Source organism: Pseudomonas sp. P4_C8, assembly GCF_056401975.1.
In genome coordinates, this window is sequence record NZ_JBFUIH010000041.1 from 1 (window position 1) to 56,667 (window position 56,667).

Genomic DNA, 56,667 nt, shown 5'->3' on the forward strand with positions numbered 1-56,667 from the left:
GTTTGCGGCAACCGCAGGCACAGGTCAGTTCGTGTTCGGGTAGTTCGTGGATGACTTCGATACGCGGCAGATCAGCCGATAGTGGCTTGCGTTTGCCACGGCGCGGAGCTGGAGCAAACACTTCTTCATTGGCATCCAGTAGAGGATTTTCACTCGATTACGGTGGCGATTCAGAAAGACGAAAAGCACCGGGTCGAACACAGCGACTTTGATATCTAGCTCGACCAGGGCAGCGAGACCGTCAATGGATTTTCGATAATCCACTGGCTTGGGGTACAGATACACTTTTTCCACTTTTGCATCGGGTCGCATCATGACGTGCAGGCTCTAGAAAGAGATCGGGAGCACAGCATCGGGGGGTCAACTTGGGACTTTGAATGTGGGGTTCATGGATCCCTTACAATTGAAAAACGTCGCGACTGTCGTGAAAACGACCTGTTTGAGCTGAACGCGAAGCATCGCGACTTTTCTGTTGAACGACTGTTCAGCTTCGACTATGTTGGTGGCCACCTCCCCCGGCTGGTTGCGCCGGCTTGCGTTTCTTCAATTCGAACGAGGCACTGGCATGCGGTTTTCACCCTTTGTTGAGCGGATTTCAGGCGACGGTGTGGCCGCCTGGGATATTCACAATGCAGCCTTTGAAGCCCAGCGCCGTGGCGAGGATGTAATCATCCTAAGTGTCGGTGACCCGGATTTCCCCACGCCAGATTTCATCACCGATGCCGCTATTGAAGCGTTGCGCGAGGGCGACACCCACTACACCGAGATCGCTGGTCGTCAGGCCCTTCGCGAAGCCATCGCCACCCGCTACAGCCCCCTGTTCGACCGTGAGGTGCAAGCGTCCAACGTAATCGTCGCGGCCGGGGCGCAGAACGCGCTGTTCATCACCTCGATGTGCCTGCTCAACACCGGCGATGAAGTGATCGCCCTGGACCCGATGTACGTGACCTACGAGGCGACGCTCAAAGCCTCCGGTGCAACGCTGGTGCGAGTGCCATGCTCGGCGGATTCAGGTTTCAGGCTCGATGCCGCCGTGCTGGCCAAGGCCGTCACCCCGCGTACCCGAGCGATTTTCTTCTCCAACCCGAACAACCCCACCGGCGTGGTGCTCAACCGCGAGGAGCTGCAAGCCATCGCCGACCTCGCCATCGAACATGACCTGTGGGTGGTGGTCGACGAAGTCTACGAAAGCCTTTCATTTGAACGTGAACACCTTAGCCTCGCCGCCTTGCCGGGCATGGCCGAGCGCTGCGTGGTAATCGGCAGCCTGTCGAAATCCCATGCCATGACCGGTTGGCGGATCGGCTGGATTGTCGCCAACGAAGCCTTGATCGCTCACGCTGAAACCCTGGTGCTGAGCATGCTGTATGGCTTGCCGGGGTTTGTCATGGAAGCAGCGCTGAAAGCTGTGCAGGCCCACGACGACGTGACTCATGGCATGCGCGACATCTATCGCCGTCGCCGCGATCTGGTGGTCGCGAGCCTGTCGGATTGCCCGGGTATTTCAGTGCTCAATCCCGATGCCGGCATGTTCGTGCTGGTGGACGTGCGTGACACCGGGCTGACCTCGCTGGAGTTCGCCTGGCGCCTGCTGCGCGAGGCGCGCGTGTCAGTCCTCGATGCGGCGGCGTTTGGCGAGCCGGCGCAAGGTTTTGTGCGGCTCTCCTTCACCCTGGGTGAAGAACGACTGGCCCAGGCTTGCCAGCGTATTCGCGATTTTGTCCTGGTGCTCAAAGGTGAAGCGCCACGCGCTGTGATCAGTCGCGTCACCAGCCAAGCCACCGTGGCACCGGTCACGTCCAAGACCATGATCGAAGTCGATGGCCTGCACAAACGCTTCGGCAATATCGAAGTGCTCAAAGGTGTGTCCCTGACGGCTCGCGAAGGCGATGTGATTTCGCTGATCGGCGCCAGTGGCTCGGGCAAAAGTACCTTGCTGCGCTGCATCAACATGCTCGAAGTGCCGGACCGGGGACGCATTCTGGTGGACGGCGAAAGCATCAAGCTCAACCATGATCGTCCCGGCGCGCCGCTGGTGTCCGACGCCAAACAGTTGGTGCGGATCCGTTCGAGCTTGGGCATGGTGTTTCAGAATTTCAACCTCTGGCCCCATCGCACGGTGCTGGAAAACCTCATCGAAGCGCCGACCCAGGTCTTGCGTGAAAGCCGTGCCGAGGCGACTGAACGGGCCGAAGCCTTGCTTGAACGCGTGGGGCTTGCGGCCAAGCGCAACGAGTACCCGGCGTTTCTCTCCGGGGGACAGCAACAACGGGTGGCCATCGCCCGGGCCCTGGCCATGCGGCCCAAGGTCATGCTGTTCGATGAACCCACCTCGGCACTCGACCCGGAACTGGTCGGCGAAGTGCTGCGGGTGATCCGCTCTCTTGCGGAAGAAGGCCGGACCATGATCCTGGTGACCCATGAGATGGCCTTCGCCCGCGATGTCTCGTCCAAAGTCGCCTACTTGCACCAAGGGCTGATCGAGGAAACCGGTTCGCCGGATGAAGTGTTCGTACACCCACGCAGCGAACGTTGCCGACAATTCGTCAACGCTCATCAGACTCGCTAATAAATCTAAAAAAAGACGGGGAAAAATCATGGGAAATCGACGTTTGGCAAACTGGTTTACCGGCGCAGCCTGCTTACTGCTGGCCGGGATGAGCGCGGCCCAAGCTCAATCTCAGCCGCAGCCAATCAGGTTCGCGGTCGCAGCCGAACCCTATCCACCGTACACCGAGAAACAGGCCAACGGTGAATGGAAAGGCTTTGAAATCGACCTGATCCACAAGCTGTGCAGCGAAATGAAAGCCGAATGCGAGATCAAGGAAGTGGCGTGGGACGGCATCATTCCATCGTTGCTGGCGAAGAAGATCGACGTGATTTTTTCCTCGATGTCGGTGACTGAAGAACGCGAAAAACAGATCGCATTCAGCAAGGCCTACTACGACTCGGTGATCGCGATTGTCGGGCCCAAGGGCACTTCCGTTAAGAAGTACCCGGACGATCTCAAGGGCAAGATCATCGGCGTGCAGAACTCCACCGTGAGCGCCAGCTACCTCAAGCAGTACTACGAAAAAATCGCTGACGTGAAGTATTACGACACCCAGGATTCGGCCAACGCCGACCTGATTGCCGGTCGTATCGACCTGATGATGGCCGACGGCACGGCCATGGCGGCCTTCGTGCAGACACCGGATGCGAGCAACCTGGAATACCTCGGCGCGGTGCCTTATGACCCGATTTTCGGCAAAGGTGTGGGCGCCGGCCTGCGCAAGGATGACACCGAGCTCAAGGCCAAACTCGACAAGGCGATTCAGGGCCTGCTGGCGAGCAAGGACTATGAAGACCTGTCCCAACACTACTTCGGTACCAGCGTGAAACCCGCGTTCTGACCTCAACAAAAATCCCTGTAGGAGCAAGGCTTGCCCGCGATGGGGCCTTTGAATACGCCACAAAGCATCGCGGGCAAGCCCGGCTCCTACAAGGGCCAGGTGATGCCGTGAAGTGCGCTAACTGGAGAGTGAAATGCCGGCAATGTTCGAGTTGATCAATTTCAGTGAGCAGGGATGGGGCAGTGCGCTGTTGAAGGGGCTCTGGATGACCCTGCAGATTTCCGCCGGGGCGTTTGTGCTCGGGCTGATGATCGGGCTGGTGGTGGCCTGCCTCAAGCTGAGTGCGCCCAAACCGATCGCAGCGCTGATGCGCAGCTACACCACCTTGTTCCGGGCGGTTCCGGAGTTGTTGCTGATCCTGCTGCTGTACTACGTAGGCTCCATGCTCCTCAATTCGCTGATGGTGCAGATGGGATACGGCACCGTGAATGTCAGCGGTCCGCTGGCGGCGATTGTGGTGCTGGGCCTGGTGCAGGGCGCTTACGCCTCGGAGATCTTTCGGGCAGCGATCCAGGCGATTCCTTTTGGCCAGATCGAGGCGGGCAAGGCGTTTGGCTTGAGCGGGTTCGGCCTGTTCCGGCGGGTCACGCTGCCGATCATGGCGCCTTACGCCATGGCCGGGATGGCCAACCTGTGGATCAACCTGATCAAGGACAGTGCATTGATCAGCGTGGTCGGCACCAACGAGCTGCTGTACACCGCCAAGCAAGGCGCGGGTTCCACGCGTCACTACCTGTTGTTCTACCTCACTGCCGCGGCGATGTATTACGCGGTGACGTTGGCGTCCAACTACCTGTCTGGACGGCTTGAGCGACGCATCCGTCGCTGGATGCCTTTGGCTGAGTGAATGAAATGATTCCAGCGTGGATAGTTGAATACGCGGCGCTGTTGGGCCGGGGCCTGCAAACGACCATCACCATTTTGTTGATTTCCAGCGTGTTCGGTTATGCGCTCGCGGTGCTGGTGGCGTTGGCGCGGATCTCGAAAAACAAAGTGATCGCCAAGGTCAGCCTGTTCTATACCAGCGTAACGCGCGGAACGCCGTTGCTGATCCAGATCTACATTTTCTACTACGGCCTCGGCAGCCTGTTTGCGCAGTTCCCGTTGATTCGCAGCAGCTTCCTCTGGCCGTACCTGCGCGACGGTTACTGGTACATCGTGTTTGCCTTGGTAGTGTCGGTGGGGGCCTATGTCGGCGAAGTGATACGCGGTGGGCTGCTGGCGGTGCCCAAGGGTGAAATGGAAGCGGCTTCGGCGTTTGGCATGACCCCGCGCCAGTCGTTGCTACGAGTGCGTTTGCCCAGGGCGTTGCGTTTGCTGTTGCCGACACTGGCCGGAGAGACCGTGATGCTGCTGAAGTCCACCGCACTGGCCTCGACCATTGCGATTATCGACCTGTTGGGTGCCGCCAACGTGGTGCGAGCCCAGACCCTGCAAGTGTATGAACCGTTGTTGTTGGTGGCCGGCGTGTATGTCTGCCTGACGTTTATGATCGAAGCGCTGTTTGCCTTTGCCGAACGGCGCGGGACGCCCGTGCGCAGGTCGATGTAATGAACGCACCACGGATCGTCGATCGGTCGTTGCAAGGCATCGGCCTGTGCACCTTGGGTTATACGTTCCTGGCGTTGCAGGACGCCGCCATCAAGTGGTTGGTGGCGGATTATTCGGTGGTCAGCATTCTGTTCTGGCGCGCCCTCGTGGTGGTGCTGGCCTGTCTATTGGTGGGGCGGTTGCGCTTGGTCCAGCGCGCGTGGCGCTCGCCGAGTCGCCGTTTGTTGGTGGTGCGCGGGCTGCTGTCGATTGTCGCCTGGGTGCTGTATTACACGGCGGCCCGGGACCTGACCCTGGCAGAGATGACCACGCTGTATTTCTCCGCACCGATCATGGTCACGGTGCTGGCGGCGGTGATTCTCAAGGAGCGCGCCAGCGCCTGGCAGTGGTTCAGCCTGATCATTGGTTTTGTCGGCGTGATCATCGCCTGTCGCCCCAGCAATATGACCGATCCCGTGCCGGTGGTGCTGACGCTGTTGGCGGCGATGTGCTGGGCGTTCACCTACATCCAGTTGCGTCAGGTGGATGAGCAGACGTCCGTGCTGGAGCAGATGTTGATCACCAACGTGGTGTTTGTGATTTGCATGACGATTGCGTTGCCCTGGACCTACACCCCAGCGCCGACCCCGGCCTGGCTGGGGATGCTCGGTGCCGGGCTGGTCGGCGGTATCGGCCAGTTTCTGCTGTTCGCCAGTTTTCAGCGGGCCACTGCAACCTTGCTGGCACCGTTCGAATACACCGGGCTGATCTGGGCATTCCTGCTGTCGAGCCTGATCTGGGGCACGCTGATGGACGTGTCGCTGATGGTCGGTGCCGGGCTGATCGCGGTCAGTGGCACCCTGGCGATGATCTTCGGGCGACACCCCTCACAAGACGTCGTCGGTGCTGAATGCTCCGTGTCGCAGCCCCTTTATCCAGCACCGACAGATATGGAGGCCATTGGCGGGGCTGAAGGTTTCGGGGTTCAGGCACCACTCGATCCAGAGTCCGTCGAGCATCGCCGATAGTCCGATGGCAGCCAGGCGCGTGTCGTGGATCACGAACCCTTCGCTGGCCGCCATGTCATCCAGCAACTGGCGGAGCAGGTCGAGGTAGGCACGATAGCTTTTTTCGTGGGACTGGCTGACGTGTTCGGAGTGCCGGATCAGGCTCCAGAACACCACCCAGACCCCGAGCAATTGCGGGTCCATGACCCGAGGCGAGAAGGAGCCGGTGAGGAATGCATCCATCTTTTGCGCAGGCGTGCCGGCTTGCTGGATTTCCTGGAGCAGGGCGGTGGTCAGTTCGCTGGCGATCTTTTGGTAGGTGTCGGCGATCAACGCATCGATGCTGCCGAAATGGTGATTGAGCAGCCCCACGGACACCCCGGCCTCGGTGGCAATGCGGCGCACGGAAATGCCGGCGTGACCGTCGCGCACCAGGCAGCGCAGGGTGGCGGCCACGAGCATTTCGCGACGCTCGTCGGGCTCAGCGCGGCGGTTTTTTGCAGGAGCAGTTGTCACACGGGAATCCTTGGGTGTGTTGCCTGGTTGGCGAGCTTAGTTGAACGTGCGTTCAATCTCCAGTCTCGGCCATGGCAATGTTTCGGTTTTAAACGTTCGTGACGCGGGAGGACAAGCAGATGGCGCAGGATGTTTCGTTCAGTGTTCGCAACAACAACGGCGACCCGGTGCAGGTCAGTGCGTGGCGCTTCGAGGGCAATGACAGCGGGCCGAAAGTGCATTTGCAGGCCGGGGTACATGCCGATGAAATCGCCGGGATGCTGGTGCTGCATCTGCTGATGCAAAAGCTTGCGATCGCCGAGGCCCACGGTCGGCTCAACGGCCGTGTGACGGTGGTGCCGCAAGCCAATCCGCTGGGCATCGGGCAGTTTCGCCAGGGGCGAATTCTCGGTCGTTTTCACGACGCCACCGGGCATAACTTCAACCGCTCGTTCGACCAGTCGGCCGCCATGGCCCAACCGTCGACCAACGTTCAGGAATGGCAAAAAAAACTGGTGCAACTGGCGGCCCCGGCGGATGTGATGCTCGACCTGCACACCGATGACGAAGCGTTGCCCTACCTCTACGTTCACCGCTGTTTCTGGCCTCGTGGCCGCGAACTGGCCGCCGCAATGAAGATGGACGTGGCGATCATCTGGGATGACGGCGGCGATGGCTCCTTTGAAGAAACCATCATTGCGCCGTGGCTGCGCGACGGCGCCACCGACCAGCGCATGGCCGCAACGCTGGAGCTACGCGGGCAGGGCGATGTCAGTGACCGGTTTGCCGAGCAGGATGCCGAGGGATTGTACGTGTGGCTGTGCGGTTGCGGAGTAATTGATGGGGCGCAGGCCCCCGCTGACTGGCCCGTCGAGGCGATGGAAATGGGCCACATGGAAACCATTCTGGCGCCGCATCCCGGCGTGCTGATCTTTGAAAAAGAGCTCGGCGATTTCGTCGAAGAAGGGCAGCGGTTTGCGCGGATTCTTCGGCGACCGGGCGATCCGTCTTCCGAAGTGGTGCTGGTGGCCGAGCAAGCGGGGCGCATGGTGACCCGCTATCGGGATCGGCTGGTGCCTCTGGGCATGGTGGTAGCGAAATTCACCGGCAGCCGGGTTTCGCGCAACTGGAGCGGCGGGTTGCTGGATCCGAACTAGGTGATCGCGCCGAACTTCTCGACTCGATCATGAACAGCATTGCGCCGTGGGGTTGTAAACTGCGCGCCTGATACGCGACAGCCCTAATCACTCAAGTACGAGATCCCCATGGCCAACCAAGACATCACATTCACCCCTGACCCGGACCAGGATTCCATCTCCTCCGACGTCGCCGGTTTCGGCGGCCTGCTGGTCTCCACGCAGATCCCCACCCGCGCTGACGGCAGTCTGGAATTGGGTGGGATCGTCGAGCAGAGCGAATGCACGCTGCAGGCGCTCAAAGTTGCACTGGAGCGCGCCGGTAGTTCCATGGATCGAGTGTTGCACCTGACCATCTACCTCACCGACATGGCCGACCGCGCTGCATTCAACGAAGTCTATAAGCGCTTCTTCGCCAAGCCGTGGCCGGTTCGCGCTGCTGTGGGTGTGGCCGCTCTGGCGGTCGAAGGCATGCGTGTGGAAGTCACCGCAATGGCAGCCAAGGGCTAATTCGTTGACCGGGATTGGAGCGAGCAACGCCCCAATCCCGATCCACGTTTACGGCTGACCCGGCAGTGGCGGGGTACGCGGCGGGATCAAGCGTTTTGACCCGGTCGCTTCAAACGCCGATGCCAGGCGCAGCAGCGACGAATCGTCATAGGCGCGACCGGCGAAGGTCAGCCCGACGGGCATGCCGATGTCCGGCATCACGCCCATCGGCACGGTGACCGTGGGCACTCCCAGGTGGCGGATGGCAAGGTTGCCATTGGCGACCCAGATGCCGTTACTCCACGCGATGTCCGCAGACGCCGGATCGACATCGGCGTTCGCCGGACCCACATCGGCGACCGTCGGGAACAGCACTGCATCGAGCCCCAAGCGATCCATCCACTCTTCAAGGTCGATACGCCGCGTGTGTTCGAGCCCACGCAAGCCATCAGGCACCGTGGTGATCTGGTTCCACGCCGTGACGCCGCGCTCCGCCATCCGCACATACTCATCCATGCCGGCCGCAAGGTCTCCTTCGCGGTTGGGCAGCGTGCCGGGGTCGTGGGGGAAAATCAGCGGTCCGTCGACGTCGACCAGGCGGTTCAACTTCGGATCGCCATTGGCCTGAAGGAAGTCATCGAACGCCCAGGCCGTCAGGTCCCACAACTCATGGTGAAGGAACTCTTTGGACACGATGCCGCGATTGAACACGGTCGGCGCTCCCGGACGGTCGCCTTCGCAATTGGAAACCAGCGGAAAGTCGACTTCGATCACTTCTGCGCCGGCCGCTTCGAGCGCCTGGCGAGCCGCTTCCCACAGACCGATCACCGAGGCACGGGTGTTGATTCGCTGCCCCGTTGGCCCGCCGATACCCGGCGCCTCGCTGGTGCCTGCCTCGAGGTCTTTATTGATGTACATGCGCGGTACGCCGAAACGCTTGCCGGCGATTGCCTCGGGTTGCGCGGCCAGTTCATGATAAGAGGCAGGACGGACCGAGGTGACACTCGGAATCGGCACCCAGGGTTGCATCCGCCACAGATCGCCGCGTGTGTCCGGGTCTTCGGCCACCACCACGTCGAGCACCTCCAGCAGGTCCGCCATGGTTCTGGCAAACGGCACGACCACGTCCATGGTCGGTGTCAACGGCCAGTTGCCGCGCACCGAAATCACCCCGCGCGATGGCGTATAGGCACACAAACCATTGTTCGAGGCGGGACCGCGTCCACTCGACCAGGTTTCTTCCGCGAGGCCGAACGCGGCGAAACTGGCGGCGGTTGCCGTACCGGCACCGTTGGAGGAACCCGAGGCGAACGGTGCGGTGAGGTAGTCAGCGTTGTACGGGCTCTCGGCGCGGCCATAGACCCCGCGCTGCATACCGCCGTTGGCCATGGGCGGCATGTTGGTCTTGCCCAGGCAGATGGCGCCGGCACCGCGCAGGCGTTCGATGGTGAACGCATCGCGATAAGCGATGAGGTTGGCGAAGGCGGGGCTTCCAGACGCAGCGGTCAGCCCCTTCACCAGATAACTGTCCTTCGCTGTGTAGGGGATGCCATCGAGCGGCCCCATCGTCTCACCTTTGGCCCTGCGGGCATCGGATGCCTGCGCTTCGTTGAGCGCGTCGGGGTTTTGAACCACGACCGCGTTGAGCGCGGTAGGGGTGTCGGCACCGTCGTAGGCATCGATCCTGGCGAGATAAGCCTGCACCAACTCGACCGCCGTTGTCTGGCCGGATTCGAGCGCAGCACGCAGTTGCGCAATGGAAACCTCAGTGACCTCAATCATGCTGTTACCGCCGGCTGCTGATGGGAGACGTGGGATTCAGGGGCATCACTTATCTGAAAATGGGCGTTCATATCGATTCTCGTTGCACTGCATTACGCGACAGGGGCTGGACGGGTGACCTGAGCGTTGCATTTTGGCATTAAGCCGGGAGCAGAGGAAACGTTGTCCGCGGTGCGAGCCTGATGTGGGCGCCGTCAGTCAGTGACACTCGAGTGATGAGCAAGCGACAACTATCATGAGGCGGGTCAAAACCCTCATGAAGAAGGTGATCACTCTGATGAATAAGGACACGACGTCTGCAGAGGCGCAAGACGCGGCCTCGCAACTGATAGACGCGAGAATCAAGGCGCTGGATGATTGGCGGGGCGAGATGCTCGGTCACATCCGAACGCTGATCCACCAGGCCGACCCCGACGTGGTCGAGGAATGGAAGTGGCGAGGCGTACCAGTGTGGTCTCACGCCGGCATCCTCTGCACCGGAGAGACGTACAAGAGCGTCGTCAAAATGACCTTCGCCCAGGGCGCCTCGCTGGCGGACCCTTCAGGTTTGTTCAATGCCAGTCTCGAAGGCAATACCCGACGTGCCATTGATGTGCATGAGGGTGAAACGCTGGATGACAAAGCGTTGAAGGCGCTGATTGGTGCCGCCGTGGCGCTAAACCTGTCGCGGGCGGCGGCTCGACGTAAACCAGCCAAGTGATCCAGCAGAAAGCGCAGAAAGAACGACACAATCCGTAGCTGGCTTAACTGATCGGCATCACGGTTTAACCGGGCTTTTCCATCGGTGGCGTTTGCCCGGTCAGCAGCCGCTCAATCTGCGCCAGCTCCCACGCGCTGAGAAAACTGACCGGGTCGGTGCCGTAACGTTGCCAGCTGTCGAGATCACCCTCGCGGCCGTCGGGGCTGTGGCAGCGTTGGCAGTGGCGCACATGGACGCCATCGACGTCGAGAGTTAGCTGCCAGCCCTCGATGTCGACCTGCACCTGGCCGGCGCCGGAGGGTTTATCGAGGCGTCGCAAAGGGTGAATGCCCAGGGCGGCGTCACGCAATGTCTGGTAAACCTCGCGGGCAGTCAGGGGTGGCACGGCTGTCTCCAGTGAAGTGTTTGTCAGGCGCTGATGCGTCGGGCTACGAAGACCGCCATTCTTTACGTAGACTTTTGCGTCTGCAAGTAGGCGCCCATTGATTCACTCGCGCCAGGCTCTACAAGTTCGGGAACAGAACATGAAGCAATCCGCCGTATTCATCACCTTCACCTGTTTTCTCAATGCAGGTTTGTTCAGCCTCCCGGCACACGCGGCCGGCGATGCTGAAGCGGGTGCGACACTGTTCAAACGGATCTGCGGGGGTTGCCACCAGGTCGGAGAATCGGCACGTGGTTCATTTGGTCCGCAGCTCAACGGCATCTTTGGCCGACATTCGGGCAGCACTACGGATTATCAGTATTCCGACGCCATGAAATCCGCCGATATCGTCTGGACCCGCGAAACACTGACCGCGTACCTCGAAGCACCGAAAGAAGTGGTCCCCGGTACCCGCATGATTTTCTGGGGGCTCAGCGATCCGGAAAAGATCGACAATCTGCTGGCTTACTTGCAAACCTTTCAGGCGCAGTAACGTAATGAGAGCGAATGTGATAGGTCGCAGAAAGTTATGGGTTTCGAATCTGCGAGTAGAATGCAGCCGCCGCTCTGCACTAAAAGGGGTTGTGAGGGTCAATAAACCCCGCACGGCCTTCAGCGGTCGTACTTTCGGCGCCAACCGGATCCGCCCCGGTATTTTGATCAAGGACAGTGAAAGCATGTACCCCGCAATATAACCAGCAACCGCCTGCACCTGGTTCCGTGAATCGGGACCGCCGTACGTTTACCTCTCAATCCCATTCGAAGATCTAACGCATGTACCTACGCAAAATTGCAGTTGGGCTGTCGGCCCTTGTTTTGCTCTCGACCGGGGCAGAAGCCCGCAGCTTGCTGGATCTCATCAAGCCGCCCACCCAGCAACAGGAACAATCGTCCCGCTCGGGCTCGATCAGCCAGAACGCGGCGCTGGACCTTTATTCAAACAAGCAGAAGCAGGCATCGTTCGACGGCTGTGCAGATCTGTTCCCGGCAGCCAAACCGATCAACATGGCCACTGTGCCAGCAACCATGAACCCCTTGGCCCTGTGTTCCGACCACTTCGCGGTGCTGTACTCGCAGACCAGCAAGACGCCACTGGTAGTCGTCGAGCGTCTTAATGCCGCCCAGCTTCAGGATGCCAAAGGGGAGGAGCGCACCAACCAGTTCTATCCGGACCCACGCATTCCCAAGAGTGGACGGGCAGAGTTGAGCGACTACCGTAGCCAACATCCGGCGGTGGACCGCGGTCATCAATCCCCTGCAGCCGATGCACCGAACCCCAATGCAATGGCCCAATCCTTTGCGCTGTCGAACATGGTGCCGCAAGACCCTACCAACAACCGGAAGATCTGGAGCAAGGTCGAGTCTGACGTCAGGAAGTTCGCCAAGCGCGCCGAGGGCAATGTTTATGTGTTTACCGGTCCGCTGTTTGACCCGGGTCACACCACCATTGGCAACAACAAGGTCTGGGTGCCGACGCGCCTGTTCAAGCTGGTCTACGACGCATCGTCCCAGCGTGCCTGGGCGTACGTGCTACCCAATGCAGAAACCCGTATTGAGAGACCGATGGACTATGACGCTTTCGTGAAAACCACGGGGCTCAAGTTGCTGGGCAACCTACCGGTCACAGGTTCCGTGGGCCGCACTTGATGGCTTCCACTTAATGGGCTGCACCCCAACGGTTGGAGGCAACCGATGGGGTGCTTCATTTGCCTAACCAAACGGCCGCTTTTAGCGTTTGATCAGGGAAATTTTCGAGCCTTCGATGCTGACCCCGGCCATTAACCCTTGCTGGTCGAAGATGAACGCATACGCATCGTCTTTCAGCGTAGAGCTGGACAGGTTCTTCGCAATCCCTTCATTCACCACAACCACGGTTGGCCCCACGCCAACTTCCCAACCCTTGGTTTCAGCTATGTATTTCAGCGCTTTATCATTCATCAGAAATACTGCATAGCCATAGGACTGGGCGCCCGCCTGTAGTCCCCATGACCCGCTGACGGAGTTGTAATAGTCCACGACGGTCTTACCCTTCATTAATACGCCTTCGCCATAGCTGCCGCCGAATACCAGGCCCGCCTTGATGATTTTGGGGAAGACCAGCACGGCCTTGGCTTGTTGCGAGATGGATTTGGCTGTTGGATTGGCCTTGTAGAGCATATCCAATGCTTGCAGAGAGTCTTTATTCAGATCCTCTGCGGTTTCTGCACTTGCACTGTTCAACAGGCTCGTCGAGGCCAATGTAGCTAACGCGAGGAAGATCGATAGAAAGAAGCGCATTGATTGAGTCATTTCCGTACTCCGAGAGGGGAGCATTGGATCAGAGCAGCAGTCAGCGCCTGTGTCAGACAGGAACCGAACCGACTGAAGTTATCCGGCGCACCCTGAAATGTGTGGATCGCAAGCGTCGCGCTGGAATACAGGAAACCCAAGGCGCGATGCCATCACTTGTTGTGACCACTGTGGAACGGCCGGGTTCGTTGTCAGCGCCTGCTTTCGCTCAAGGGGTTTCACTACCCCCTATTGATTTTTGCACTCCGCCATCACCACTTTGCAGGTGTCCGGTGTGCCTCCGGAGCGGCCGGCATAGCGTATGCAGTTATCCAGGGATTTTTTGCGAGCAATGCTCAGGGTGGAGCCCCACGCCAAGCCGCCCTCGCCAACAGTGGGTAGCGCTTTTGCATAGCAATTGGAGCCTGTGCTTGCGGTCGAATTGCGATGACTGGACGCTTTGCCTGCACATCCTGCGGTCAGCACGAGGCTGATGGCGAGCAGGGAGGGGAGGACCCATGACCAGCATTGGTGCGCTGTTTTTTCAGTCATCCCGTTTCCCCTGTATCAAGAGATTAGGTGTGTTTGTGGTCCTGAACGATGACGTTCGCCGGTGTCACCGTTTACTGCACAGAATGAACATGTCATTGCCATCATCGAACAGGTAACGCGTCTCGGACAACGATCGCATCCAGTAACTCAGGCTGCTGTCCGGCCGGAAAATAAACAGGCCCAGTGTGTTCGTCAGTTCAGGAGTCGTACTGTCCGTTTCGCCTTTGGCGTTGCGTTCAACTTTGACCTGCAAACGGTGCCCCTGTATTTGCACTCGAAAGGCGCTGTTGCGGCGCAGGGTGCCCATATCCGCCCCGGAGTTGGCATCGATCAGTTGGGCCACCATGCGCATATGGCTGAGCCCGGAGGGTCTCAAGTCCAGTCTGTAACGCGTCGTCAGCCATGAAGGGCGCGATGGGGATGGCACTTGATGTGCGCTCTCTCCGGCGCACCAAAGGTCCAGGTTCGCCAGGTTCTCACCCGACAGGCGCCCCAGTGCCACACCCAACAGACCAACGAGTGCGAAGGCCAGGCACCAACCTGCGTTTGCGGCACGTCTAGTCATGTTGTTGTACGCCAATGCAGCGACTACTCGCTGTTTCCAGCTCGCCATCGCAAAGAATCTGATCTGCCCCACGACGCGACGGTAACAAGTATAGGTGGATGTTTTGCGCCGAAATGCCCAAATGCTCCGCCAGTTTCCGGCTGTGCTGAACCATCAGCTTCAGGTGTAACGCCTCCGGGGGTTGTGGCTCTAGAGTGGACAGATGCACATGCACATCCTCCATCATTACGGGCGCGTCGAACGCTGGCGGTACCACCTCAAGAGTCGGTGCCAGCCAGATTTTTCCCAACAGAAATGCCAATACGCCCCAAAGGGGTAGTGCGAGCCACAGCCCCCAACGCCTTGGTAATGTTATCGAGTGCACGGGCAGCGCCCCCGAATCTGGATCAGCTGACGCCGGCATTGCCATGAATGGTGGCGGTTCGACGGGTTCGTCCTCTGCATCGGCCAGGGTCGATACAGGAGACGTAGCGGGGGCGGGCGCCTCGCTGTCAGGCTCAGCCGCACGCGGGGCAGACGCCGCATTCGCAGTGGCTGGTAACTCCTCGACTCTCACGCCATCGGCGAGTTTGTAACCTATGCGTGGCAAGGTCTGGATGAATTCGCGATCGGGCTGCAGTTTCTCCAGCGCCAGGCGCAATTGCCGGACAACCTGGGCCAGGCTGTTGTCGGTCACTTCCAGGCCGTATTGCCCCCATGCCCCGGCCATCAGTTCGCGCTTGCGCACCACCTCCCCACCCGACCTGAGCAGCATGGCCAGGCATCGGCTGGCGATTGCACCTATGCGCAAAGGCTCCTCATTGGCAGATTCAACGCGAAATAACAGAAAGTTGTTCTCGTCGAATACCAGATGTTCATCAATTAGCAGTTGACCCATGTCGACCATCTGTATGAGGCAAAAAGGTAAGTCGAAGACGTGTCGTCGACCTCTAGAGTTAAGCGGTCATTCTTTGCTTTGGCCAACATCTTCGTGGAACAGGTGCCGAAAATAACTGCCACTGTGTTTTCACGGCTTAAATGCTGATCGCAAAACTGCACACGTGGCGTTACTGGAACAGCCGAGCCTTCTTGCAGGCTCATTTGAGACCAGTTCATTACCGAGCACCAGAAGTCCACGCAGGTTAACGACCCAGCTCATGATCTTTACTCCGATGTAACAGCCGGCACCTTTTGTCTTGCATCTACCATTGCTCGCCAGCGGTTAACCGGCCATGGCGTCAAGGGGCTCCTCGGTTGGGGTGTCGGCGTAGCGCTCGGCGATTTTTTCGAACCCTTTTTCGAGGGCAATGAAGGCTGCCGCCACATCTGGATCAAAATGCTGACCGGCGCCGTCGCGGATGATCGCGACTGCCGTCTCATGGCTCATCTCTGACTTGTACACCCGCCGGCTAATGACCGCGTCATAGACATCGGCGACCGCCATCAGGCGGGCGCTGACAGGAATGGCGTCACCGACCAGGCCATTGGGGTAACCGCTGCCATCCCATTTTTCGTGATGGCACAGGGCAATTTCCTTGGCGATGCGCAGGAAAGGCACTTGCGCGCCCAACATTTCCTCGGCATGCACCAACGCCTGATAACCCAGCCGGGCGTGGGTCTTCATGATTTCGAACTCGGCAGGCTCAAAGCGCCCCGGCTTGAGCAGGATATGGTCAGCAATACCGACCTTGCCGATATCGTGCAGCGGTGCCGACTTGAACATCAGCTCAATGTTTTTATCATTCAGATACAGACTGAATCGTGGGTGATCGCGCAGTTTCTCGGCCAGCAACCGGACGTAGTGCTGCGTGCGTCGCAGGTGATTGCCGGTTTCGTTGTCGCGAGTCTCGGCCAATGAAGCGAGGGCGAGGATGGTCACGTCATGGGTGGCTTGCAGCTCCCGGGTTCGTGCCAGTACTTCCTGATCGAGATACGTATTCTGCGAGCGCAACAGGTCCGTTGTCGCCTTCAGGCGCAACTGTGTCTGCACCCGCGCCAGCAGGATGGGCGGGTTGATCGGCTTGAACAGGTAGTCAGTCGCTCCAAGCTCGAACCCCAGGCATTCATCTTCGTCGTGATTGCGGGCGCTCAGAAACAAGATCGGCACATCACATGTCTTGGGATCAGCCTTGAGACGACGACAGACCTCATGACCATCCATATCGGGCATCATCACATCCAGCAGGATCAGATCCGGTTTCGCCCGATCGACGATCTGCAACGCCTGGGCACCGCTGGTCGCAATTCTGACGTGATAAAGCTCGCGTAGCAGTTCACTTATCAGCTGCAGATTGGTCGGCATATCGTCGACCACCAGCACGGTGGGTCTAGGGGTTGAGCTGTTCAACTGGACGTTCTCTCGACGGGGTCACAGAGGGGGCGGTAAAGCGGCCGGGGGCGCTTCTACCGCGGGAGCACGGCGGGGAAAGGTACAGCCCGTCGAATCTGCCAAGTGACTGGCAGTAACGCATGCCACCCACGCATCTGCTCTGAAATGGATTGAACCGTCCCTGTCGGGCGCTGAAAAACGCTGAAAACTTCTGAGCAACGCGCTTTTAAAGGCATGAACTGCGTGTTGCCCTTATGTTTCTATTCACTCATTGCGCCAGCTCCACAAGCCTGCCGGGCCTCGCTCAGACAGGCCCGCGCCCGCTCGAAATCAAACCGTGTCACAGCGCCTTCCAGGAACTGGAAGCTGCTCGCAAATGCGCCGCGCAGTACGCCCGCATGTAAGGAAAAGTAGGGCACTGCTTGCGCATCAAAGTCACCCAGCAGGTTATCGAGATGTCGGCAGATCTGTTGCAACTCACCAAAATCGACTGCTACGTGCGCAACTTCGACCTTACCGGGCAACTTTTCTCGCAGTTGCCTCAGCAGGGCCTCCAAGGGTTCAGACAACGCCTCCAGACAGATTTGCAACTCATCAGGTGGTCGCTTTGCGCGCAGTGCCTGCTCCAAAACATCTGCTGCCTGCGCGATGGTGTCGGCACCGATAGTCGCTGATACGCCCTTGCAGCTGTGCGCCAACAACTCGGCTTTATCCAGCTCGCCTGCCGCCAGCGCCGCGCTCAACTGTCTCTGCAAGGGGCCCTGACTGGTCAGGTAGTTTTGCAACACATCCGCATACAGGCTGTGCCTGCCCAATACCCTTCGGAGTCCGGCAACCGTATCCACGCCGTCGAGTTTCAAGCCCGCCTCAGCGCCACTCACCTTCGCATCCGACTCCGGCGCCACGATGCGCTTTGGGCGCGCCGGTGTATCAGCCAGCCAGCGTCGCAAAACCGCGTAGAGCGTCTTCGGTTCGAAGGGCTTGCTGACATAATCATTCATGCCAGCCGCCAGACAATTGTCATGATCATGTCTGCTGACGTTGGCGGTCATCGCGATAACGGGCAGGCTGCTCAATCCGGGCTGCCGACGGAGCAGGCGAGTGGCCGCCAGACCATCGAGCACCGGCATCTGCATATCCATGAACACCAGGTCAAAACGCTGCGCAGATAACCGATTGAGCGCCTGACGGCCATCAGCCGCGATATCGACCGAACAACCGACCGCCCGCAATAGTTCGGCAGCGACCTGCTGGTTCAACTCGTTGTCTTCTACCAGTAAAACACGAGTCCCTTCGGCCACTCGCCAGTCGCAGGGTTGCTCCCCTGCGCACAGGTCATCAATGTCCGTGCTCTGGGCCAAAAGCAAACGGACCTCAAACCAGAAGTTGCTGCCTTCACCCAGCACGCTCTGAACACCGACCTGGCCACCCATCAACCCGGACAGTTGTTTGGCAATGGCCAGCCCCAGGCCCGTGCCACCAAAGCGTCGTGTGGTGGAGGTATCAGCCTGCTCGAAGCTCTGGAACATATGTTTTAACTGCTCGGTCGAGAGCCCTATGCCGCTGTCGGTCACGCTGAAGTAAAGCAAAGCGTCATCCGCGCCGGCCTCACGCAGGCTCACCTCAACCCTGATATGACCACGTTCGGTGAATTTCACTGCATTGCTCAGGTAGTTGAGCAGTATTTGCCGCAGTCGAAGCGGATCGCCACACAAACGTTCAGGCACATCCTCAGCAACGTTGAGCCGCATGTTCAAGCCTTTATCGGCAATACGTGGACGCACCTGATCGAGCACCTCTTCCAGTAATTGCGCCAGGCTGAAGTCGCGAGCTTCTAGCTGAAGCTTGCCCGCCTCGATCTTGGAAAAATCCAGAACATCGTCGATGACACCCAGCAAATGCCGGCTAGAGCTTTGTACCTTGTTCAGGTAATCGCGCTGACGCTCGTTCAGCTCCGTCCTCAAGGTCAGGTACGTCATGCCGATGATGGCGTTCATCGGCGTGCGAATCTCGTGGCTCATGTTGGCCAGAAACTCGGTCTTGATGCGTGCACTGTCCTCGGCCAGTTGCCGCGCCTGCCGCATCTCGACCGCCGCCGCATGCTGGGCGGTTATATCTTCGATGATCCAGATCGAACCACGCGAAGACAGATATCCGGGCGCAACAGCACGCGCACTTACGCTTGCCCAGAAGCTGCTGGCGTCCCTGCGGCAAAGCTGCATCTGCTGCTGAAAGATGTCCCCACGGTCCAAAGTCCTTCGAATTTCCGCTTTGAGCTCCAGTAATGCCTCCGCCCAAACGACTTGATCAAGCCAAGCCAGCGGAGAGCGCTGCAACTGTTCGCCCGGTTCATAACCGAGCAACTCATCCAGTCGCGAATTGCTCTGTACGATCAAACCACCGCGCACCAGTGCAATTCCATAGGGCGCAGCGGTAACAATGGCCTGCTGCTGTTCGTGCGCTTCACGCAAGCTGCGTTCTTCAGCTTTGCGCTGGCTGAGATCGAGAATCGCAACGCACAGGCATTGCCCTCGATCCTCTCGCGCCGGCAGCAGGCTCAGGCGCAACTCAGCAGGGAACTCGCTACCATCAGCACGACGGGCAATCAGCTCACCCGTGTCGAGCACCTTGGTTGCACGTACTCGCTCGAGCATCGAGTCAAGGGCCCCGAGCTGGCTGTCAGGTATCAGTGTCCGGTAGTTCTGGCCAAGTAGGCGGCCAGGGGCATAACCAAAGGTCACTTCACTTTCCTGGTTGGCCAGGATCACACCGTCCTCGTCGAACACCAGCAGCGCTTTAGGGGCAACCTCGACGATGCCGCGATACCAACTCTCGGTGGCTTCCAGGGACTGCTGGCGCTGTTGCAGTTTCACCGCCTGGTACTCCAATTGCCGGGCCTGCAGGCGGGCCTGCTGCAATAACTGCTGATTGTGGGTGCGCTGTTGCAGCAAATTCAGCAGTGTGCCGAGTTTGTTGGGCAAGCTGTCGAGCAGCTTGAGTTGGGTGAGATCCGGGCGATGGGCGAAATCGAGTTCAAGGCTGGCCAGCTGCTGCCCCTCTTGCAGCAATGGCAAACTGTAGTGCACTTGGCCGGTACGCTTGACGACGGGCTCTGCGTCGAATAGCACAACCGTCTTGCAACCCAGGCATTCGCCCAGTTTCTGCTGCAACGTTGCGGTAAACGCCTCCCGACTGGTACACAACTGCAACGCCTGCACCAGTTCGCTGAGGTGCACCTTGACCCAGTGCTTTCGCTGCAGTTCTTGATTGACATTGACATAGGCATCGAATGCTTTGGTCAGGGTCACGACTTCGGCAAGTCCGTGGTGCTGCACCGACTCCCCAAGGGTTTCGCCGGCATGCAAGCGGCGAATGCGTTCGGAAAGACTCAACAGAGGTTTCACCAATTGGCGACGCAGGATGACCAAAAATGCCAGTAGGCCCGCGACCAGTATAGTCAACTGCATCAAGGCATTGACGTAGCTGGCCAGCGCGGCTTTGTGCCGAGCCGCCTCGAAGTCGCTATTGAAGCGTTGAGTGGTTGAGACTCTCAGCTTGTTAAGCGCATCAGCAAAATTCCACTCGGAGTTGATGTAAGTGGTATTTGAAAGCAGTGACGAACCCGCTCGGTGCCAGCTCTGCTCCATTGCCCGGCGCTCCATGCCCGTCTGCTTGATATCCATGTCCTCGACCGTGGCCAGCAATTTGGTTTCGGCGGCGTTCAGTCCAATCGCTCGGAATTCCTGCGCAGCTTCGCGGAATGTCCGGCCTTCCTGCCACTTTTGGTTATATTCGGTCAGAAACAGCTCGTCGCCAGTGCTGACATAAAGGCGAGCCAGTTCAGTCAGTTCGCGGTTGAGGGTACCCAATCGGGCAACGCTGGTGATGGTCTGATGGCGTCGATCAGTGGCTTGGTCGGCTTGCTTACCAAAGTACTCATCCAGTGCCACGGTAGTCAGGCAGGCAACCAACGCCATACCAAATCCAATCGAGATGAGTTTGCTCAGACGTTCCAGGCTCATGGGCTCTCCTGCGACAACAGTCCCGAACACGCGCCGGAAGCTTAGATAAGCAGTAAACCGCGGCACCTTTTCCGCTGCTGTGAAAACCCCTGATGCAATCGTACTGATCTGATGAAAAGCGCTGAAAAGCTATGAAACGCCCCCTTGAACGGCAAGACGGAACGTATTCCTCGTCGAAGCATTTCTCGTCAGAGCACAGTCGGGCTTCTATGTCAGCGCAGTTGCTGCAGCAAGTCGAACAGGCCAGACATCGAAGTCGACCTGAGCCTGACCTACAATGGCCAGGTAGCCAGCGAGTGCTTGATTTCAGAGGAGGTGCAGCATGGACCGATTCACCGGCGGCTGCCTGTGCGGCAATGTCAGGTTTGTGGCATCGGGGCGCCCATACCGGGTCGGCCTTTGTCATTGTCTGGACTGCCGCAAGCACCATGGGGCGCTTTTTCACGCCTCTGCAATATTCCCTCAGGAGGCGGTGATGATCGAAGGCGAAACACGCGATTACGCCGGGCGGTTTTTCTGCCCTCGCTGTGGTTCCTCGGTGTTCGCCCGCACCGCCGACGAAGTCGAAGTTAACCTGGGCTCCCTGGACGCTCCAGACCAACTCAAGCCCACCTATGAAAGCTGGATTGTGCGCCGCGAGTCCTGGTTGCCGGCGTTTGCGCTGACAAGACAATACGAGCGCGATCGTGACGCCACGGGGCGCTTTGAAGATTAGTTGTCGAATCCCAAGGATCGTGGCTACTTCGTCGTGACACCGTGCTTGATATCCCCACAATAGATATCAACGTTGCCATCCGACGGTGCCGTGCGCACGAGGATGGAGTACTCACCGGAAAGCAGAACCGACATTTCTACAGGCGCGGTTCTTGATAACGTCCAGCCGCGTATGGGCTGGCGTTCGGTATTGACCTGTTCGTTCATCGAGTAGGCGACCGGCCCGGGTTTTTGACAGCTGCCTTTATAAACGAAGGTGTAGAGGCGCAAGGGCAGGGTGACACCCATTGGAGCGCCGCTGATGAAGAAATTTAATCCGGTTTTATTGTCAAAACTCGTCAACGTTACATTGCCGATCTGACCGGCGTTGCGCTGTGTGGCAACCAAAGGAACGTTCACACTAGGGGTAGATGATGTGGCGCAGCCGAAGAGGGTTGCGCTGACCAGTAGCGCTGCAAGTGAGTGTCTGAGCTTCATGGCCAAACTCCTGTGTCGAAGAACTGCACGGGTGATTAGCCGGTATAGCTCATTAATCGCCGCTCTGATGTTGTCCGAACCCAATTACGTGTACTTGTTGCAGCGAAGCGCTAAATTTCAAAGAGATGTCCCGTCAAGATGAAGGAAAGACAGATGTTCAGATTTCGCTCATTGATTGCAACCGTTACATGCCTTGCACTGTTCTGCGGCTCAACCACAGCAATAGCTGACCCTGGCAATGGAAAGGGCCAGGGAAACGGCAAGGGAAACCCACATAACAGCGAGGCTCAAGGCAACCAGGGAGGTAAAGGCAAGCATTCCAGTGGCAGTGACTGGGATAACGGCCCAAGCATCAATCACGCAAGCGTTCTGGGGATTGTTAATGGGTATCGGGACTACTGGAGTCCCGGACCGGCACTGCCACCTGGCATTCAAAAGAACCTTGCGCGAGGCAAGCCACTTCCACCGGGGATTGCCAAAAAACTGGACGGTCGGTTAGTCGGCACACTGCCTCATTATGATGGATATGAATGGCAACAAGCGGGCACCGATTTGATATTGGTTGCACTGGCAACCGGGCTTATTTACGAAGTGCTCAACGGTGCTTTTGATTGATGCTTGAATTGCGAATGCGGCGCAGTAGGGTGCACTGCATTCCGTCTGTCGCAGGACTTGAACTGTCTGGGGGCTGATGCGTCTTAACACACGCGATATCAACCCTATGGAAGCAATCATGCTTTTAAAAAACAAGAGTCTCGTTGCTGTAATGTCCTGCGCCCTGATGCTTGCAGCCGCCCCATTACTCCCTGCTGACCTGTCTATCATGAACTCCGCCTTTGCGAAGGATGGTGGTGGTGGTGGTGGTGGTGGTGGTGGTGGCGGTCACGGAGGCGGAGGTGGCGTTGGAGGTGGTGGTGGCCACGGAGGCGGCGTTGGCGGTGGCCATGGCGGCGGTACAGGCGCTGGTCACGCTGGTCACAACGGTTCCGATCACTCCGGCGGCACTCACAGTAACGGCCGCGGCAATGGGCTCAGCAGTGATCATGCCGGCAGGGCCGTTCGCGATCATGGTGAAAGCGGAAATCACTACGGCAGTGAGCACAATAGTGATCGCGGTCATGGCCAAACGACTTCAGGCATCGCCCACTCCAGAGATACTCATGGCATAAGCAAAGCCAGAGCTATTGCTGACTCGACTCCAGGCGATCACAACTCGAAAGGCTTGAGCAAAACCGGGATGTCGGTATCGAAAAGTCGCACTGATCATCCATAACGGCTGACCGGGAAGTGCAGCAGACTCAATTGCAAAGTCTGCTGTACGCTTGAGGTCAGTTCGATTTCTTCGGTGGGGAGTTTTGTCCAGAGTGGTAGGTGGGAATCCTCGCCTACCCTCTGCGAGAGAGTTTTGCACGGCCAATTGCCATAGGGATATACGGACCAAAAGCGCGCTATCCGGACCTATCGCGCACGGATTTTCATCCGTCGGCAATCTGTCATATTCGGTATTTCTTCATTACAGATAGTGGTCAGCCCAATGCGTATAAATGAGGCTGCACCGTGTTTTCACGTCTTCTGTGTTCACTGTCCGTTTTGAGCCTGTCTATCGCGGCTGCCCAGGCTGCCGAGACCAACTCCCTCGACACCCCCCGCTTGAGCAGCATCGACAACTTGCGCGATGTCGCCGGCACCACCACCGCGTATTCCACGGCTAACGACGGCACGATGCGTAGCGGCGTGTTCTACCGCTCCAACGCGCTGACCCCGTCGGCGGCGGATCTGGGCACCTTGAATGGCCTCGGCATCAAAGCCGTCTACGACCTGCGCACGCCGAGCGAAATCGCCGGTACGCCTGACACCCTGCCCAACGGTGCTCGCTATTTGAACATCGACATTCTTGGCAACGCCACGTCCGGTTCAAACCTCCCCACGGGCCCGCTCGAAAGTGCCGCCGACGCCATCGCCATGATGCAGGGCATCAACCGGTCATTCGTCAGTGATGCGGGGGTGCGCGGTCAATTCAACACGCTGTTCAATGAACTGGCCGGCGTTGACGGTGCCGCGCTATTCCATTGCACGGCCGGCAAAGATCGGACGGGCTGGACCGCCGCTGTGCTGCTGAGCATTGCCGGGGTCGACAGCGCCACCATCATGAGCGACTACCTGGCCACCAACGAATACACTGCCGCGCGCGTGGCGGCGACGCTGGCGGCCATGCCACCGAGCATGGCCGCGATCTATGCGCCGCTCCTCGGCGTGGAAGCCAGTTTCTTGCAAGCCAGTCTGGATCAGGTCACCGCGCAGTACGGCAGCATGGACAATTACCTCAAGCTAGGCCTTGGCCTGTCCCAGGAGACCATCTACGTGCTGCGCGGCAAGATGGTTTTCTACAACAGCCTGCCTGGCCAGGCAGGCCTCCTCGGCAACGCCGCCGCGGGTGCCGGGTTGCTGCAACAGCTGCAGAACAGCAACCTGTCAGGCACCTACAGCGACTACAACTATTACCTGCAATCGGCGATTGATGCCGGCACCCTTGGTGGTGTCGAGTCCACTGTCGGTGGCCAGGTGCACGCCGACGCTGCCAGCTACTTGCTGCGCCAGGGGGCGATGATCGACCGGGCCGCTGCGCCCTTCACCAGCGGCACAGATCTCAAGATCGGCCAATACCGTTTGTGGAGCACTGCACTGGCGGGCTATCTGGGCACCGATGGTTCGTCCGAAACCGCCAGCAGCAACGAGCACAGCCAAGGGTTGATGATCGGCCTGACGCAGCGCTTCACCGAACAACTCAGCGCCCACGCGGGTTTCGGATACAGTCGCGGTAATGTCGGCGGGGCGGGCGGTGAGGTGGACACTGACTGGACCTTTCTCACCGCCGGCGCCCGCTATGCCCCGGACGGCCTGGAGCGCGGCCTGTTTGTCGACGCCGACGCCAACGCCGGCTGGCTTGACTACGAAAGCAAGCGTGACCTCGGTGGCGGACTAGGGACGGCCAAAGGCGACAGCCATGGCAATCTCTCCGGTGCAACCCTGGCGCTGGGCTATCGTGTGCCGGTGAGCGGCATGATCGTCGAACCGAGCCTCGGCCTTCGCGTCAGTCACCTGAACGTGTCCGGCTTCCAGGAGAAGGGCAGCGAGCTGGCTCTCGACGTCGACGATATCAATGAAACCCGGCGCAGTGCGGTGGCCAATCTGAATGTGTCATTTACCCCGGTCGGCATGGGTAGTTGGCAACTGGTGCCGGGTGTTCAGGTGGGTTATGAGCATGTGCTGGGCGATAACGAAGTCTATAGCGAAGGACACCTGCTGGGTCTGGATGTCGAACAACGCGCAGCCTTTGATAACCGGGATCAGTTCACCGCTGGGGTCAATCTCATGGCCAATATCGGCCCGCTGAGCCTTGGGGGCGAAATTGGTGCCAGCGGTGGAGGGGACAGTCACGGCTTCAGCGGTGGCATCAACGCCAGCTATTCGTTCTAACACTGCGGCATGGGTTCCGGCCGCCGGTATTCGGCGGCCTTGGCTTTATGCAGGACGAACCGGTTAGCGTCGGGCGCGCGGGCGCCCTGATTTCAAATCAGCGGGACTCACACCATAGGCGTTCTGGAAGTACTGGCAAAACCTGCCGACATTGCTGAACCCGAATCGCAAGGCCACCTCGGTCACGGACGTCGGGGCATCCTGCGCAAGCGCATCGTAGGCACGCTCCAGCCGCACTTGCCGTTGATAGGCGACAACCGAAATGCCCACGAAGCGCCGAAAACCTTCCTGCAACGCGCGCTGGCTGACGTTGCTCAGTCGGGCCAGATCCGTGCCGCTGACCAGTTGATCGGGATGATCCTGAATGTACTCGACGGCCCGCTTCACATGCCGTGGCGCTATCAGCGGAGCAGGGCGCCGAAGGGCTCGCGTGAAGTTGTGCGGCCAGGCCTCCAGTACCGCGTCGATCAGCATTTCCCGAAGACGTGAAGGCATCAGAGTCCCCGCGTTGATCAGCAGGCCGAACTCGGTGCCCGTCGCCAGATCGATCAAGGCCTTGATGCCCTGGAAGGCCGGGATTTTCAAATCTACCACCGGCTCGAAGTGCAGCTTTTCCAGGACCGGCTTTTCCAGCAACGTCGACAGTCGCTCGGTGAAGAGGGCGCGTCTGATCGAAATCCCGTGCTGGGCATGATTGTCGAGAAAATGCATCGAGCGAATATCGGCTTTGTCGATCGCCAGGCCAACGTGGGTGACGCCCACCGATTCGGTCGTGTGATTGAAGACGATCTTGCCGGCAGTTGGAATGACGAAGGTGATTTCATCATGGGGATCGGGAAAGACCACCGTGAAGTCGCCGCGGTAATGCATCCTGCGAAAGCTGACGCCTTCATGCCTGCCGTAGACGCCCCCGATGATGATGTTGGCAGGTGGGGGCGGCGTATCGGAGTAGCGATTGCCGAACATGGTCGAGAATAGCGCGCCAAAGTCGTCGCAGCGCATGTCGTTGGATCTGAGGATGATTGGCTGGCGTGTTGGGGGTGAGTACACCTTGAGTGGCACCTTGGGTCGAGGGAACTTGGGTACAGGGACGATGGAATGTGAGGTGGGCGGGGAGCGTGAGGACGTTAGCAGGCGCAGGTGACAGGTCTGTGATGGCGTGGAATTTGGAGGGCGGCGGTCAATCCAACGCGGGCATTAACAGGGATAGCATTGCTCAAGCTCATGGGCTGGATGGACCATAAGTACGTCATCGATGACTTCCCTGCGATAGAAACGTAATCTTGCTGATTCGCGTACCAAGGCAATAAAAAAAACAGGAGTCATTGATGCAACCAATCCGTCTCGGCCTGGTGGGCTACGGCAAGATTGCCCAGGATCAACACGTTCCAGCGATCAACGCCAACCCCGCGTTCCAGTTGGTGTCTGTCGCAACGCAAGGGCAGCCCTGCGCCGGGGTAGAGAATTTTCAGTCCCTGAGCGAGCTGCTCGAAAACGGCCCGCACGTCGATGCGATTGCGTTTTGCACACCGCCGCAAGGGCGATTCGTTCTGGTGCAACAGGCGCTGGCCGCTGGCAAACACGTGCTGGTAGAAAAGCCGCCGTGCGCCACGTTGGGTGAAGCGATGGCGTTAGTGAATCAGGCCCAGGAGCAAGGTGTCAGTGGTTTGTTCGCCTGGCATTCACGCTACGCGCCCGGTATCGAAGCCGCCCGTGACTGGCTGGCCACCCGTGCCCTGCAAAGCGTACAGATCGACTGGAAGGAAGACGTGCGCAAGTGGCACCCCGGCCAGGTGTGGATCTGGCAGCCCGGAGGCCTGGGCGTCTTCGATCCCGGCATCAATGCCTTATCGATTGCAACCCATCTGCTGGCGTTGCCGCTGTTTGTCGAGTCTGCCGAGCTGCGCGTCCCCGGCAACTGCCAGTCGCCTATTGCCGCTTCCATCAAAATGTCTGATGCGCGCCACCTCGATGTCCGCGCGGAGTTCGATTTCGACCACGGTCATGAGGAACTCTGGAGCATCGAGTTTCGCTGCACTGAAGGCATCCTGCGACTGGACAATGGTGGAGCACTGTTGAGTATTGACGGCGTGCGCCAAGCCGTATCGGAGGAGGGCGAGTACGCGGCGGTGTATCGACATTTTCAACAGCTGATTGACGACAAAGCCAGTGACCTGGACCTCCAGCCGCTGCGACTGGTTGCCGATAGTTTTTTTGTCGGCAGTCGGGCGTCGGTTGAGCCGTTCTACGATTAGCGGCCGCTGAAAGATTTAGCCAATCTGCTGCATCGACTGGTTGAATCAAAGCCGACTGTGATGACAGGCGGCTTTGGGATTGAAACGGTCATATAAGCGGTTTTTTTCGTTTGCTGACGACAAAACCAGCCGTTTGATAGACGACGCTAGCCTCTGCCTTTACCTCCGCTGCCACCGCCACTGCCGCTGCCGCTGCCGCTGCCGCTGCCACTGCTGCTGCCGCTGCCGCTGCCACTGCCACTGCCACTGCCACTGCCACTGCCACTGCTGCCACTACCGCTGCCGCTGCTATCTTCCGGGTCATTGTTGACATTGGGCTGTGGCCCGACGCCATCTCCCGTACGGAATGTCGGTAACGCAACCGAGGCCACGAATTTCACGCCGTCCCAGCTAGGCAAGGGTGTGGGCATCAATTGGAACTGGCCCGGGTGCTCAGAGTCCCAGCGCAGGAGCATCGACGTGTCCTCATGCTGTGTGTTGTGGCAGTGCTCCATGTAGGTACCGGCAAACTCACGGATGCGTATGGCCATTTCGACATCGTCGAGGCTGTCGGAATCGCGGCCTACACGGTAGATATCTTTGCGCGCGCCTTTTTCCCATTCTGGCGGCGGTTTGCCACCTCGAGTGAGAATGACCCCTTCCTCGAAGTGCACATGCACCGGGTGAGTCCAGCCATTGCCGCCGTTCTGGATCTTCCAGATTTCCAGCGTGCCTTCACCCTTGAACCCTGCCGGTGTCGGGCCAGTGGCCAGTTGTGGCGCGGCTGAAATCCGGCGCGGGTCCATGCCGAAGCCTTCGCCGCCATCGGTCTTGATCGTCCAGGGCTTGAAATCCGTGCCGTTGGAGCGGCCAAAGATAAAGGTGCGGTGCCGCGCCTGGGCAAGCCGGGCGATATCGGCAGGGTCATCACGGTTCAAAGGCAGGGGGATCATGAACCTGCCCTCGGGCTTGCCAGGTTTGGCGGGCTCGAAGTCGACCGGATTCATGCTCACGTCCTGCCCGGTGTAAGGCTGGACGTTCAGTTGCAGGAACAGGCCCACGCCCGGGTCACCGTTGACCCACTGTGGCCCGTGGCTGGTTTGCCTGACAACGGGCAGGTACTTCCCGGAGAGTACATCCGCCAATGGAATGTCGCGTTTGGGACGCTTGCCGTCTTCATGCTCCTCGATGTTGACGAAGAAAATCTTGTCGCCCGGATTGATGCCGTTTTTCGCGAAGTCGATTACGATGTCATAGCGTTCGGCAACGCCCAGTATCGGCAGAATGGCATTGTTGTCCTGTGTGTCGCCGTCGCCATCGAGGTCCAGGCTGCCATCGAACGGCACCGCGTGCTCCATGATATTGCCGTCGTTGGCAATCATGTGGAACGGCACCCGGTTATAGGAAACCCCGGAGCTTTTCGGGCCAGGAAACTCGCCACCATTACCATTGACCTGACGCACCACCGCCAGCTTGAAGTAACGAGAAACCGATCCGTCGAGAATGCGGAAACGGTAGCGGCGGGCACGTACGTCCAGGAAGGGCTTGTACTCCCAGTTGGTCAGCACCTGGTCACCGAGAAAACCGTCGGTGTTGAAGGGGTTGAACCACAACTGGCCGGTCTGGTCCCAGGCTTTGTCGGCGATCGTCAAGTTGACGTCATAGTCGCGGTTACCCCACCCCAGACCCGAACCACTGGGCAAGCGCAGGTTGACCCCGTCGTCGACCGACTCGTTGCCACGGTCCACGGCGCTGTAGTAGTTCATCATCGTCGCGTTGCCCTTGTAGACATTCTGCGCGGTGAAATCGAGCATGTGGTCGTGGAACCAGTGGCTGCTCATGGTTTCGCGCCAGTCGCCACGGATCTTGATGGTGCCGTTGTTGCAGGTCTTGAAGCCGGGGGTGGCGTCGTTGACGAACAGGATCTCACCGGGGTCGCACGGGAATGCCGCACGCGGATCCTCAGCGCTGGTATTGATGGAGTCGTAACCGGCCAACTGGATCGGCCAGCGATAGTCGTAGTACTGGCCCGGGAAGAAGAACGCGTTGGCAAAGCCGTCGCTTTCCGCGGGCGAGTGGCCGTTATGTTCATGGGTGGTGAGGGTGTGCAGGCCAAAGCCCCGGTTGGCCGACGGGTCAATGGGCAAGGCATCGTAATGACGCATCAGCATCGCCTGGCCATAGCGGACTAGAAGCAGTTTGGGCGGAAAGGTGCCGTCGAATGTCCACAACGCATTATGGTCCTGGACAGGAAAGCTTTCGTGAAACTGCACTTCAATGCCCTTGGTGGTGCCCTCGTTGGCCGGGTTGCCGTTGGTGTTGTGATAGAGCCCGCCTGGCGCAAATTCCCCCACGGCGTAGTTATGCCGTTGCATGCGATCACGTAAACCGCTGTTGACGTGCGCGCCTGCTTGCACCGTCTTGAAGGCGTCGCGCGGGAAAAACTCATTGAAACGCTGGTGCGACCAGCCTTTTCCCGGTGGCCGGCCTTCTGCGGGCGAATCGACTCGACGATTGAGGAAATCCTCGATCTGCGCCTTCCAGGGGTTGCGGTCCAGTACATTGGAGAACTCTGTCGGAAAGGGCGTCAATGCCGGCTGCCTGAGAAAGGCATCCAGCGCAGCCGGCGATGGGCCGCTACGCGCCACCTTCAATGGATCTTGCGCCGGTGCGGGGCCCACCGTCGGAACCGGAAACGGAACGGGTGATGGCGGGTCGGTCGCATCCAGTTTGTTCGAGCCGAATTCCTCGAACAGTTCAAGCTTCTGTGTGAACGGTTGAACCCCGAACACCGGGCTGGCATTACCGTTAGTGGGGATGTTGAAGCTGGGTTGCAGATTGGGTGGCAGCACATTGTCGACCAAGGGGGTCTGGCGGTTTCCGACCACACCATTGGGTAAGTCGAAGGCGCCGACGTTTGCGGGAGGCAGCTTGAGCAAGTCCCGCAATGCGGCATCGGGGTCCGCGGGCGGATTGGTGAACGCCGATGGGTCGGTAGGAGGCGGGGGATCGGTGTTGTCGAGGGGGACTGCCTGGGTCTGGGACAAGCCCAGCCCCAACATGATCACGGCAGCAGAGATACTCAACGCCAGCCTGGTTTTGGACAAGGGACTAGGATTCAACCTTCCGGTATCTAGTTTCATCGCAAACACCTCTGACGGGTTCCTCGAAGCGCGTGGCAATACATGGGCAACGAACCACGGCTTCTGGCCCAGCTGGCGATTGATTTCGAGCCGGGATGGGGACGATGCATATTTCCAGCCAAAAGTGACAGGAAGTGACTAATGGCTCTACGCCACGCCCCCCTTATCTGCTGGCTTTAAGCCGGCGAATGAGAAGCCAGGATGAAAACCCCGATGACGGGGGATATCCCCCAATACAGGGTGCGATTGTGCGGGGTGTTTGGGCAAAGCGAAGTTGTGCCTAAGCGCAGGAGAGCGACTGTTGGTCGGATGAAAGATGGATCCGGGTTTTATGAGGCTGTCTTTTTTTGATGTTTTTAGCGGCCTTTTAAAACAATGGGTTGGGGTATAAATGTATAGAGTCTTGTAATCATGATTGCTTATTGACGATCGGATTTTATCCGACCTAAGTCTGATATCCGAACGCCAGGAGCCTGGGAAACACGACTGGTGATCGGCGTCATCCCGGGTTCCCTGCTATTAATGAATGAATGTTCGAGTGCTAATCCTTTCGGGAGCGCGTCATGAATCCATTCATTCGCATCTGCATTGCCGACGACCATCCGATGTTGCGTGAGGGCGTTGCCAATACATTGAGAAAACGGGCGGATTTTCAGGTCGTGGAGCAGGGCGCCAGTGCGCAAGATGCCAGGGATATCGCCCAGAGGGTGCGTCCGGATGTGATGCTGATGGACGTCAATATGCCAGGTGATGTTTTCGCCGCGGTGCGGTTCATTTCCAATGAGCTGTCGGATGTGAAGGTGCTGATGCTGACGGTTTCAGAATCCGAAAATGACGCCTTTTTGGCGCTGGAGGCCGGCGCGCGAGGGTATGTGTTGAAAGGTGTCAGCGGTCCGGAACTGGTCCAGGCGATCAGGTTGGTTGCCAAGGGTGAAACGTATGTCACCCCCGAGTTTGCCAACAAACTGCTGAGTAACACCAAGAAACACGAAGCGGAAATTCACACGTTTGATCTGACCCATCGCGAGGAGGAGGTCATTCGTGAGGTTTCAAAGGGGCTGACCAATAGGGAGGTTGCGTCAAAGCTGTTGATCAGCGAAAAAACCGTCAAGCACCACATGGGCTGTGTGATGCAGAAACTGAACGCCCGAAATCGTGTCGAAGCGGTCACGGCCCTACGGCATTACAGGGAGCGCGAAGCTGTCGGGCGACTTCACATCGGCGCAGGGAATACACCAATGGATGCCCAAAGCGGCCCCTGACTAGAGTTTGAACTGTGCATTGACCGACGTACCAGAGGCGCAGGAGTCGATGCTGAACAACCCGCCCAGAGATTCAACGCGATAACGCAAACCGGCGAGCCCCAAACGGGTTCTGTCGGATGTATCGAGCTGCATGGCGTCCGCCGCCATGCCCGGACCACTGTCCCTGACGCTGATATTCAATACCTGATCAATGTATTGCGCCTGGATGACCTGACCCTCGCCGTTGGCATGACGGTAAGCGTTGTTGAGGGTTTCTTGCACAAAACGGTACAAACAGAGTTTGAGCGGCAGCGGCGTGGCCTTTGGCAGCGGCCCCAGGGTTAAGGTGACCCTGGTGCCGGTACGTTGCTCGTGCCGTTGCGCCACCAGTTGCAATTCTTCCACCAGGCTCAGGTCGTTAATTTCCGGAAGTGCCAGGCCTCGTGACAAATCGCGGACCTCACGCAATGCGTCGGTGGCGGCGCCACGAATGGTTTCCATCGACTCCTGATCGACAGCCGAGCAGTTTTCGGCCAGGTCATCGAGCCGGATCAGAATCAAGGTCAATAACTGCGCCGGCCCATCGTGCAGGTCTGCACCAATGCGCCGCAAGGTAAGTTCGTTGACCCGGGAAAACTCCTGGGTAGCCGTCGCCATCTTGCGCTGGAGTTCGGCATTGCTGATGTGCAAACGGGTTTGCTCCTGCAACCGTAAGCGCAGTGCAACTTGTTGTTGCTGGATAATCTTGTCACCGCGTCGCACGATGAAGAACAGTAGCGTCAGCATTGCCAGCGTCGCGGCGCCCACAACCCCCCATACCTGCTGTCGGACCCGATTGATCTCGCGTTTCAGACTATCGGCCTTTTCATAAAATTCGCCCACCGCGACGATATTCCCAGAGGTTGAATCCCGCAGGGGCGCGTAGATCTCATAGAGCGGCAGGTTGAGGTTGCGCTCGAACTCGTTCTCCTCCTGGCTCAGGTCTTGAAGGTCAGTGACCACTTTGCCCTTGAGTGCCTCGGTGATCTCATCCAGTGGGAATTTTCGGTTGGTGATGGCTTTATTCGTGCCGTAGATCACCGTGCCATCCGCTCGCCAGATCTTGATCGAGACAATGTGCTGTTTTAGCGAACGACTTTCCGCGAGGCGGTCCAGGAACTGGACACTTTCAGCCGAGAGGCCGTTGTCCCGGCTCATCTCCTGCACATAGGGCTCCAGAAACGTATCCATGTACTGAGCGGCTGCTTCTGCCGCGCTTTGTACCGCGGCACTTTCTATTCGTTCGCTCACCAGTTTGCCAACGAAGAACATGGTCAGTCCCAGGATCACCGTAGCGGCAATGACAAACTGGGTCGAGCGACTCAGCTCGCGCGCCCGGCCCCTGATCCGTGTGCGCCAGATTCCATTGCGAGCCACATCGGAAGCAGGGGTTGGTTCGACCAGAGCCTCAGTCTCCTGCGCGATAAAAGTCTCGTTTTCTGATTCGACTTTTGCATTTTTTACCATCGATTTGGTTCCCTGATCATCGTGATAAACCGGTTGGAAAACCCTGCAACTCAACGGATATCTGGAGTCTGGCATGTATCGGCTAAAGCGCTTCCCCTCAATCAAAATGATATTTCGTTTCTTGACCAGCAGGTTTCCTTTTCGACTTTAGCAACTGACTCTCATTGTTATGTTGGTGGGATTTTCGACGGTGTTACGTAAGTGAGCCATTCTTACCGGGATATCGATCGCCGCTTCATCACCTTGGCCTCATGCGAGTACAGCCATGCTCTATTGGATGTTGGTCTTCGTCCCCATTCCTATCCTCTTGAAGTTCATTGCGCCACAGCAGGACTTGCTGATCTTTCTGGCGGCATCTCTGGCCATCGTGCCACTGGCCGGATGGCTGGGCCGGGCGACCGAGCAACTGGCGGAGCGTTCTGGAGAAGGGGTCGGTGGACTGCTCAATGCCACGTTCGGCAACGCCACCGAACTGATCATCGCCATTAGCGCATTGCGGGCCGGCTTGCACGATGTGGTGAAAGCCTCCCTGATCGGCTCCATTGTCGGCAATATCCTGCTGGTGCTGGGAGCCGCCATGCTCGCCGGCGGGTTGCGACACAAGGAGCAGCAATTCAATGCCCTCGCAGCTCGTTCCCAAGCCACGTTACTGACCATGGCGACCATTGCACTTGTATTGGCTGCTGCCTACAACGCCGTGGTGGCGCCTCGTGCACCTGAAGGGCTGCAGAGGTTGAGCTTGTATATCGCCGTGGTCTTGTTGCTGGTTTATGGGCTGTTTCTGGTGTACTCGCTGATTACCCACAAGAACCTGTTTGCCGGGGACCCTCATGTTGCGAGCGATGGGCAGCAGTCCCCGCTCTGGTCAAAGAGCAAGGCGTTGCTGGTTTTGACCGTGGCGACGCTGTTGATTGCCTGGGTCAGCGAGATTCTAGTGGCGGCCATCGAGCCGAGTGCGCATCAACTTGGACTCAGCAACCTCTTTGTCGGTGTTTTTATAGTCGCGATACTCGGAAACGCCGCTGAGCATTCTTCCGCGGTTTCGGCGGCCATGAAAAATCGCATGGACCTCTCGCTCTCGATTGCGATTGGTTCCAGCGTTCAGGTTGCCCTTTTCGTGGCCCCCGTTCTCGTGTTGGTCAGCTACGCCATCGGTTCGGCACCGATGGACCTGGCGTTCTCCGGCGGTTTGGTCCTCAGTGTGCTGCTGGCCGTTCTGATTACCGGTCAGGTGGCCGGCGACGGACGATCCGACTGGCTGAAGGGGGTGCAATTACTCGCCGTGTACTTGATCCTCGGCCTGGCCTATTTCTTTACACCTGATGTGTTGGCCTGAACGCCTGGGGATTGCGAATCTCTCAATTGCAGGTGATCATGCGCCAAATAGGTAGGTGGGGTATGGTATGGCGCACATTCACGGGCAAAAAGACGATCTATTGAAACGGGTAAAACGCATCGCCGGACAGGTTCAGGCGATAGAGCGAGCGCTGGAGTCCGAGGCCGACTGCGCCAAGACTTTGCATCTCGTCGCGGCGACTCGCGGGGCCATGAACGGTTTGATGGATGAAATCATCGAAGCTCACGCCCATGCACATGTCGCCAATCCTGAACTGAGCGATGAGGAGCGGGCCAAAGGCGTCGAAGAACTGCTCGAAGCCATCCGCCGTTACTCCAAATAGGCCCGGTAATGCCAAATTTCGCAGAACTGCTTCAACAGGGTGGCGCCCACGCGTGGCTCTATTTCCCCAGCGCGATACTGCTGGGGGCCTTGCACGGGCTTGAACCCGGGCATTCAAAAACCATGATGGCGGCGTTCATCGTGGCCATTCGTGGCTCGGTCAAACAGGCGGTGTTGTTGGGTCTGGCCGCAACGCTGTCGCATACGGCGGTGGTCTGGCTGGTCGCTATCGGTGGCATGTATTTGGGCAAGGGGCTGGATGCTCAAACCACCGAGCCGTATTTCCAACTCGCATCCGCTGCACTGATTATTTTGATAGCGCTCTGGATGCTGTGGCGCACCTGGCGTGGCGAACAGATGTTCAAGTTCGAGCAGGGTGAAGATCACCACCACGGCGAACATGACCACGGTCACCACGATGAAACCCAGCGTATCGATACCGGTCATGGCCGTGTCGAGCTTTCGATTTTCGAAGCCGGCATGCCGCCGCACTGGCGTTTGAAAGCGTTGAGCGGGCATGCCTGGGGCGCTGCGGATGTCCGGGTGCTGACGACGCGTCCGGACGGCAGCACCCAAGCGTTCTCATTTATTGAGCATGACGGTTTTCTGCAATCGACGGCGGATATTCCCGAACCCCATGAATTCAGCGTTCGCTTGAGCCTTGGACACGCCGGGCACTCGCATGACTACGACCTGGAATACCAGGAGCATGATCACGGGCATTCGCACGCGGAACTGGAAGGACTGGAATTGTCGGTTGATGGTTATCAGGATGCGCATGAACGTGCCCATGCCAATGACATCCGCAAGCGCTTCACCAATCGTGAAGTGACCACCGGCCAGATCATCGTGTTCGGCTTGACGGGAGGGCTGATTCCTTGCCCGGCGGCCATCACCGTTTTGCTGCTCTGCCTTCAGGTCAAGGAAGTCGCCTTGGGTGGCGCACTCGTCTTGTGCTTCAGTATTGGTTTAGCAATTACGCTGGTATCGGTCGGCGCGGCGGCAGCCATTGGCGCCCGTCAAGCGACCAATCGCTGGCCATGGTTGGGTGCGGTTGCGCGTCGGGCACCTTATTTGTCCGGGGCGTTGATAATCGGCGTGGGCTTGTATGTCGGCATTCATGGCTGGATCGGGTTGAACGCTTAAGACGCTTTGCATGGTCGCGGATCTGTTTCGTGCACGAAAAAGCCCGGCTGATCAGGCCGGGCTTTTCATTGAATACCGCGCTAATGCCATGCATTTGATGCCGACGATGGATGCATCAGCTCGGGGTTAACCAGTCATTGAGCGGTGACACACAGTTCCCCGGTGGCGCGGATCAGGGCCTGACCGTGCAGTTGATCCTTGATCAGGCTCGCTCGCTCGGTCCCCAGCCAGTTTGGGCAGTTGGGGTCATTGCGATAGGGCACGAAGTCGGCGTATTGCTGCAGCATGCGATGTTGCAGCTCATCCAGTTGTGGCCTGATTTGATTGATCAGGTCCGGCCGTGGAGTATCTGGCGCCTTGTCCGCCGCGCGCCATTGAGCGAGCAGGCCGTATTGCACCAGCTTGTTGGCTTCGATTTGTGCGGCGATCAGCTCGGCAACTTCGTCCGGATTCRGTTTCTGGCCCTCGGCTTTCTTCCTGGCGTTGTCGATAAGCTGCGTTTCCCGGGGCGTATCCTGGATCGGTTTGCCACTGTCCCATTTGGTCAACGCCACCAGATCAGCAATGTTCAAGCGCTCGTTGATCGTCACCAGCAGCGGTAACAAACTGTCGGGCGCAGGGGAGGGTGTACCGGCCTGGACGCCGCCAGCGAACAAACCGAACAGGGCGCAGCTCAGCAGGTGCGGCAAGCGTAGGGAGTGGAGCATGGGCAAACCTCATTGAGCGCAAAGTTCACAATCAGGTCTTATGTACCACAGGTGCGGCAGAGGCTTTAAGTGGGGACTGGTTTATTTTGTGCGTGAAAAAGCCCGGCTTGTTTGGCCGGGCTTTTCGTTGAGTGCTGCGGTAGAACCCTTCATTTATACCGCGCGGCTTTCGATCAGACGGTCGGAGCCACCTTCGGCAACGCGGTTCTGCATCAGGCGGTCGGAGCCATCAGCGGCTACACGGTTTTCGATCAGACGGTCGGAGCCATCAGCGGCCACACGATTCTCGATCAGACGGTCAGAGCCATCAGCGGCCACACGATTCTCGATCAAACGATCCGAACCCCCTTCAGCCACACGGCTTTCAATCAGACGATCCGAGCCGCCTTCAGCGACTACAGGTTGAGCAGAAGTAGCGGCAAAAGCGTTAACTGCGAAAACCGAGAAAGCGATAGCGAGAAGAGCTTGGCGTTTCATGGTGGTGTGCTCCGGGGTGCTTATTGGTTGGTATGGAGCTGATGTTACGCCGGGGATTTTTTAAGAGAACTTCATTGAGTTGATGGTGACTATCGATGTCGGCAATGGATCATTGCGCGCGGTGACTTCACCGCGCGGCACTTGAGTTCCGGGTATCTAAACGGCGGGAATCCCGCAAATGCAACGTACTAAATCAGCCTTTACTGGCCGCCAGATAAGCGCCAAGGCGTTGTCCCATATGCTCGCCCAAGGCTTGCAAACCGCTCAAGGGACGGACCATCACTTCAAACTCAACGATTTTCCCCTGTTCATTGAAGCGGATCATGTCGATGCCCTTTAACTGTTTGCCGCCCACGTTGGCGCTGAATTCCAGGACGACGTTCAACCCGTCTGCCGTCGCCAGTTCGCGGTGGTAGGCAAAGTCCTCAAACACGTTGACCACGGTGTTGAGAATCATCGAAACGACGGCCGCGCCCGGATAAGGCGTGTGAGCCATCGGCGAGCGGAACACTGCTTGCGGGTCCAGTAAGTCTGGCAAGGCGCTCAAGTCATCCGTGCGGATCATCTTGTGCCATTGCTTCAAGGAGGCCGCAGCGTTGGGATGCAGGTTCAGTTCAGACATTTTCTACTCCTGTATTTTTATTGTGGGTTCTGCAATGTCGAAAGGCGTGGTGTTGCGAAAGCGTTGGTCAATGACCGCCGCCGCATCGTCCGCCCACTGACTGTATATCGCAGGACCCGGATGGAAGCCATCCCGTGCCATCGAACCCGTCACGGGGGTCAACCGGGTCGTCAGCATCGTGCAGTGATCGATGCGCGCCACCAACTCGGCAAGACGCGTGTTGAAACCACTGGCCCTGCGCCCCAGGTACCAACGCAGCGGTTGCGGCAGCGCTGGAAACAGGTGCATGGGCGGAAGAGGGGACACCACGATCTGCCTCACCGCGTACTTGCTGCGCAGCAGGTCCATCAACTGATCTTGTCGAGCGACCCACTCGTCAGCCGCCAATGTACTGGTGACATCGTTGACGCCGATAGACACCAGTGCCACATCGAAGGATTCTGGAGCGCTGCTATAGAGCAGCTCCAGCAGCGCTTGCGAATCAAGCCCGGACCTGGCCCAGAGTTTCCAGGACACCTGGTAATCACTGGCCAACTGGCTGACCAGTTGGCCGCTGAGTGCTTCGTCCTGAGTCGATGCTCCAACGCCAGCGGCGGCGCTGTCTCCCACAATCAACAACCGCAGGGCTACGCCGCTGCCGGCCATGCCTTGGCGCTCGCCCTCGGCCTCCGGCAGTCTGGGCGTTACCCATCGGGTGTAAACGCCCTGCATGAGTAACAAGGGACCGAGCAGAATTCTGGCGAGCGCTTCAGTGTGGTTCATGCAGGGGTGCCGTGTTGAGGGCCATGGTTATCTGGATAGTTCGTCGTCGAAAATGCTTTCGATGGGCCGTGTGCTAACCGTTGTCAGCGATATTTGTATAACGCCAGCGCGGCAAGTGCATCAAAAATAGCTCAAGAAAAAGCCCGGCTGATCAGGCCGGGCTTTTCATTGAGTACTGCGCTAAAGCCCTGCATTTATGCGGCGCGGCTTTCAATCAGACGGTCGGAGCCACCTTCGGCAACGCGGTTCTGCATCAGGCGATCGGAACCATCAGCGGCAACGCGGTTTTCGATCAGACGGTCAGAACCATCAGCGGCCACACGGTTTTCGATCAGTCGGTCAGAACCATCAGCGGCTACACGATTTTCAATCAAACGATCCGAACCACCTTCAGCCACACGGCTTTCAATCAGACGATCCGAGCCGCCTTCAGCGACCACGGGTTGAGCAGAAGTAGCGGCAAAAGCGTTAACTGCGAAAACCGAGAAAGCGATGCTGAGAAGGGTTTGGCGTTTCATGATGGTGTGCTCCGGGGTGTTATGGGTTGGTATGGAGCGGATGTTACGCCGAGGATTTTTTATGAGAACTTCATTGAGTTGATGGTGACTATCGATGCCGGCAATGGATGCATGCGGCCCCCGTTTTTCATGCGTTCCACCGCAGCCAGTTCACATTCACGCTTCACTGATCTTGCTGACACTGGTGATCTGGCCATTCCAGATCATCTCGTAATGAGCCGTCTGAACAATCGATGCAACCGGTCGCGGCGTCATCAGCGCCCAGCAATAACTACCTTGCATACGCACCGAGCGGTAACGAATACCGGGACATCCCGCTTCTTTGATCGATCTGCCCAATTGACGGGAATGCGTGTAATCGTCCGGCGCATAGACAGGATCCGTCAGCGCAATGGACGTAGCATCTTTCATCGCCACGTCCATAAAGGAACAGGACAGCCCACGAAAAACGAAGCGCTCATAGTTCAGGTTACGAACATTCGACCAATACAGACTCTGGTGATGCCGCACTTCAGCCAATGCCGTTTCCATGGAGTCCGCCAGATACAACACCCCAAAGCTGCCATCGCTGAACCGCGAACCTGAAGGGTTGACGTGAGTAAAAGGCGCTATCGCGTAAGAGCAGCCAGGAATACCGAACGGGATCTGATCTCGCGCAATCAACTCGAGACGACCCACTTCGTTATGCAGTCGGGGATTTGTCAGCGCCTGTATTTGATACAGCACCTCAAACTCGTCCGCGTCTGCCACGTCATCAAACAGCGCAATCGGTGGAAACTTCGAATTGACCAATCGGTAGGCCTGTAACTGCTCGCCGGCAAGCGCTGCCAGTTCGCTCACCCTCACCATTGCGCGCCCCGCAGTACATCAATGCGCCGAAAGGTTTCATACAGAGAAATCATATCGCCCTGGGACATGATCTCGAGGGGGGAGCGCCCATTGAAAAACTCGTTGTCGTTGGCCATCGACGGAAAACCGTAGACGTTTTCCGGATTATCGAAAACCAGGCGCAGCGTTGCGTGGATGTTGAGCACAAAACTGATGCGCTGCATCTGATCCGCGTCCAGCGCCACCGCCCATTCGGGATCGCGCTGCCGGGCGCGGGTGTAGGTGCTGCGGGAAATGCGCAGGATGCGACAGGCCTGATCGCTGGACGCAGACCATTTTTCGAGAATGCCTACTGCTGCACGCAAGCCCGTGACGCATTGGGTCTTGGTGAGTGCTTGTTCCTGAAAGGGGGCTGCCATCTTCTAGATCTCAATTGATCCGTAGACTCAAAAATACATAGATTGGGTCTACAGATCAATAGTGCATCGAGTAGCCATTCGGTTTCCTCGAGACTGGGTTCCCCTACGGACAGGCTAAGCAACACCTGCGCAACAATCGTCACTTGGTGGTGACTCATGAGTTCGTCAAACAGTCCCACCAACAACAGCAGTCGATAATGCCCCGAAGGACGTGGCGCCTGGCAACCGAGCACCGCTCTCGCTTTCAAACAGGGCTGGCAATGCCCATGGTCCTGGTTGTCGGTGCGGCCATCGCCTGCTTTGTGAAGGGTTGGGACATTGATCCAACTGAGCAGCGCTTGATGGGGGATCCGGACTCGTTACTCGGGTGGGCATTAATCGTAAGCGCCAAAAACAACTCCAACATGGCCACACAACATGCACCCGTTACGACAAAGTCTGCACAACGAACTGCACGCGCGCCCGTCACTGTATTTCGATGAGCCGGCCCATGTGTTTCATCTGGCCTTCCTCGGAAGCGATCAGGAGTGCAATGCATTCCTTCAAAACTGCTGCCCTGGCTCCCTCGACCTGAATGCCGCCCAAGGCATTACTCAACTCGATGGTCATGCACTGAAATGGGAGCGCCATGCCGAGTTTTTCACCCTGACCCTGGTGGTCACTTCATCCTGCAATGACTTGTCCTGGACAACGCTGCCCGAGGTGCTGGCACGGAAGGTCGAGGGGCATTTGTCGACGCTCATCAACTCGGTGCAGATCGTAGTGCGTGGTGAAGCCGACCTGGATCTCTCCCGTTATGGTTTCAAGGACCCGAGCGGTTCTTGCGTGGGTGGTGGCGATGCGGTGGTCTGGAGCGATTTTCGTATCAGCGAGGATGGCAACAACCACCTATTGTTCGTCAACCGGCGCCTGAACGCCTACCGCCAAGGTCGAATGATACGTCGCCTTCTGGAAATCGAGACCTACCGGATGATGGCCTCGTTATCCTTGACCATGGCCAAGTCCTTGAGCGCGCAACTCGATGTTTTTGACAAGACTTTGGTCACGCTCTCCGAACGTAACGCCCATGCCGACGGTAATAATGCGAAAGCTCTGCTTGCAGATATTTCCAACCTGTCTGCCCAAGTGGTCAGCAGCACCGCGAAAACCCGCCACCGCTTCAGTGCCACACAGGCCTATGCTCAACTGGTGTTTGAACGCTTGGGTGAATTGCGGGAAAGTCATGTGGGCGATTGCCAACGCCTTGGCGTGTTCATCGAACGCCGCTTCAAACCCACCGTCAGGTATTGCTCCGCCACCGAACAGCGGTTGGAGCACTTGGCCAAAAGCGTGGCCAACCTGGGCGATCTGTTACAAGCACGGGTCCAGGTAGAAATGGAAGAACAGAACTCGGAAATTCTCAAAAGCCTGAACACCCGCGCCGATGCTCAAATCAAGATCCAGCGCGCAGTGGAAGGTCTGTCGATTATTGCGATTACCTACTACCTGATTAACCTGCTCAAACTTGGCTACTCGGGGTTGCACTTGCTCGGCGTTGCAGTGGCCCCGCGAGAGGCCATGCTGGCGATGACGCCGCTCGCAATCGGCATTCTTGCGTTGATTGTGCTTCGTATCAAGAAAGTCAAAGAGCATTAAGGCGATGACCCTGATGCTCACTTTTTACCAGGGTGCGTGGTCTTGAACGATTGGGCAATTCCCCAGCTTCCGCCATTTCCAGGCAATCAACTCATGGATTCGGCAGCACCGTTGGTGGGATCCCCTTCAGACAGCATCTGCTTGAGGCATTCTCGCTCTTCAATTCCAGGCAGCACGCCAGAAGTCGTCGCTTCCAGCACTGTGATGCCTTCAGCATTCTCAATCCTGACTTCGGCTTTTGCGTGACCGCGTTCATCGATATCAGCGATGAGCCAGTGGCAGATGAGTTGTTCTCCCGGGTACACCGGTCGTTTGAACTCGAAACTCATCCCTGTCGCCAGCCAGCCGATTTGCCCGCCAATTTCGGTGACAAGGCTGGCGGTCAGCAGGCCATGGGCAATGGGTGCCTTGAACCTGCGCAACTGCGCATAACGTGCGTCGCAGTGAACCGGGTTGTAGTCGCGAGAAATCTGCGCGAATTGACGAATATCAACCTCTGAAAAACAGCGGACTATCGTGAACCGGTCTCCGATCTGGAGGCCTTCGGCAGCACGTTCTCTTGGACTCTTCATAAACGCTCCCGGGTGGTAAAGGCGTAGGTTAGTCGCTCATTGGAGTTGGCTCGCTGAAAAAAGAATCAACCCATCTGCTCGGTGAGCAGCACCACCGCGATAATGACCATGGCCGCTCCGGATAGACGGCTGACACCGCGAGCCGCCGCCGGACGTGCTTGCAGTACAGCCTGTGAACCAAATCCAACCAGCAAATAGATAACGCCGCAGCTGACGGTGTGGATGAGTCCCAGCGCAATCATCTGCATCGGCACAGGCCAGGCAGCGGCTGTGTCGGTGAACTGAGGCAATAGCGCCAGGAACAACAGAAACACTTTCGGATTCAGCCCACTCACGCAAAGCCCCTTGATCGCCCAGCGACTCCAGGAGCCCGACGCCTGTATGTCATCAGCGCGCGGTGTAGCGGGGCGGGCAAGCATGTTGATGCCCAGCCAAAGCAGATAACCCGCTCCGGCAACGGTCAGTACTGACAAGGCTATGGGATGGTTAACAACCAGCGCGCCAGCACCACCGGCCACAATCACGGTTGCAATCAAATGACCGGACAAAAGTCCGCCCACGGCGGGTATGACGACTCGGCCTTTCAATCCCGCCGAAATTGCGTAGGCCCAATCTGCACCCGGTGTGATGACGAACAGAATCGACACTGCCCAGAATGCGATGAAAACGCTGACGGTCATGGCGCTACCCATACCTGCTGTTGCGATTTTGTGACCTGCATCGTCCTGCTCCTTGAATCAAAAGCCGCCTCTGGAAGAGGAGTGCGGCAAATATTAGTCAAGGGAAGAATAGTGAAATGTGGTTAGAATTAACTTTCAAAGATCATCATTTACGTGCGCAGGATTGGGAGATTGTTCCGAATGGACAGGATTGATCGCAAGATTCTTTCTGAGCTTCAAAAGGACGGTCGTCTTTCGGTTACCGAACTTGCTGAACGCGTGGGCCTGAGCCTTTCCCCTTGCCATCGACGGGTGCGGGCGCTGGAAGAGTCGGGAGTGTTGCTCGGCTATAGAGCCCAACTGGACCCCGGTGCATTGGGTTTCAACTTTTCCGCCATGGTGTTTGCCACGCTTCGCGAAGGGAATAGACAAGCTGTCGCTGCCTTCGAGGCGGCGCTCATTGAAATACCGCAGGTGGTCGATGCCCAGCGATTGTTTGGGGAACCGGACTACCTGCTGCACGTCATTGCCGAGGATTTGCCGGCGTTCCAACGGCTGTACGACGAGAGCCTATCGACATTGCCTAATGTGCAGCGCCTGACCTCAACCCTTGTCATGAAAAGGGTCATTCAGGACCGGCCGCTCCCGTTGTGATGGCAGGGCCGGGGCTTCTGGCTTTGCCTTTCATACAGAGTTTGCGTTGATACGGAATGACCCGATCTGGCCGTTTTCTGCTTGTCGTGACCGGCTGTAACCGACCCATAACGGTCATTTGTCCACCGACGATGGAAGCTTTAGCGCTGAGCTACTGCTTGACATGCCGGTCCTCTGGAGATTTGGCTGCCAAGCAATTTGCCGATTCAATCCCCCATCAACGCACCGAGACTGGTGCTGTTACCACCTTGCCAAGCGCAGACGTGACAGTGATGGTCGGGTTTGGCGCCGGCCCGGCACCGGCGGTCGCCACCAACACTCGCCACTTCGCACCCGTGCCGACTTGCGTGAGCGTGGCCTTGCCCAGATTAAGCGTCCCGGCGGTAGTGGACGCGGTCACCGTCACGCTATTGCCGGTAAAACGCGTGGTGGTGCCGGAAATATCCCAGGTGTAGCGATTGTCGCTACGAACGGTGACGAAAGCGCTGGTGACCGCCAGAGTCTCGTTGGCCGCTGCAGCGGTGACATTGACGGACACCGTCGCCGGGTCCGAATTCGCGTCCTTGGCATCGCTGGCCCGATAGGTGAAGGTCGCGGTGAACGGTGCGGGGACGATGGCCGGTGGGGTGTAGATCACGCGCAGACCATCGGTGGCGACCACGCCCTTGCCGGAGTCCGGTTGCTCCAGACCCACCACTTTAAGTGGCACGTTACCGTCGGGGTCGCTGTCGTTGGCCAGCACGTTGATGGTCACCGGTTGGCCGGTGTTACTGATGGCGCTGTCTGGGTTGGCAATTGGTTTTTTGTTTTCGCCTTCGTTATTGTCACGTTTATCGCCAGTGCGGAAGGTCGGCAGCGCAGCGGAGTTGACGTAAGTGACGCCGTCCCAGCCGGGTATGGGCGTTGGCATCAACTGGAACTGGCCCGGATGCTCTACATCCCAGCGCAGCAGCATGGACGTGTCCTCGTGCTGGGTGTTGTGGCAGTGCTCCAAGTAGGTCCCGGCGAATTCGCGGAAGCGGATCGCTATGTCCACGTCCACCGAACTGTCGATGCCTTCGCCGATGAGATAGACGTCCTTGCGCGCCCACTTTTCCCATTCCGGCGGCGCCTTGCCGTCGCGGTTGAGGACGATGCCTTCTTCGAAATGCACGTGCACCGGGTGGCTCCAGCCGTTGCCGCCGTTCCTGATTTTCCACACTTCCAGGGTGCCGTCGCCGGAGAACCCGGCAGGGGTCGGACCGTTGGCCAGTTGCGGAGCGGCGCTGATGATTCGAGGGTCCATTTGGAAGCCTAAACCTCCGTCGGTCTTGATCGTCCAGGGTTGTTCGTCGGTACCGTCGGAGCGGCCGAAGATGAACTCGCGATGCCGCGCCAGTTTCAGTTTGGCCTGCACCGCCGGGTCGTCGCGGTTGAGGGTCAGCGGAATCATGGTTTTACCCGCCGCCTTGCCCGGTTTGGCGGGTTCGAAGTCGGCAGGGTTCATGCTCACGTCCTGGCCGGAGTAAGGCTGGACCACCATCTGCATGAACTTGCCCACCACCGGGTCGCCGTTCTCCCATTGCAGCCCTTTGCTGCCCAGCTTGAGTACCGCCTTGTACTTGCCGGACAGGACATCGGCCAGGCTCAGCGGATTACTCTCCGGACCTTTACCGTTCTGATGCTCCATCAGGTTGACGAAGTACAGCTTGTCGCCGGTGTTGATCCCGTTTTTCGCGAAGTTGACGATGATGTCGAAACGCTCGGCGATGCCCTGGCTGGGCAGGATGGCGTTGTGGTCCTGCACATCGCCGTCGGCGTCCAGGTCCATGCTCCCATCGAACGGCACGGCGTGTTCCATGAGGTTGCCGTCGTTGGCGATCAAGTGGAACGGCACGCGGGTATAGGACAGGCCGGAACCTGTCGGGCCGGGGAATTCGCCACCAGTGCCGACGATTTCACGCACCAGCGCGATCCTGAAGAAGCGCGACACCGAGCCATTGAGGATGCGGAAGCGATAGCTGCGCGCGCGCACATTCAGGCGCGGCTGGTACTGCCAGTTGACCAGGATCTGATCGCCGAGAAAGCCATCGGTGTTGAACGGGTTGAACCACAACTGGCCATTGGCGTCCCAGGCCTTGTCGGCCACCACCAGGTTGACGTCATAGTCGCGGTTGCCCCAGGGCAATGCCGAACCGCTGGGCAGGCGCAGGTTGACGCCGTCTACAAACGCTTCGTTACCGCGATCCAGGGCGCTGTAGTAGTTCATCATCGTCGCGTTGCCCTTGTAGACGTTCTGTGCGGTGAAATCGAGCATGTGGTCGTGGAACCAGTGGGTGCTCATGGTTTCGCGCCAGTCGCCACGGATCTTGATGCTGCCGTTGTTGCAGGTCTTGAGGCCCGGAGTGGCATCGTTGACAAACAGGGTTTCACCCGGTGCGCAGGGGAACGCCGCGCGCGGATCCTGAGCGCTGGTGTTGATGGTGTCGTAACCGGCCAACTGGATCGGCCAGCGATAGTCGTAGTACTGTCCCGGAAAGAAAAACGCATTGGCAAAGCCATCGCTTTCGGCCGGGGAGTGGCCGTTGTGTTCGTGGGTGCTGAGGGTGTGAAGGCCAAATCCCATGTTGGCCGACGGATCAATCGGCAGGGCGTTGTAGTGACGCATCAGCACGGGTTGGCCGTACCGCACCATCAACAGTTTTGCCGGAAAGGTGCCGTCGAAGGTCCATAGCGCCTTGTGGTTTTGAATCGGCATGTTGGGGTGAAAACGGGTGTCGATGCCTTTGGTGGTGCCCGCTATGATCGGGGCGTCCGAGGTCTGGTTGTACAGTCCGCCAGGCCCGAACTCACCGACGGCGTAGTTGTGCAACTGTCGGCGGTCGCGCATGCCGCCGTTGAGTTTGGCGCCCGCTTGAGCGGTCTTGAAGGCGACCTGTGGGTAGAACTCGTTCCAGCGCTGGTGCGACCAGCCTTTTCCTGGCGGACGACCTTCGGCCGGCGAGCCGACCGGGTGGCGGTTGAGGAAGGCTTCGATCTGCGCTTTCCAGGGGTTTCGGTCGAGCACGTTGGAAAACTGCGACGGAAACGGGTACAGCCCCGGCTGGCGCATGAAGGCTTCCAGCGCCGCGCTTGAAGGGCCGCTGCGAGCGATGCTGTTCGGGTCTTGCGTCGGCGCCGGGCCGGCGGTGGGCACAGGGAAGGTCAGTGGTGGCGCGGGCAGGGTCGGGTCGAGTTTTTCCGTGCCGAATTCTTCGAACAGCAGCAGTTGCTGAGTGTACGGCTGAGCTCCGAACAATGGGCTGGGCTTGCCGTTGGTGGGGATTTTGAAGGATGTCTGCAGGTTTGGCGGCAGCACGTTGTCGGCTGTTGGCGTGGTGCGGGTGCCAAAAACGCCATTGGGCAGGGCGATGGCACCCTGGTTGGCGGGTGGCATGGCCCGTATGGCATCCAGCGCGGCCTTGGGGTCGGCCGGCGGGTTGGTAAACGCCGAGGGGTCCGTCGGTGGTGGCGGGCCGAAATCATCCAGCGGCGCGGCTTCTGCCGTGGCCAGGGTAAGGAGCATCGCACAAGACAGGTTTGATTTGCGCAGCAAGCCGAAGGCGTCGCAAGATGGAGTCGTGCGTGTCATTTTTCACCCCTCGCCTGATGCCCCGTCGTCTCCATATTCGGCACGACAGCAGTTGCGTGTACAAGGGGAGGTGCAACTAATGAGCCATCACTAGGGCGAAGAAAAAATTCAAATTAATGAGCAAGTTGTTCTGAGCGTTGCAGACGGAAGAAGCGGGGGGTGGGGAATAGTCCTCTAATTTGGTGGTAAACACCCGGTTGGTTGGGTGAAGTACCCCATTTGTGGGGATAGTAGCGACCCTATTTCACCGACCGCTGTTGGTCGGATCTGCTTGCCCTAAGGCGACATGGATTTAACTGGTCGAGAAGGGCCGCTTTTGGATGTGGATTCAACCGGTCGCGACCGACCGCTTCCGACCCCGAGCGCTTATCCCTGGCCAACCGTTCTGACAGATTGCGCGGGCGCTGAAACTGCTCCAGCGTTTTTTTTGTTGAGCTGCGGCAGTTCTCGTATCACGATTTTACATACTGTCTTCTTTGTAGGTAGATGACTGAAGAAACTCTGCTATCAGCGATGTAATCTGCTGTTGGATCAGCCCACGCGTGCGAGCGCTGTCGCCATCCCGGCAAATGATGCCATCGCCTGGTACTTCTTCTTCGAGCATTACCTCCGCGCCAGGTTTGCACACCGACAAGAAGCTGAAATGGCTTGCGTCGCTGATTTCGACGCGCGTCACGAACGGCAGAAGCACCGACAAACACCGCATCATCGGCGATCAGTTGCGTGGCTGCGGTAGTTGCACTCGGGTACCAAACAACCATCTCCAGTGCGCGGTCATTGTGCGAGTCCGCCAGTGTGGAAGAGTGGAAGCCGACAGCGTTCTGGTCAGCGAGTGCGATAGTAGTCAGCCAGGTCAACAACAGGGCGCCAAAAGCTATTTTCAATGTCGTTTCTTCCTTGATTAGACAAGTGCATGGCAACCTGAACCCGCCGTTAGGCGCAGCCACCTTCGTAGGAAGTCGAAGCTAATGTGGCTGCATATAAGCATGGACATTAAAGCCCTCATTCGAACCGCCGCGCATAACTTTCATCGTTAACTCTGTTCGCGGTCTTTAGTGAGAAGGCTGAACGTCCCTCAAGTCGACAATCACTGTCCAGCTACAGGATTGCAGCCTCACCTTTACCCAAGCGGATATTTTGGGGAGCTCTGTAGCCTTTTCGGGCACTCTTTACTTTGCGATTTCGCATCTGGATCAATACTACGAATCAGTGAAAGACAAGGTCGCCATTGCTTGGCTGCTTCAAAACATGCCCTATGGATCAAGGGAGTTCGGGCTCCGCGATTGCAATGGCTACTACCTTGCGTTCACGCAAATTTCGGCAGGTAGCAAAAATTCTGGCTGAGCATTCTGCTGCCTCACCATTGGCCTGCCACGATCTGAATCACTGCCGTTTAGCAGCCATCGTGAGTGGCGGTTTCCGGGTGTTAGCTGCCCGCTATTGAGGGTGAGTTTTAGATACTGGTATCAGGGGGAGGCCCGCGTCTATTTGCACTATAGACGCGGGAAAGCCGTTACTTGCGCACGTTCTGGTACAGCATCAACCGTGAGGTTTCATGCATGGCGCGGGTCAACTCTGACAGCCGCTTGAACTCTTCGGGGTGTTGCTCGGCGACGTTGTCCAGCGGCGTCGGTGAGGCCAGGTCATGGAGACTTGGCGAGCTACCGTCGTGTTCCATCTGTACCAGGTAGTGTTGAGTCACGCCGGCAATCAGCGGGAACGTGCCTTCGCGCAACACCAATGGCACCACGCGTTCGCCTTCGGGCGCGGGCTGCTGAATATCACGGCCCATGCTGCTGTTGCGAAACTCAAGGCCGGCCATACCCGCCACGGTTGGCAGCAAGTCCACCAGGCCAACGGCTTCCTCGACCTTGCGCGTCCCGATCATGCCTGGTGCGTGGATGATCATCGGCACCGCGTTGCTTTCCAGACCCAGTTGCTCGTAGGCCGGTGCCAGGAAAGGGATCTGGGCGATACGGGTGTTGTGGTCGCCAAACAGCACGAATATGGTGTTTTCGTACCAGCCGCCGGCCTTGGCGATTTCCATCAAGCGTCCGATGTTGAAGTCCAGCAAGCGCACGGCGTTGTATTGCTCGACACTGCGCGAGCCTGCGGCCTGGACTTCCTCCAGGGTAGGGTGCTTGACCTCGAATCCGTCATTGGTCTTTGGAATCGTAAAGGGGCGATGGTTACCGGCCGTTTGCACATAGGCGAAGAACGGCTTGTCCTTGGGCAGCGTTTGGAGGATCTGATCCGTTTCCTTGAACAGGTCCAGATCCGAGATCCCCCAGACATCCACCACTGGGGATTTCCAGTCTCGCTCGTCGAACAGACGAACGCCGTCGATACTTTGCTTGATCAAGGCATTCATGTTGGCCCAACCGGAGTTGCCGCCAATGGTGTAGATCTTCTCGTAGCCGGTGAAGGCATTGACCAGCGTGTTTTGGTTGGTGATCAGTGGATTACGTGTCGCGGTTTCCTGTCGAGTAACGTCGGGCACCCCACTGATGCTGGCCCAGACAGTTTTTGCGGTCCCCGTCACCGGCACATAGAAGTGCTTGAAGAACCAGCTCTGCGTCGCCAGGCGATCGATGTTGGGCGTTGGATTAATCGGGTTGCCATAGGCCCCGACGGCGCTGGTGCCCAGCGATTCGAGCATGATGAACATCACGTTCGGTGGCCGCGAGCCCGGTACTTTGTAGGGTTGTGGCGCCTGGTGGCGGACGAAATCAAGGGTCTGCGGGTCGGGTTGGTCGACGCCCAGATAGTTGGCCATGACCGCGTAATGTTCGCGCACCTGCGCTTCGTCATAGCGCGACTGGCCGACCTTGACGGTGTCGTAAAGGAAAATCACCGGGTTCAGGCCCAATGCGGCGACCTGGTTATTGCCCGAGAAAAACGCATCGCTCCAGCGCAGCGGTACAGGGTTTTCAATATTCAAGTGTTCGACACGACCCAAAATACCCAGCAGCACCAGCACGACCATCAACGCACTGCCCCATGTCGCGGAGAACCGGTGAATGACTTTGCGGGGACGGTCCAGCGTGACGCGCTCCAGACGAACCAAGGCCAGTGTCACCAACGCGACTGTTGCCAGCCAACCCAGTGAAATCCAGATAACCGGGTAGGTTTGCCAGACCATATCACGGGATATTTGCGCATCGTCGATGAAGCGCAACACCGTAGCGTTGATCCTCACGCCGAGGTACGCGTAATGGCCAAAATCGATGATGTAGATCAGCAGCAGAGCGCTGAGCGCGGCAACCAGATACACCCGGGCGATGCAGCGAACGAGGCGGCTGTCGATCAGGTTCCAGCGAGGGATCCAGGCCAACAACGCCAACGGCAGCATGACCAGAATGGCCAGGCGCAAGTCGAAACGGAAGCCGATGCCCAGGGTTGTCAGGACGGCATTGTCGTCGCTCAGGGCTTTGGCGTCGAAACCGGAAAAGCCGAAAAAGAACACCACCCGCAGTAGTGCAAACAGCACAAACGCGATCGCTGTTGCGCCCAGCCAGTAATGCAAACGTCTCGATTTCAGCCAACCCATCGAAGTTTCCCTATTAAAAATGTCGTTAAATTTCAAACGGATCTGTTACTCATTGGTCTGCGCAACGTGATGAGCCGGCGATACGCCCAGCGTGTCGCCATTACCAGCACTGCCAGGCAGCAATACAGGCCCAGCAGCGGATCAATCAAGTAATCCCAATAGTTGTGGGAGGGTTTGATCCCGGCGATGAAGGCCAGGGTCGCGCTGGTCAACAACACGACGGCCAGGTAATTGCGCAGGTAAAACAGGCTCAAGGTCAGCAGTGCGACGACAAACAACAGGGGGCGCGGGCTGAAACCCCGCCGGTAAGGGTCCAGATCACTCAAGCCCAGGGTTGCCGGGTACAGCACCAGGGCCATCGCGGCGAAGAGGATCAATACGCCGACATAACCCTTCTGCGCAGGCGGCAACACACCCAGTCGACGCAAACAGCCCCACCCCATGAACACCAATGAGGTGATCGCGAGGTCATCAATATAGCTGCGCAAGTAAGCGGCCAGCGACACCTCGCCCAGGGGTATGAAGCTGGCGGCCAGCAATGCCAGCAACAGCGCGATACGCCAGCCCCTGTTCAGACCAAAAGCCGGCAGTATCAGGAAGATGATCATCGCGAAGCTGGCATGGGCTTGCCACAGACTAATCATTTGAGACGCTCGGACAGCCAGGCCTCGTTGAAGGAGACGTGTTTGATGAAAGTGTTGTTCCAGGTATAAACCAAGTGATACATCCCGTCGGGGCTGCGGATGAAGTACGGGTATTCATATTCAAACTCACACCCTTCGCTTTTACAGACGCGTTTGTCGAGGTTGTCGAGGAATTGCGCCTCCAGCGGTTGGCGAAGCTCGCCACTGGAATCGCGGAACTCTTTCCCGATGATTTCCTTGTAGGCGAGGGGTGAAAACGGATCGCCCTCGGGATCCGGTGATTTGTCCAGATCGTGCACCAAGCGCCAATCGTCCATTTTCGCATCGGTGAGATAAAGGCTCAGCTTGAAGCGCCCCTCTTGCAGGTCATTGAGCGCTACCAGCAACCCGTGTTCGGGCGTCGCAACGGCCGCCAACGAGGAATTGGGGTTCGAAGGATCGAGCGGATAAGGTTCGCTCCAGGTTTGCCCGGCATCCTCGGTGCGGCTCGCCAGGACTCGGTGGTGGGTGTCGCCGGCATAGCGCAACATCGCGATACCGCGCTGACCGTCCAGCGGAACGACCGCGGGTTGCAAGGAATTATTGCCGTGGCTGATGCGGTATTTATCGATCACTTCACCGTCTGCGCTCAAGTACAGGTACTCGGCAAACTTGCCCAGAAACTCGTGATAGACCGGCAAGCCGATGGAGCCGTCGACATGGAACACCGGTGCCGACCGGACCAGGGTGCTGATGTTCAGAAAGGGTGAAGTGATCAATTGGCGCGGCACCGACCAATTCACACCAAAGTCGTCTGAAACCATCACATTGACCGCGCTGCCGGCCCAGCCGCCCATGGATACGGAGACGTAGAACAGCCACAGGCGATTGTCCGGCGCCAGTGCAACGACCGGGTTGCCGAGTTTGCGGATGTATTTTCGAGTGCTTTGCTGGGTTGATTCCCGGGTCGCCATGACCTGTTCCTCCCCCCACTCGCCGGTGCTCACGTTGAAACGGGCGGAGCGCACCTGCACATCGGCTGCGCCTTCGCGAGTGCCGGCGAACCAGACCGCCATCAGGCTACCGTCAGGCAAGGCCGTTACCGCCGAGGAATGCACGAAGTCCACCAGCCCGGAGGAGGCGAAACGGCTGGTATAAATGGGCTTGGCCGCTTCATCCGCCTCAGGCAAAGCCGGACTTATCAGGGCAAAGGAAGAGTGCTTGGGGGCAGGGTGGGTGAACCATGCACCCGCAAAGAGGCAAGCCAGGGCAAGGTAAACACCGATGGCAGGAATGCTGGGGAGCTTTATGCGCATAACGAAGGCTTTGGCCTCTCATGGCCCGATAAAGCGCACAAGCTAACACTCGGTAGTACAAGATCGGATTTTATGAGTTTCTATTGTGTAAGCAGGTATTTATAGCGCTACTGCGCTGTCGGCGAATAAAGACGGATTGAGTTGCTGACACCACCGGGTTTGATGGTTTGCGCCTCGGTCCAAGGTACTCGTCAGCCATCTTCACCGCTGGTCGAAAAACTGGACCTGAACAGGGAGGAGCCAGACAAGGAAGCTGAATTATCGATTGAATTCACAATCGCACAGGCCGCTTACGTTGTGATGGCGGGACCGTCTCTGGCCGAAATCAGCCTGATGCGAAAGACGGTAATCGGCCTAAAGAAACTTTTTGCGCGCTGGTTATGGGTTAGCTGTGGTCAGGTTTTACTGCATATTTAATCCAGGTATCAAGCTCTGTAACCATTCTATTGACCTCACTATCTTTCTGTTCCGAGGGTCGAACAATAGCGTTCCAGGCGATATCAAGGCCGTCATTCAGGGCTGCCCACGCAAGCTCCCCACGTTCTAGGCTGGGGGTCACCAAATCGCGTTGCAATATGCTGATTCCGTATCCTGAGCGAACCAGTTCGACGATGGCTTCGATCAACTCCACCGTGATCATACGGCGCGGCAAGATGCTGGCGGGGGCGAAGAACCGATCATATTCCCAACCACTTGCTCGATCAGTTGAGTACGTCACCAGGTTGTAAGTTTTGAAGTCTTCGGCATAGATGTTTTTCCTTCCTGCAAGGGGATGATCGGTTGCCATGATCGCAATCAAGTCGTCCCGGAAAAGTGGCAGTTTTGCTACACCACTAGGCACCATGCCGTCATCGATAATGGACACATCAAGCCTTCCTTGCATCAGGCTCGCGTAAACGTCATTACGAGGTACGGTCACCAGTGTTATTTCGATGTCAGGCCGAAGGTTCGAGTAATGCTTGATGAATTTTGGAATCCAGCGAAACGGGCCGTAGGAGGTGACGCCCATACGCACAAAAGCCGTGACGCCTCCGGCCATCGACCTGGCTTCAGACTCGGCTTCATTCAGTATCGAAATGATGTCTTTGGCCGCCCGTTCCAGGCGTACGCCGGCAGGGCTGAGTCTTAGTTTTCCGCCTGATCGTTCCGTCAGGCTCACACCTAGCCGCCGCTCGGCTTCGCGTATGCGGTGACTGACGGCTGAAGGTGTCAGCCATAAGCGCTCGGCAACCGCCGTTATCGAATCGACTTCCGACAGAGTTTGCAACATCACAAGGTGATCCAGCGTGAGTCTCATGGCGAGCGACCTGAAAATAATTCACGAAATTGCGTAAAATTATGAGCGTGACTTGTTTTTGGTGTCGATGCAATCTGAATCCAGCAGAGCCACCGGAGACCAACAATAATGACTACCTTGCCTTTCGCACCTGCGCTATCACTGGACGACATCGTCGATCTCGAGCGTTACCCCATTACCGATCGCGCCAACCCCGCCTATCTCGCACTGGTCACTCACAGTCAGTCATTGCTGGGACAAGAGGGCGTTGCGATCTTCCCGGGTTTCGTTCGCAATCCATCGGTTGTCGCAATGGCGGATCAGACGCTTGCCTTGCACTCGCGCATGTTTCATTTTCGGGAAAACCACACGGTTTATTTCAAACCTCAAGATGAAAGCGTTGATCCAGAACATCCGCTACGACGGTTGATGAACACTGCAAAAGATACCGCCGCTTATGCCGATATCCCGGCCGATCATTTGATCAGGCAGATCTATGAGTCGGATGAAGTACTTTCTTTCATCAAGGATGTTTTGGATCTGGACACGCTCTATCGTCATGCAGATCCGTTGGCCGCCCTTAACTTGCAGGGCTTTACGGCGGGGCAGCAGCTGGGCTGGCACTTTGATCGTTCCGACTTCAGCGTCACGCTGTCCCTTCAGGCGGCGAGCGCTGGTGGGGATTTTGAGTACGTACGCATGCTGCGTAATGAAAGCGACGATTGCTATGACGCGGTCAGGCAGTTTCTCGATGACCCGAACACACAGCAGATAGAGGTTCTGCCTCAAGTGCCCGGTACCCTGACATTGTTCCGTGGCCGCTATTCATTGCACCGGGTGACGCCGGTGGAAGGGGGCAGGTTGAGGCTCAACGCAGTTTTCGCGTACGTGGACCAGCCCAACGTCGAATTCAGTGCCTATGCCCGCCAGTTGTTCTACGGGCGTACCACCGTAGATCCATTGGTTTAAGTTTCGCCAATAACAATAAAAGCAATTGATTCACTTCTTCGCTTCACATGTTTGCGCACGCACCTGTCCATACTGAATCTGATGGGCTCGTTTGCTCCTGTGTCGCACACAACAGTTCGCTGCCCCCAATAATAATGATTCGGAGCGTCTGATTATGAAAAACAGGAAGAGTTTGCTGGCCTCGTTACTCACCCTTGGCTTGATCGTCGGTAGTGCTTCAAGCCAGGCTTCAGGATGGTGTGAATCGGGCAAACCGGTGAAATTTGCCGGTCTGAATTGGGAGAGCGGGATGCTCCTCACCGATATCATGATGATCGTGCTCAAGGAGGGCTACGGTTGTGCAACAGATCAGTTGGTGGGTAACACCATCATTCTTGAGACTGCTTTGGCCGGCAACGACATTCAAGTGTTTGGCGAAGAGTGGATGGAGCGCAGCGAAGTCTGGAAAAAAGCGGCGGCCGCTGGAAAGGTTGTCGGGGTTGGCGCTCCGATCATCGGTGCGACTCAGGGGTGGTATGTACCGCGCTATGTCGTTGAGGGGGACGCAAAGCGCAATAAGTCAGCACCCGCACCAGACCTCAAAACAGTCTCTGACCTGAGCAAATACCCGAAGGTTTTTCGAGATTCGGAGGAACCGTCTAAAGGGCGCTTCTATAACTGCCCTGCTGGTTGGATTTGTGAGCAGGACAATACCGAGATGTTGAAAGAGTATGGTCTTGAAAACACCTTCACGAATTTCCGTCCGGGAACCGGTGCCGCATTGGATGCGGCTGTCCTGTCCAGCTATAAACGCGGTGAGCCGGTACTGTTTTACTACTGGTCACCGACTCCGCTAATGGGGCAGATCGATGCGATAAGACTGGAAGAAAAGACCGGGGCCGACAAAAACGTCATTACCATGGTTGGACTCTCCAAGCCTTTTCATGACCAAGCTCCCGAACTGGTCGCGGTGCTGGAGAAGGTTAATATTCCTATCGATATGTTGAACCAGAACCTGGCGAGGATGGTCAAGGAGCGCATCGAATCACCGAAGCTGGCCAGGTTGTTCCTTAAGGAACACCCGGAAGTCTGGCATGCCTGGGTCGATGAAGCCGCTGCAAAAAAGATCCAGGCATCACTCTAGTCGGTCACGAGGGCAAGGACGCCCGCCCTTTGTAACGCCCCTCTGAACACATTCTCTT

General features: G+C 57.9%; 50 protein-coding genes and 4 pseudogenes. 24 read left to right on the forward strand and 30 right to left on the reverse strand.

Annotation, left to right across the window (positions count from 1 at the left end; all coding sequences use genetic code 11):
- Positions 1-145: pseudogene (locus tag AC1DWM_RS23035) on the reverse strand (IS66 family transposase); the annotation flags it as partial.
- 26 nt (positions 146-171) lie between these two features.
- Positions 172-315, reverse strand: a pseudogene (tnpB, locus tag AC1DWM_RS23040) (IS66 family insertion sequence element accessory protein TnpB); the annotation flags it as partial.
- A gap of 250 nt (positions 316-565) precedes the next feature.
- On the opposite strand from tnpB, the gene AC1DWM_RS23045 reads away from it, so the two are divergent.
- The 5 genes from AC1DWM_RS23045 (at position 566) to AC1DWM_RS23065 (ending at position 5,950) form a co-directional block, all read left to right on the forward strand.
- The gene (locus AC1DWM_RS23045) at positions 566-2,569 is read left to right on the forward strand and encodes an aminotransferase class I/II-fold pyridoxal phosphate-dependent enzyme (protein ID WP_477796201.1); all 2,004 of its coding nucleotides are present in this window, start codon (positions 566-568) and stop codon (positions 2,567-2,569) included.
- A 28-nt stretch (positions 2,570-2,597) separates the two neighbouring features.
- Positions 2,598-3,392, forward strand: a complete 795-nt coding sequence (locus AC1DWM_RS23050) for a transporter substrate-binding domain-containing protein (RefSeq protein WP_477796202.1) — start codon at positions 2,598-2,600, stop codon at positions 3,390-3,392.
- A 133-nt stretch (positions 3,393-3,525) separates the two neighbouring features.
- On the forward strand, positions 3,526-4,239 hold the full coding sequence (locus tag AC1DWM_RS23055) for an ABC transporter permease (protein ID WP_007947843.1): 714 nt from the start codon (positions 3,526-3,528) through the stop codon (positions 4,237-4,239).
- A gap of 5 nt (positions 4,240-4,244) precedes the next feature.
- Positions 4,245-4,943, forward strand: coding sequence for an ABC transporter permease subunit (locus AC1DWM_RS23060; RefSeq protein WP_223520355.1), 699 nt, complete (start codon positions 4,245-4,247; stop codon positions 4,941-4,943).
- The gene (locus tag AC1DWM_RS23065; protein ID WP_477796203.1) at positions 4,943-5,950 is read left to right on the forward strand and encodes a DMT family transporter; all 1,008 of its coding nucleotides are present in this window, start codon (positions 4,943-4,945) and stop codon (positions 5,948-5,950) included. Before AC1DWM_RS23060 ends, AC1DWM_RS23065 begins: the two co-directional genes overlap by 1 nt.
- Here the strand turns inward: AC1DWM_RS23065 and AC1DWM_RS23070 are convergent.
- Positions 5,906-6,391 (reverse strand): annotated as a pseudogene (locus AC1DWM_RS23070) (TetR family transcriptional regulator C-terminal domain-containing protein); the annotation flags it as partial. The gene AC1DWM_RS23065 and the pseudogene AC1DWM_RS23070 overlap by 45 nt on opposite strands.
- Before the next feature lie 173 nt (positions 6,392-6,564).
- On the opposite strand from AC1DWM_RS23070, the gene AC1DWM_RS23075 reads away from it, so the two are divergent.
- Together AC1DWM_RS23075 and AC1DWM_RS23080 are read left to right on the forward strand one after the other, a co-directional pair.
- A complete protein-coding gene (locus tag AC1DWM_RS23075; protein ID WP_477796204.1) occupies positions 6,565-7,581 on the forward strand; it encodes a M14 family metallopeptidase in 1,017 nt (338 codons plus the stop codon).
- Positions 7,582-7,689: 108 nt separating this feature from the next.
- Complete coding sequence (locus AC1DWM_RS23080; protein WP_223520350.1) at positions 7,690-8,070, forward strand: RidA family protein; 381 nt, start codon at positions 7,690-7,692, stop codon at positions 8,068-8,070.
- A 48-nt stretch (positions 8,071-8,118) separates the two neighbouring features.
- Here AC1DWM_RS23080 and AC1DWM_RS23085 read toward each other — a convergent pair whose 3' ends face one another.
- The gene (locus tag AC1DWM_RS23085; RefSeq protein ID WP_477796205.1) at positions 8,119-9,831 is read right to left on the reverse strand and encodes an amidase; all 1,713 of its coding nucleotides are present in this window, start codon (positions 9,829-9,831) and stop codon (positions 8,119-8,121) included.
- A 277-nt stretch (positions 9,832-10,108) separates the two neighbouring features.
- Here AC1DWM_RS23085 and AC1DWM_RS23090 point away from each other — a divergent pair, with 277 nt between their 5' ends.
- Complete coding sequence (locus AC1DWM_RS23090) at positions 10,109-10,531, forward strand: DUF1801 domain-containing protein (RefSeq protein WP_477796206.1); 423 nt, start codon at positions 10,109-10,111, stop codon at positions 10,529-10,531.
- A gap of 64 nt (positions 10,532-10,595) precedes the next feature.
- On the opposite strand, the gene AC1DWM_RS23095 is transcribed toward AC1DWM_RS23090, so the two are convergent.
- Positions 10,596-10,916 (reverse strand): DUF7693 family protein, encoded by a 321-nt coding sequence (locus tag AC1DWM_RS23095; RefSeq protein WP_223520344.1) that lies wholly within the window; start codon positions 10,914-10,916, stop codon positions 10,596-10,598.
- Between the two features lie 139 nt (positions 10,917-11,055).
- On the opposite strand from AC1DWM_RS23095, the gene AC1DWM_RS23100 reads away from it, so the two are divergent.
- Both AC1DWM_RS23100 and AC1DWM_RS23105 read left to right on the forward strand, forming a co-directional pair.
- Positions 11,056-11,448, forward strand: a complete 393-nt coding sequence (locus AC1DWM_RS23100; protein WP_223520342.1) for a c-type cytochrome — start codon at positions 11,056-11,058, stop codon at positions 11,446-11,448.
- Between the two features lie 281 nt (positions 11,449-11,729).
- On the forward strand, positions 11,730-12,602 hold the full coding sequence (locus AC1DWM_RS23105) for a DNA/RNA non-specific endonuclease (RefSeq protein WP_223520341.1): 873 nt from the start codon (positions 11,730-11,732) through the stop codon (positions 12,600-12,602).
- 81 nt (positions 12,603-12,683) lie between these two features.
- Here the strand turns inward: AC1DWM_RS23105 and AC1DWM_RS23110 are convergent, their stop codons facing one another.
- From AC1DWM_RS23110 to AC1DWM_RS23135, 6 genes are all read right to left on the reverse strand, one after another.
- On the reverse strand, positions 12,684-13,244 hold the full coding sequence (locus tag AC1DWM_RS23110; RefSeq protein ID WP_477796207.1) for a lipid-binding SYLF domain-containing protein: 561 nt from the start codon (positions 13,242-13,244) through the stop codon (positions 12,684-12,686).
- 228 nt (positions 13,245-13,472) lie between these two features.
- The gene (locus tag AC1DWM_RS23115) at positions 13,473-13,775 is read right to left on the reverse strand and encodes a hypothetical protein (RefSeq protein ID WP_223520337.1); all 303 of its coding nucleotides are present in this window, start codon (positions 13,773-13,775) and stop codon (positions 13,473-13,475) included.
- 64 nt (positions 13,776-13,839) lie between these two features.
- Entirely contained in the window at positions 13,840-14,340 is a 501-nt protein-coding gene (locus AC1DWM_RS23120; protein WP_477796208.1) for a hypothetical protein, read from the reverse strand.
- Positions 14,333-15,217 carry a transcriptional regulator gene (locus AC1DWM_RS23125; protein ID WP_223520333.1) on the reverse strand — a complete coding sequence of 295 codons (885 nt, stop codon included), beginning with the start codon at positions 15,215-15,217 and terminating at the stop codon, positions 14,333-14,335. The genes AC1DWM_RS23120 and AC1DWM_RS23125 overlap by 8 nt, the downstream gene beginning before the upstream one ends.
- A 324-nt stretch (positions 15,218-15,541) precedes the next feature.
- A complete protein-coding gene (locus tag AC1DWM_RS23130) occupies positions 15,542-16,666 on the reverse strand; it encodes a response regulator (protein ID WP_477796209.1) in 1,125 nt (374 codons plus the stop codon).
- Between the two features lie 242 nt (positions 16,667-16,908).
- Positions 16,909-20,670 carry a response regulator gene (locus AC1DWM_RS23135; RefSeq protein ID WP_477796210.1) on the reverse strand — a complete coding sequence of 1,254 codons (3,762 nt, stop codon included), beginning with the start codon at positions 20,668-20,670 and terminating at the stop codon, positions 16,909-16,911.
- A 322-nt stretch (positions 20,671-20,992) separates the two neighbouring features.
- Here AC1DWM_RS23135 and AC1DWM_RS23140 point away from each other — a divergent pair, with 322 nt between their 5' ends.
- Complete coding sequence (locus AC1DWM_RS23140) at positions 20,993-21,385, forward strand: GFA family protein (protein ID WP_223520329.1); 393 nt, start codon at positions 20,993-20,995, stop codon at positions 21,383-21,385.
- 23 nt (positions 21,386-21,408) lie between these two features.
- Here the strand turns inward: AC1DWM_RS23140 and AC1DWM_RS23145 are convergent, their stop codons facing one another.
- Positions 21,409-21,861 (reverse strand): hypothetical protein, encoded by a 453-nt coding sequence (locus AC1DWM_RS23145; protein WP_223520327.1) that lies wholly within the window; start codon positions 21,859-21,861, stop codon positions 21,409-21,411.
- Between the two features lie 153 nt (positions 21,862-22,014).
- Here AC1DWM_RS23145 and AC1DWM_RS23150 point away from each other — a divergent pair, with 153 nt between their 5' ends.
- From AC1DWM_RS23150 to AC1DWM_RS23160, 3 genes are all read left to right on the forward strand, one after another.
- Entirely contained in the window at positions 22,015-22,476 is a 462-nt protein-coding gene (locus tag AC1DWM_RS23150) for an anti-virulence regulator CigR family protein (RefSeq protein WP_477796211.1), read from the forward strand.
- Between the two features lie 118 nt (positions 22,477-22,594).
- The gene (locus tag AC1DWM_RS23155; RefSeq protein WP_477796229.1) at positions 22,595-23,134 is read left to right on the forward strand and encodes a hypothetical protein; all 540 of its coding nucleotides are present in this window, start codon (positions 22,595-22,597) and stop codon (positions 23,132-23,134) included.
- A gap of 284 nt (positions 23,135-23,418) precedes the next feature.
- Positions 23,419-25,338 carry a tyrosine-protein phosphatase gene (locus AC1DWM_RS23160; protein ID WP_477796212.1) on the forward strand — a complete coding sequence of 640 codons (1,920 nt, stop codon included), beginning with the start codon at positions 23,419-23,421 and terminating at the stop codon, positions 25,336-25,338.
- A gap of 63 nt (positions 25,339-25,401) precedes the next feature.
- On the opposite strand, the gene AC1DWM_RS23165 is transcribed toward AC1DWM_RS23160, so the two are convergent.
- Positions 25,402-26,340, reverse strand: coding sequence for an AraC family transcriptional regulator (locus AC1DWM_RS23165; RefSeq protein WP_477796213.1), 939 nt, complete (start codon positions 26,338-26,340; stop codon positions 25,402-25,404).
- A 326-nt stretch (positions 26,341-26,666) separates the two neighbouring features.
- Between AC1DWM_RS23165 and AC1DWM_RS23170 the strand changes: the two genes are divergently transcribed.
- The gene (locus AC1DWM_RS23170) at positions 26,667-27,593 is read left to right on the forward strand and encodes a Gfo/Idh/MocA family protein (RefSeq protein WP_477796214.1); all 927 of its coding nucleotides are present in this window, start codon (positions 26,667-26,669) and stop codon (positions 27,591-27,593) included.
- A 146-nt stretch (positions 27,594-27,739) separates the two neighbouring features.
- Here the strand turns inward: AC1DWM_RS23170 and AC1DWM_RS23175 are convergent, their stop codons facing one another.
- Positions 27,740-30,715: a multicopper oxidase domain-containing protein gene (locus AC1DWM_RS23175; RefSeq protein ID WP_477796215.1), complete on the reverse strand. Its 2,976-nt coding sequence runs from the start codon at positions 30,713-30,715 to the stop codon at positions 27,740-27,742.
- 563 nt (positions 30,716-31,278) lie between these two features.
- Here AC1DWM_RS23175 and AC1DWM_RS23180 point away from each other — a divergent pair.
- Positions 31,279-31,977: a response regulator gene (locus AC1DWM_RS23180; protein WP_223517599.1), complete on the forward strand. Its 699-nt coding sequence runs from the start codon at positions 31,279-31,281 to the stop codon at positions 31,975-31,977.
- Here AC1DWM_RS23180 and AC1DWM_RS23185 read toward each other — a convergent pair whose 3' ends face one another.
- Positions 31,978-33,465: a sensor histidine kinase gene (locus tag AC1DWM_RS23185; protein WP_223517600.1), complete on the reverse strand. Its 1,488-nt coding sequence runs from the start codon at positions 33,463-33,465 to the stop codon at positions 31,978-31,980.
- Positions 33,466-33,730: 265 nt separating this feature from the next.
- Here AC1DWM_RS23185 and cax point away from each other — a divergent pair, with 265 nt between their 5' ends.
- From cax to AC1DWM_RS23200, 3 genes are all read left to right on the forward strand, one after another.
- Positions 33,731-34,801, forward strand: coding sequence for a calcium/proton exchanger (gene cax / locus AC1DWM_RS23190; RefSeq protein ID WP_223517602.1), 1,071 nt, complete (start codon positions 33,731-33,733; stop codon positions 34,799-34,801).
- 67 nt (positions 34,802-34,868) lie between these two features.
- Entirely contained in the window at positions 34,869-35,144 is a 276-nt protein-coding gene (locus AC1DWM_RS23195; protein ID WP_223517604.1) for a metal/formaldehyde-sensitive transcriptional repressor, read from the forward strand.
- Positions 35,145-35,152: 8 nt separating this feature from the next.
- A complete protein-coding gene (locus AC1DWM_RS23200) occupies positions 35,153-36,289 on the forward strand; it encodes a nickel/cobalt efflux protein RcnA (protein ID WP_477796216.1) in 1,137 nt (378 codons plus the stop codon).
- A 134-nt stretch (positions 36,290-36,423) separates the two neighbouring features.
- On the opposite strand, the gene AC1DWM_RS23205 is transcribed toward AC1DWM_RS23200, so the two are convergent.
- The 7 genes from AC1DWM_RS23205 to AC1DWM_RS23235 form a co-directional block, all read right to left on the reverse strand.
- Positions 36,424-36,996, reverse strand: a complete 573-nt coding sequence (locus AC1DWM_RS23205; protein WP_477796217.1) for a chorismate mutase — start codon at positions 36,994-36,996, stop codon at positions 36,424-36,426.
- Between the two features lie 153 nt (positions 36,997-37,149).
- The gene (locus tag AC1DWM_RS23210) at positions 37,150-37,473 is read right to left on the reverse strand and encodes a hypothetical protein (protein ID WP_477796218.1); all 324 of its coding nucleotides are present in this window, start codon (positions 37,471-37,473) and stop codon (positions 37,150-37,152) included.
- A gap of 193 nt (positions 37,474-37,666) precedes the next feature.
- On the reverse strand, positions 37,667-38,095 hold the full coding sequence (locus AC1DWM_RS23215) for a nuclear transport factor 2 family protein (RefSeq protein ID WP_477796219.1): 429 nt from the start codon (positions 38,093-38,095) through the stop codon (positions 37,667-37,669).
- A gap of 3 nt (positions 38,096-38,098) precedes the next feature.
- Entirely contained in the window at positions 38,099-38,857 is a 759-nt protein-coding gene (locus AC1DWM_RS23220) for an SGNH/GDSL hydrolase family protein (protein ID WP_477796220.1), read from the reverse strand.
- Between the two features lie 194 nt (positions 38,858-39,051).
- Positions 39,052-39,375 carry a hypothetical protein gene (locus AC1DWM_RS23225; RefSeq protein ID WP_046030377.1) on the reverse strand — a complete coding sequence of 108 codons (324 nt, stop codon included), beginning with the start codon at positions 39,373-39,375 and terminating at the stop codon, positions 39,052-39,054.
- Between the two features lie 156 nt (positions 39,376-39,531).
- The gene (locus AC1DWM_RS23230; protein ID WP_477796221.1) at positions 39,532-40,224 is read right to left on the reverse strand and encodes an RES family NAD+ phosphorylase; all 693 of its coding nucleotides are present in this window, start codon (positions 40,222-40,224) and stop codon (positions 39,532-39,534) included.
- A complete protein-coding gene (locus tag AC1DWM_RS23235; RefSeq protein WP_223517617.1) occupies positions 40,218-40,622 on the reverse strand; it encodes an antitoxin Xre-like helix-turn-helix domain-containing protein in 405 nt (134 codons plus the stop codon). The genes AC1DWM_RS23230 and AC1DWM_RS23235 overlap by 7 nt, the downstream gene beginning before the upstream one ends.
- A 417-nt stretch (positions 40,623-41,039) precedes the next feature.
- On the opposite strand from AC1DWM_RS23235, the gene AC1DWM_RS23240 reads away from it, so the two are divergent.
- Positions 41,040-42,257: a DUF3422 domain-containing protein gene (locus tag AC1DWM_RS23240; RefSeq protein WP_477796222.1), complete on the forward strand. Its 1,218-nt coding sequence runs from the start codon at positions 41,040-41,042 to the stop codon at positions 42,255-42,257.
- Positions 42,258-42,343: 86 nt separating this feature from the next.
- Here AC1DWM_RS23240 and AC1DWM_RS23245 read toward each other — a convergent pair whose 3' ends face one another.
- A complete protein-coding gene (locus AC1DWM_RS23245) occupies positions 42,344-42,829 on the reverse strand; it encodes a MaoC family dehydratase (RefSeq protein ID WP_223517620.1) in 486 nt (161 codons plus the stop codon).
- A gap of 65 nt (positions 42,830-42,894) precedes the next feature.
- A complete protein-coding gene (locus AC1DWM_RS23250) occupies positions 42,895-43,509 on the reverse strand; it encodes a LysE family translocator (protein ID WP_477796223.1) in 615 nt (204 codons plus the stop codon).
- Between the two features lie 180 nt (positions 43,510-43,689).
- Between AC1DWM_RS23250 and AC1DWM_RS23255 the strand changes: the two genes are divergently transcribed.
- Positions 43,690-44,142: an Lrp/AsnC family transcriptional regulator gene (locus tag AC1DWM_RS23255; protein ID WP_223517624.1), complete on the forward strand. Its 453-nt coding sequence runs from the start codon at positions 43,690-43,692 to the stop codon at positions 44,140-44,142.
- A gap of 217 nt (positions 44,143-44,359) precedes the next feature.
- Here AC1DWM_RS23255 and AC1DWM_RS23260 read toward each other — a convergent pair whose 3' ends face one another.
- The 5 genes and pseudogenes from AC1DWM_RS23260 to AC1DWM_RS23280 all read right to left on the reverse strand — a co-directional run bounded on the left by AC1DWM_RS23260 (position 44,360) and on the right by AC1DWM_RS23280 (position 53,241).
- Complete coding sequence (locus AC1DWM_RS23260) at positions 44,360-47,686, reverse strand: Ig-like domain-containing protein (protein ID WP_477796230.1); 3,327 nt, start codon at positions 47,684-47,686, stop codon at positions 44,360-44,362.
- A gap of 526 nt (positions 47,687-48,212) precedes the next feature.
- A pseudogene (locus tag AC1DWM_RS23265) lies at positions 48,213-48,636 on the reverse strand (hypothetical protein).
- A gap of 629 nt (positions 48,637-49,265) precedes the next feature.
- A complete protein-coding gene (locus tag AC1DWM_RS23270; protein ID WP_477796224.1) occupies positions 49,266-51,302 on the reverse strand; it encodes an LTA synthase family protein in 2,037 nt (678 codons plus the stop codon).
- Between the two features lie 32 nt (positions 51,303-51,334).
- Positions 51,335-51,946 carry a hypothetical protein gene (locus AC1DWM_RS23275; RefSeq protein WP_223517626.1) on the reverse strand — a complete coding sequence of 204 codons (612 nt, stop codon included), beginning with the start codon at positions 51,944-51,946 and terminating at the stop codon, positions 51,335-51,337.
- Positions 51,943-53,241, reverse strand: coding sequence for a sialidase family protein (locus tag AC1DWM_RS23280; protein ID WP_223517627.1), 1,299 nt, complete (start codon positions 53,239-53,241; stop codon positions 51,943-51,945). The genes AC1DWM_RS23275 and AC1DWM_RS23280 overlap by 4 nt, the downstream gene beginning before the upstream one ends.
- Positions 53,242-53,382: 141 nt before the next feature.
- On the opposite strand from AC1DWM_RS23280, the gene AC1DWM_RS23285 reads away from it, so the two are divergent.
- Complete coding sequence (locus tag AC1DWM_RS23285; RefSeq protein ID WP_477796225.1) at positions 53,383-53,658, forward strand: hypothetical protein; 276 nt, start codon at positions 53,383-53,385, stop codon at positions 53,656-53,658.
- Here the strand turns inward: AC1DWM_RS23285 and AC1DWM_RS23290 are convergent.
- Positions 53,627-54,538 carry a LysR family transcriptional regulator gene (locus tag AC1DWM_RS23290; protein WP_223517629.1) on the reverse strand — a complete coding sequence of 304 codons (912 nt, stop codon included), beginning with the start codon at positions 54,536-54,538 and terminating at the stop codon, positions 53,627-53,629. The genes AC1DWM_RS23285 and AC1DWM_RS23290 overlap by 32 nt on opposite strands.
- Positions 54,539-54,646: 108 nt before the next feature.
- On the opposite strand from AC1DWM_RS23290, the gene AC1DWM_RS23295 reads away from it, so the two are divergent.
- Complete coding sequence (locus tag AC1DWM_RS23295; protein ID WP_477796226.1) at positions 54,647-55,486, forward strand: HalD/BesD family halogenase; 840 nt, start codon at positions 54,647-54,649, stop codon at positions 55,484-55,486.
- A 154-nt stretch (positions 55,487-55,640) separates the two neighbouring features.
- A complete protein-coding gene (locus tag AC1DWM_RS23300) occupies positions 55,641-56,609 on the forward strand; it encodes an ABC transporter substrate-binding protein (protein ID WP_223517631.1) in 969 nt (322 codons plus the stop codon).
- Positions 56,610-56,667: the final 58 nt, after the last annotated feature.

Bases quoted from the DNA above. Each gene is read 5' to 3' on its own strand.
- AC1DWM_RS23215 (WP_477796219.1), bottom strand. From the start codon at position 38,095: ATGTCTGAACTGAACCTGCATCCCAACGCTGCGGCCTCCTTGAAGCAA.
- AC1DWM_RS23210 (WP_477796218.1), bottom strand. From the start codon at position 37,473: ATGAAACGCCAAGCTCTTCTCGCTATCGCTTTCTCGGTTTTCGCAGTT.
- AC1DWM_RS23255 (WP_223517624.1), top strand. From the start codon at position 43,690: ATGGACAGGATTGATCGCAAGATTCTTTCTGAGCTTCAAAAGGACGGT.
- AC1DWM_RS23135 (WP_477796210.1), bottom strand. From the start codon at position 20,670: ATGAGCCTGGAACGTCTGAGCAAACTCATCTCGATTGGATTTGGTATG.
- AC1DWM_RS23110 (WP_477796207.1), bottom strand. From the start codon at position 13,244: ATGACTCAATCAATGCGCTTCTTTCTATCGATCTTCCTCGCGTTAGCT.
- AC1DWM_RS23280 (WP_223517627.1), bottom strand. From the start codon at position 53,241: ATGCGCATAAAGCTCCCCAGCATTCCTGCCATCGGTGTTTACCTTGCC.
- AC1DWM_RS23295 (WP_477796226.1), top strand. From the start codon at position 54,647: ATGACTACCTTGCCTTTCGCACCTGCGCTATCACTGGACGACATCGTC.
- AC1DWM_RS23235 (WP_223517617.1), bottom strand. From the start codon at position 40,622: ATGGCAGCCCCCTTTCAGGAACAAGCACTCACCAAGACCCAATGCGTC.
- AC1DWM_RS23165 (WP_477796213.1), bottom strand. From the start codon at position 26,340: ATGCGCTGCGACGACTTTGGCGCGCTATTCTCGACCATGTTCGGCAAT.
- AC1DWM_RS23090 (WP_477796206.1), top strand. From the start codon at position 10,109: ATGAATAAGGACACGACGTCTGCAGAGGCGCAAGACGCGGCCTCGCAA.
- cax (WP_223517602.1), top strand. From the start codon at position 33,731: ATGCTCTATTGGATGTTGGTCTTCGTCCCCATTCCTATCCTCTTGAAG.
- AC1DWM_RS23075 (WP_477796204.1), top strand. From the start codon at position 6,565: ATGGCGCAGGATGTTTCGTTCAGTGTTCGCAACAACAACGGCGACCCG.
- AC1DWM_RS23065 (WP_477796203.1), top strand. From the start codon at position 4,943: ATGAACGCACCACGGATCGTCGATCGGTCGTTGCAAGGCATCGGCCTG.
- AC1DWM_RS23220 (WP_477796220.1), bottom strand. From the start codon at position 38,857: ATGAACCACACTGAAGCGCTCGCCAGAATTCTGCTCGGTCCCTTGTTA.
- AC1DWM_RS23290 (WP_223517629.1), bottom strand. From the start codon at position 54,538: ATGAGACTCACGCTGGATCACCTTGTGATGTTGCAAACTCTGTCGGAA.
- AC1DWM_RS23060 (WP_223520355.1), top strand. From the start codon at position 4,245: ATGATTCCAGCGTGGATAGTTGAATACGCGGCGCTGTTGGGCCGGGGC.
- AC1DWM_RS23225 (WP_046030377.1), bottom strand. From the start codon at position 39,375: ATGAAACGCCAAACCCTTCTCAGCATCGCTTTCTCGGTTTTCGCAGTT.
- AC1DWM_RS23260 (WP_477796230.1), bottom strand. From the start codon at position 47,686: ATGCTCCTTACCCTGGCCACGGCAGAAGCCGCGCCGCTGGATGATTTC.
- AC1DWM_RS23105 (WP_223520341.1), top strand. From the start codon at position 11,730: ATGTACCTACGCAAAATTGCAGTTGGGCTGTCGGCCCTTGTTTTGCTC.
- AC1DWM_RS23250 (WP_477796223.1), bottom strand. From the start codon at position 43,509: ATGACCGTCAGCGTTTTCATCGCATTCTGGGCAGTGTCGATTCTGTTC.
- AC1DWM_RS23170 (WP_477796214.1), top strand. From the start codon at position 26,667: ATGCAACCAATCCGTCTCGGCCTGGTGGGCTACGGCAAGATTGCCCAG.
- AC1DWM_RS23080 (WP_223520350.1), top strand. From the start codon at position 7,690: ATGGCCAACCAAGACATCACATTCACCCCTGACCCGGACCAGGATTCC.
- AC1DWM_RS23155 (WP_477796229.1), top strand. From the start codon at position 22,595: ATGCTTTTAAAAAACAAGAGTCTCGTTGCTGTAATGTCCTGCGCCCTG.
- AC1DWM_RS23230 (WP_477796221.1), bottom strand. From the start codon at position 40,224: ATGGTGAGGGTGAGCGAACTGGCAGCGCTTGCCGGCGAGCAGTTACAG.
- AC1DWM_RS23050 (WP_477796202.1), top strand. From the start codon at position 2,598: ATGGGAAATCGACGTTTGGCAAACTGGTTTACCGGCGCAGCCTGCTTA.
- AC1DWM_RS23055 (WP_007947843.1), top strand. From the start codon at position 3,526: ATGCCGGCAATGTTCGAGTTGATCAATTTCAGTGAGCAGGGATGGGGC.
- AC1DWM_RS23175 (WP_477796215.1), bottom strand. From the start codon at position 30,715: ATGAAACTAGATACCGGAAGGTTGAATCCTAGTCCCTTGTCCAAAACC.
- AC1DWM_RS23140 (WP_223520329.1), top strand. From the start codon at position 20,993: ATGGACCGATTCACCGGCGGCTGCCTGTGCGGCAATGTCAGGTTTGTG.
- AC1DWM_RS23195 (WP_223517604.1), top strand. From the start codon at position 34,869: ATGGCGCACATTCACGGGCAAAAAGACGATCTATTGAAACGGGTAAAA.
- AC1DWM_RS23085 (WP_477796205.1), bottom strand. From the start codon at position 9,831: ATGATTGAGGTCACTGAGGTTTCCATTGCGCAACTGCGTGCTGCGCTC.
- AC1DWM_RS23145 (WP_223520327.1), bottom strand. From the start codon at position 21,861: ATGAAGCTCAGACACTCACTTGCAGCGCTACTGGTCAGCGCAACCCTC.
- AC1DWM_RS23100 (WP_223520342.1), top strand. From the start codon at position 11,056: ATGAAGCAATCCGCCGTATTCATCACCTTCACCTGTTTTCTCAATGCA.
- AC1DWM_RS23185 (WP_223517600.1), bottom strand. From the start codon at position 33,465: ATGGTAAAAAATGCAAAAGTCGAATCAGAAAACGAGACTTTTATCGCG.
- AC1DWM_RS23115 (WP_223520337.1), bottom strand. From the start codon at position 13,775: ATGACTGAAAAAACAGCGCACCAATGCTGGTCATGGGTCCTCCCCTCC.
- AC1DWM_RS23300 (WP_223517631.1), top strand. From the start codon at position 55,641: ATGAAAAACAGGAAGAGTTTGCTGGCCTCGTTACTCACCCTTGGCTTG.
- AC1DWM_RS23270 (WP_477796224.1), bottom strand. From the start codon at position 51,302: ATGGGTTGGCTGAAATCGAGACGTTTGCATTACTGGCTGGGCGCAACA.
- AC1DWM_RS23245 (WP_223517620.1), bottom strand. From the start codon at position 42,829: ATGAAGAGTCCAAGAGAACGTGCTGCCGAAGGCCTCCAGATCGGAGAC.
- AC1DWM_RS23240 (WP_477796222.1), top strand. From the start codon at position 41,040: ATGCACCCGTTACGACAAAGTCTGCACAACGAACTGCACGCGCGCCCG.
- AC1DWM_RS23200 (WP_477796216.1), top strand. From the start codon at position 35,153: ATGCCAAATTTCGCAGAACTGCTTCAACAGGGTGGCGCCCACGCGTGG.
- AC1DWM_RS23120 (WP_477796208.1), bottom strand. From the start codon at position 14,340: ATGACTAGACGTGCCGCAAACGCAGGTTGGTGCCTGGCCTTCGCACTC.
- AC1DWM_RS23275 (WP_223517626.1), bottom strand. From the start codon at position 51,946: ATGATTAGTCTGTGGCAAGCCCATGCCAGCTTCGCGATGATCATCTTC.
- AC1DWM_RS23125 (WP_223520333.1), bottom strand. From the start codon at position 15,217: ATGGGTCAACTGCTAATTGATGAACATCTGGTATTCGACGAGAACAAC.
- AC1DWM_RS23045 (WP_477796201.1), top strand. From the start codon at position 566: ATGCGGTTTTCACCCTTTGTTGAGCGGATTTCAGGCGACGGTGTGGCC.
- AC1DWM_RS23180 (WP_223517599.1), top strand. From the start codon at position 31,279: ATGAATCCATTCATTCGCATCTGCATTGCCGACGACCATCCGATGTTG.
- AC1DWM_RS23150 (WP_477796211.1), top strand. From the start codon at position 22,015: ATGTTCAGATTTCGCTCATTGATTGCAACCGTTACATGCCTTGCACTG.